Origin of the sequence: Vreelandella sedimenti (genome assembly GCF_013416325.1) — a bacterium.
Classification (GTDB): domain Bacteria; phylum Pseudomonadota; class Gammaproteobacteria; order Pseudomonadales; family Halomonadaceae; genus Vreelandella; species Vreelandella sedimenti.
The window spans coordinates 115,344-173,014 of record NZ_JACCGK010000010.1; the positions used below are offsets into that span (position 1 = coordinate 115,344).

Annotated in this window: 55 protein-coding genes (2 of these 55 cut by a window edge); 26 read left to right on the forward strand and 29 right to left on the reverse strand. The window is 53.1% G+C overall.

Going from position 1 to position 57,671, the window contains the following annotated elements; translation table 11 throughout:
* On the reverse strand, positions 1-897 hold the 5' portion of the coding sequence (locus HZU72_RS12630) for a hypothetical protein (protein ID WP_180092511.1). It extends 549 nt beyond the left edge of the window; 897 of the gene's 1,446 nt are visible here — the first part of the coding sequence; it begins with the start codon at positions 895-897; the stop codon falls past the left edge of the window.
* A gap of 324 nt (positions 898-1,221) precedes the next feature.
* Here HZU72_RS12630 and HZU72_RS12635 point away from each other — a divergent pair, with 324 nt between their 5' ends.
* From HZU72_RS12635 to HZU72_RS12645, 3 genes are all read left to right on the forward strand, one after another.
* A complete protein-coding gene (locus HZU72_RS12635) occupies positions 1,222-1,602 on the forward strand; it encodes a septal ring lytic transglycosylase RlpA family protein (protein WP_180092514.1) in 381 nt (126 codons plus the stop codon).
* Between the two features lie 226 nt (positions 1,603-1,828).
* Positions 1,829-2,827, forward strand: a complete 999-nt coding sequence (locus HZU72_RS12640) for an NADP-dependent oxidoreductase (RefSeq protein ID WP_180092517.1) — start codon at positions 1,829-1,831, stop codon at positions 2,825-2,827.
* A gap of 261 nt (positions 2,828-3,088) precedes the next feature.
* Positions 3,089-5,635 carry a glucose/quinate/shikimate family membrane-bound PQQ-dependent dehydrogenase gene (locus tag HZU72_RS12645; RefSeq protein WP_180092520.1) on the forward strand — a complete coding sequence of 849 codons (2,547 nt, stop codon included), beginning with the start codon at positions 3,089-3,091 and terminating at the stop codon, positions 5,633-5,635.
* A gap of 93 nt (positions 5,636-5,728) precedes the next feature.
* On the opposite strand, the gene HZU72_RS12650 is transcribed toward HZU72_RS12645, so the two are convergent.
* Positions 5,729-7,789 carry a TonB-dependent receptor family protein gene (locus HZU72_RS12650; protein ID WP_180092523.1) on the reverse strand — a complete coding sequence of 687 codons (2,061 nt, stop codon included), beginning with the start codon at positions 7,787-7,789 and terminating at the stop codon, positions 5,729-5,731.
* A 153-nt stretch (positions 7,790-7,942) separates the two neighbouring features.
* On the opposite strand from HZU72_RS12650, the gene HZU72_RS12655 reads away from it, so the two are divergent.
* Positions 7,943-8,116, forward strand: coding sequence for a YqaE/Pmp3 family membrane protein (locus tag HZU72_RS12655; protein ID WP_035538925.1), 174 nt, complete (start codon positions 7,943-7,945; stop codon positions 8,114-8,116).
* A gap of 99 nt (positions 8,117-8,215) precedes the next feature.
* Here the strand turns inward: HZU72_RS12655 and HZU72_RS12660 are convergent, their stop codons facing one another.
* Both HZU72_RS12660 and HZU72_RS12665 read right to left on the reverse strand, forming a co-directional pair.
* Entirely contained in the window at positions 8,216-8,707 is a 492-nt protein-coding gene (locus tag HZU72_RS12660) for a nucleoside deaminase (protein WP_180092526.1), read from the reverse strand.
* A gap of 35 nt (positions 8,708-8,742) precedes the next feature.
* Positions 8,743-10,005, reverse strand: a complete 1,263-nt coding sequence (locus tag HZU72_RS12665; RefSeq protein ID WP_180092529.1) for a dicarboxylate/amino acid:cation symporter — start codon at positions 10,003-10,005, stop codon at positions 8,743-8,745.
* 396 nt (positions 10,006-10,401) lie between these two features.
* On the opposite strand from HZU72_RS12665, the gene HZU72_RS12670 reads away from it, so the two are divergent.
* From HZU72_RS12670 to HZU72_RS12680, 3 genes are all read left to right on the forward strand, one after another.
* Positions 10,402-10,890 carry a DUF6438 domain-containing protein gene (locus HZU72_RS12670; RefSeq protein ID WP_180092532.1) on the forward strand — a complete coding sequence of 163 codons (489 nt, stop codon included), beginning with the start codon at positions 10,402-10,404 and terminating at the stop codon, positions 10,888-10,890.
* A gap of 65 nt (positions 10,891-10,955) precedes the next feature.
* Positions 10,956-11,174 carry a TIGR02450 family Trp-rich protein gene (locus tag HZU72_RS12675; protein WP_180092535.1) on the forward strand — a complete coding sequence of 73 codons (219 nt, stop codon included), beginning with the start codon at positions 10,956-10,958 and terminating at the stop codon, positions 11,172-11,174.
* 255 nt (positions 11,175-11,429) lie between these two features.
* Entirely contained in the window at positions 11,430-11,636 is a 207-nt protein-coding gene (locus HZU72_RS12680; protein ID WP_007111402.1) for a cold-shock protein, read from the forward strand.
* 158 nt (positions 11,637-11,794) lie between these two features.
* Here HZU72_RS12680 and HZU72_RS12685 read toward each other — a convergent pair whose 3' ends face one another.
* A complete protein-coding gene (locus HZU72_RS12685; RefSeq protein WP_180092783.1) occupies positions 11,795-12,661 on the reverse strand; it encodes a putative RNA methyltransferase in 867 nt (288 codons plus the stop codon).
* A gap of 37 nt (positions 12,662-12,698) precedes the next feature.
* Positions 12,699-13,628 (reverse strand): DMT family transporter, encoded by a 930-nt coding sequence (locus tag HZU72_RS12690; protein ID WP_235976100.1) that lies wholly within the window; start codon positions 13,626-13,628, stop codon positions 12,699-12,701.
* Between the two features lie 97 nt (positions 13,629-13,725).
* Here HZU72_RS12690 and HZU72_RS12695 point away from each other — a divergent pair, with 97 nt between their 5' ends.
* Positions 13,726-14,661, forward strand: a complete 936-nt coding sequence (locus HZU72_RS12695; protein WP_180092538.1) for a LysR substrate-binding domain-containing protein — start codon at positions 13,726-13,728, stop codon at positions 14,659-14,661.
* Between the two features lie 79 nt (positions 14,662-14,740).
* On the opposite strand, the gene HZU72_RS12700 is transcribed toward HZU72_RS12695, so the two are convergent.
* The 7 genes from HZU72_RS12700 to HZU72_RS12730 all read right to left on the reverse strand — a co-directional run bounded on the left by HZU72_RS12700 (position 14,741) and on the right by HZU72_RS12730 (position 21,167).
* Positions 14,741-15,664 (reverse strand): 2-hydroxyacid dehydrogenase, encoded by a 924-nt coding sequence (locus tag HZU72_RS12700; RefSeq protein WP_180092541.1) that lies wholly within the window; start codon positions 15,662-15,664, stop codon positions 14,741-14,743.
* On the reverse strand, positions 15,661-16,404 hold the full coding sequence (locus tag HZU72_RS12705) for a class II aldolase/adducin family protein (RefSeq protein WP_180092544.1): 744 nt from the start codon (positions 16,402-16,404) through the stop codon (positions 15,661-15,663). The genes HZU72_RS12700 and HZU72_RS12705 overlap by 4 nt, the downstream gene beginning before the upstream one ends.
* Before the next feature lie 104 nt (positions 16,405-16,508).
* The gene (locus HZU72_RS12710) at positions 16,509-17,498 is read right to left on the reverse strand and encodes a dimethylarginine dimethylaminohydrolase family protein (RefSeq protein ID WP_180092547.1); all 990 of its coding nucleotides are present in this window, start codon (positions 17,496-17,498) and stop codon (positions 16,509-16,511) included.
* A 16-nt stretch (positions 17,499-17,514) separates the two neighbouring features.
* Entirely contained in the window at positions 17,515-18,282 is a 768-nt protein-coding gene (locus tag HZU72_RS12715; protein ID WP_180092550.1) for an amino acid ABC transporter ATP-binding protein, read from the reverse strand.
* Positions 18,275-19,012: an amino acid ABC transporter permease gene (locus tag HZU72_RS12720; protein ID WP_180092553.1), complete on the reverse strand. Its 738-nt coding sequence runs from the start codon at positions 19,010-19,012 to the stop codon at positions 18,275-18,277. The genes HZU72_RS12715 and HZU72_RS12720 overlap by 8 nt, the downstream gene beginning before the upstream one ends.
* A 6-nt stretch (positions 19,013-19,018) precedes the next feature.
* Positions 19,019-19,849: a transporter substrate-binding domain-containing protein gene (locus HZU72_RS12725; protein WP_180092556.1), complete on the reverse strand. Its 831-nt coding sequence runs from the start codon at positions 19,847-19,849 to the stop codon at positions 19,019-19,021.
* A gap of 76 nt (positions 19,850-19,925) precedes the next feature.
* The gene (locus HZU72_RS12730; protein WP_180092559.1) at positions 19,926-21,167 is read right to left on the reverse strand and encodes a Zn-dependent hydrolase; all 1,242 of its coding nucleotides are present in this window, start codon (positions 21,165-21,167) and stop codon (positions 19,926-19,928) included.
* Between the two features lie 112 nt (positions 21,168-21,279).
* Here HZU72_RS12730 and HZU72_RS12735 point away from each other — a divergent pair, with 112 nt between their 5' ends.
* The 6 genes from HZU72_RS12735 to HZU72_RS12760 all read left to right on the forward strand — a co-directional run bounded on the left by HZU72_RS12735 (position 21,280) and on the right by HZU72_RS12760 (position 29,412).
* Positions 21,280-22,197 carry a LysR family transcriptional regulator gene (locus tag HZU72_RS12735; RefSeq protein ID WP_180092561.1) on the forward strand — a complete coding sequence of 306 codons (918 nt, stop codon included), beginning with the start codon at positions 21,280-21,282 and terminating at the stop codon, positions 22,195-22,197.
* 265 nt (positions 22,198-22,462) lie between these two features.
* Positions 22,463-25,936: an acyl-[ACP]--phospholipid O-acyltransferase gene (locus HZU72_RS12740; protein WP_180092564.1), complete on the forward strand. Its 3,474-nt coding sequence runs from the start codon at positions 22,463-22,465 to the stop codon at positions 25,934-25,936.
* A 401-nt stretch (positions 25,937-26,337) separates the two neighbouring features.
* Positions 26,338-26,514, forward strand: a complete 177-nt coding sequence (locus tag HZU72_RS12745; protein WP_180092567.1) for a hypothetical protein — start codon at positions 26,338-26,340, stop codon at positions 26,512-26,514.
* Between the two features lie 343 nt (positions 26,515-26,857).
* Entirely contained in the window at positions 26,858-28,444 is a 1,587-nt protein-coding gene (locus HZU72_RS12750) for a flavin monoamine oxidase family protein (protein WP_180092570.1), read from the forward strand.
* Between the two features lie 13 nt (positions 28,445-28,457).
* Complete coding sequence (locus tag HZU72_RS12755) at positions 28,458-28,859, forward strand: c-type cytochrome (protein ID WP_180092573.1); 402 nt, start codon at positions 28,458-28,460, stop codon at positions 28,857-28,859.
* Positions 28,860-28,920: 61 nt separating this feature from the next.
* Complete coding sequence (locus HZU72_RS12760; RefSeq protein WP_208458073.1) at positions 28,921-29,412, forward strand: RidA family protein; 492 nt, start codon at positions 28,921-28,923, stop codon at positions 29,410-29,412.
* A 99-nt stretch (positions 29,413-29,511) separates the two neighbouring features.
* On the opposite strand, the gene HZU72_RS12765 is transcribed toward HZU72_RS12760, so the two are convergent.
* The 3 genes from HZU72_RS12765 to HZU72_RS12775 form a co-directional block, all read right to left on the reverse strand.
* Positions 29,512-30,276, reverse strand: coding sequence for an alpha/beta hydrolase family protein (locus HZU72_RS12765; protein ID WP_180092579.1), 765 nt, complete (start codon positions 30,274-30,276; stop codon positions 29,512-29,514).
* Positions 30,277-30,353: 77 nt separating this feature from the next.
* Positions 30,354-31,103: an RES family NAD+ phosphorylase gene (locus HZU72_RS12770; RefSeq protein WP_180092582.1), complete on the reverse strand. Its 750-nt coding sequence runs from the start codon at positions 31,101-31,103 to the stop codon at positions 30,354-30,356.
* Entirely contained in the window at positions 31,100-31,471 is a 372-nt protein-coding gene (locus tag HZU72_RS12775; protein ID WP_180092585.1) for an antitoxin Xre-like helix-turn-helix domain-containing protein, read from the reverse strand. Before HZU72_RS12775 ends, HZU72_RS12770 begins: the two co-directional genes overlap by 4 nt.
* 227 nt (positions 31,472-31,698) lie before the next feature.
* On the opposite strand from HZU72_RS12775, the gene HZU72_RS12780 reads away from it, so the two are divergent.
* Complete coding sequence (locus tag HZU72_RS12780) at positions 31,699-32,301, forward strand: glutamate racemase (RefSeq protein WP_180092588.1); 603 nt, start codon at positions 31,699-31,701, stop codon at positions 32,299-32,301.
* On the opposite strand, the gene HZU72_RS12785 is transcribed toward HZU72_RS12780, so the two are convergent.
* Positions 32,219-33,946, reverse strand: coding sequence for a mechanosensitive ion channel family protein (locus HZU72_RS12785; RefSeq protein WP_180092591.1), 1,728 nt, complete (start codon positions 33,944-33,946; stop codon positions 32,219-32,221). The two genes, HZU72_RS12780 and HZU72_RS12785, sit on opposite strands and share 83 nt — an antisense overlap.
* Before the next feature lie 337 nt (positions 33,947-34,283).
* Between HZU72_RS12785 and HZU72_RS12790 the strand changes: the two genes are divergently transcribed.
* Complete coding sequence (locus tag HZU72_RS12790; RefSeq protein WP_180092594.1) at positions 34,284-35,150, forward strand: pirin family protein; 867 nt, start codon at positions 34,284-34,286, stop codon at positions 35,148-35,150.
* A gap of 247 nt (positions 35,151-35,397) precedes the next feature.
* Here the strand turns inward: HZU72_RS12790 and ycaC are convergent, their stop codons facing one another.
* Positions 35,398-36,021, reverse strand: a complete 624-nt coding sequence (gene ycaC, locus HZU72_RS12795) for an isochorismate family cysteine hydrolase YcaC (protein ID WP_180092597.1) — start codon at positions 36,019-36,021, stop codon at positions 35,398-35,400.
* Positions 36,022-36,210: 189 nt separating this feature from the next.
* On the reverse strand, positions 36,211-37,248 hold the full coding sequence (locus tag HZU72_RS12800; protein ID WP_235976101.1) for a LysR family transcriptional regulator: 1,038 nt from the start codon (positions 37,246-37,248) through the stop codon (positions 36,211-36,213).
* Positions 37,249-37,464: 216 nt separating this feature from the next.
* Between HZU72_RS12800 and HZU72_RS12805 the strand changes: the two genes are divergently transcribed.
* Positions 37,465-38,376, forward strand: a complete 912-nt coding sequence (locus HZU72_RS12805; protein WP_180092600.1) for a LysR family transcriptional regulator — start codon at positions 37,465-37,467, stop codon at positions 38,374-38,376.
* Between the two features lie 9 nt (positions 38,377-38,385).
* Here HZU72_RS12805 and HZU72_RS12810 read toward each other — a convergent pair whose 3' ends face one another.
* Genes HZU72_RS12810 through HZU72_RS12820 form a run of 3 tightly spaced genes read right to left on the reverse strand, consistent with a single transcriptional unit; the run spans position 38,386 to position 40,954 of the window.
* Positions 38,386-38,919, reverse strand: a complete 534-nt coding sequence (locus HZU72_RS12810) for a GDYXXLXY domain-containing protein (RefSeq protein ID WP_180092603.1) — start codon at positions 38,917-38,919, stop codon at positions 38,386-38,388.
* Positions 38,916-39,986, reverse strand: a complete 1,071-nt coding sequence (locus tag HZU72_RS12815; protein WP_180092606.1) for a DUF4401 domain-containing protein — start codon at positions 39,984-39,986, stop codon at positions 38,916-38,918. Before HZU72_RS12815 ends, HZU72_RS12810 begins: the two co-directional genes overlap by 4 nt.
* A complete protein-coding gene (locus HZU72_RS12820; protein WP_180092609.1) occupies positions 39,983-40,954 on the reverse strand; it encodes a DUF2157 domain-containing protein in 972 nt (323 codons plus the stop codon). Before HZU72_RS12820 ends, HZU72_RS12815 begins: the two co-directional genes overlap by 4 nt.
* A 278-nt stretch (positions 40,955-41,232) precedes the next feature.
* Between HZU72_RS12820 and msrP the strand changes: the two genes are divergently transcribed.
* Both msrP and msrQ read left to right on the forward strand, forming a co-directional pair.
* Positions 41,233-42,249, forward strand: coding sequence for a protein-methionine-sulfoxide reductase catalytic subunit MsrP (gene msrP / locus HZU72_RS12825; RefSeq protein ID WP_180092612.1), 1,017 nt, complete (start codon positions 41,233-41,235; stop codon positions 42,247-42,249).
* A complete protein-coding gene (gene msrQ / locus HZU72_RS12830) occupies positions 42,249-42,869 on the forward strand; it encodes a protein-methionine-sulfoxide reductase heme-binding subunit MsrQ (protein ID WP_180092615.1) in 621 nt (206 codons plus the stop codon). Before msrP ends, msrQ begins: the two co-directional genes overlap by 1 nt.
* A gap of 29 nt (positions 42,870-42,898) precedes the next feature.
* Here msrQ and HZU72_RS12835 read toward each other — a convergent pair whose 3' ends face one another.
* Complete coding sequence (locus tag HZU72_RS12835; RefSeq protein ID WP_180092618.1) at positions 42,899-43,477, reverse strand: NAD(P)H-dependent oxidoreductase; 579 nt, start codon at positions 43,475-43,477, stop codon at positions 42,899-42,901.
* Between the two features lie 186 nt (positions 43,478-43,663).
* Between HZU72_RS12835 and HZU72_RS12840 the strand changes: the two genes are divergently transcribed.
* Complete coding sequence (locus HZU72_RS12840; RefSeq protein ID WP_180092622.1) at positions 43,664-44,566, forward strand: LysR family transcriptional regulator; 903 nt, start codon at positions 43,664-43,666, stop codon at positions 44,564-44,566.
* Between the two features lie 9 nt (positions 44,567-44,575).
* On the opposite strand, the gene HZU72_RS12845 is transcribed toward HZU72_RS12840, so the two are convergent.
* The 6 genes from HZU72_RS12845 to HZU72_RS12870 form a co-directional block, all read right to left on the reverse strand.
* Positions 44,576-45,448: an alpha/beta hydrolase gene (locus tag HZU72_RS12845; protein ID WP_180092624.1), complete on the reverse strand. Its 873-nt coding sequence runs from the start codon at positions 45,446-45,448 to the stop codon at positions 44,576-44,578.
* A gap of 27 nt (positions 45,449-45,475) precedes the next feature.
* Complete coding sequence (locus HZU72_RS12850) at positions 45,476-47,884, reverse strand: TonB-dependent siderophore receptor (protein WP_235976102.1); 2,409 nt, start codon at positions 47,882-47,884, stop codon at positions 45,476-45,478.
* 85 nt (positions 47,885-47,969) lie between these two features.
* Positions 47,970-48,944 (reverse strand): FecR domain-containing protein, encoded by a 975-nt coding sequence (locus HZU72_RS12855; protein WP_180092627.1) that lies wholly within the window; start codon positions 48,942-48,944, stop codon positions 47,970-47,972.
* A complete protein-coding gene (locus HZU72_RS12860) occupies positions 48,941-49,465 on the reverse strand; it encodes a sigma-70 family RNA polymerase sigma factor (protein ID WP_180092630.1) in 525 nt (174 codons plus the stop codon). Before HZU72_RS12860 ends, HZU72_RS12855 begins: the two co-directional genes overlap by 4 nt.
* 351 nt (positions 49,466-49,816) lie before the next feature.
* Positions 49,817-50,713 carry an NAD(P)/FAD-dependent oxidoreductase gene (locus tag HZU72_RS12865; protein WP_180092633.1) on the reverse strand — a complete coding sequence of 299 codons (897 nt, stop codon included), beginning with the start codon at positions 50,711-50,713 and terminating at the stop codon, positions 49,817-49,819.
* A gap of 149 nt (positions 50,714-50,862) precedes the next feature.
* Positions 50,863-51,312: an Rrf2 family transcriptional regulator gene (locus HZU72_RS12870; RefSeq protein WP_180092636.1), complete on the reverse strand. Its 450-nt coding sequence runs from the start codon at positions 51,310-51,312 to the stop codon at positions 50,863-50,865.
* 265 nt (positions 51,313-51,577) lie between these two features.
* Between HZU72_RS12870 and HZU72_RS12875 the strand changes: the two genes are divergently transcribed.
* The 6 genes from HZU72_RS12875 to HZU72_RS12900 form a co-directional block, all read left to right on the forward strand.
* Positions 51,578-51,796 carry a DUF1656 domain-containing protein gene (locus HZU72_RS12875; RefSeq protein WP_035576982.1) on the forward strand — a complete coding sequence of 73 codons (219 nt, stop codon included), beginning with the start codon at positions 51,578-51,580 and terminating at the stop codon, positions 51,794-51,796.
* A 23-nt stretch (positions 51,797-51,819) separates the two neighbouring features.
* On the forward strand, positions 51,820-52,704 hold the full coding sequence (locus HZU72_RS12880; protein WP_180092639.1) for an efflux RND transporter periplasmic adaptor subunit: 885 nt from the start codon (positions 51,820-51,822) through the stop codon (positions 52,702-52,704).
* A 3-nt stretch (positions 52,705-52,707) separates the two neighbouring features.
* A complete protein-coding gene (locus HZU72_RS12885) occupies positions 52,708-54,783 on the forward strand; it encodes an FUSC family protein (RefSeq protein WP_180092642.1) in 2,076 nt (691 codons plus the stop codon).
* Between the two features lie 98 nt (positions 54,784-54,881).
* Entirely contained in the window at positions 54,882-55,697 is an 816-nt protein-coding gene (locus HZU72_RS12890; RefSeq protein ID WP_180092645.1) for a MipA/OmpV family protein, read from the forward strand.
* Positions 55,697-56,383 carry a response regulator transcription factor gene (locus HZU72_RS12895; protein ID WP_180092648.1) on the forward strand — a complete coding sequence of 229 codons (687 nt, stop codon included), beginning with the start codon at positions 55,697-55,699 and terminating at the stop codon, positions 56,381-56,383. The genes HZU72_RS12890 and HZU72_RS12895 overlap by 1 nt, the downstream gene beginning before the upstream one ends.
* On the forward strand, positions 56,352-57,671 hold the 5' portion of the coding sequence (locus HZU72_RS12900) for an ATP-binding protein (protein WP_180092651.1). Its footprint extends 129 nt past the window's final position; the window shows 1,320 of its 1,449 coding nt (coding positions 1-1,320); its start codon is at positions 56,352-56,354; the stop codon falls past the right edge of the window. The genes HZU72_RS12895 and HZU72_RS12900 overlap by 32 nt, the downstream gene beginning before the upstream one ends.

Sequence of the window (57,671 nt, forward strand, 5' to 3'; positions counted from 1 at the left end):
CATGCCAGCTTCTTCTACTTCTACTTGGTAACTAAGCTCCTGGCCACTAAACCAGCCGTTGAGAGAGTCATCGGGCGTCAGCTCTCCATCATTGCGCAGCTCACCATCACCTGGTAACTCGTGAGGCTCTACTGAAAGCGTATAAACGCCATTGCCATCATCGTAGGCGCTACTTGCCGTCAGCGTATATTCACCGGGCTCAAGGAAATCAGCAATGCGTGCGTCTAAATCACCAGCACTGTCGTCGTCTTCGCGGGCGTAGCCGTTCGGCCCTTCAATCTCCAGGTAAGCGTCGAAGTCGTCAGAACGCATTTCCAATTGGTATAGGCCTGCCTCTTCTATATTCAAGGTGATTTCACGGGCATCCCCTTGCAGCCAACTATCGATGGGTTCGCCCACCGCCACCGTGTCGGCATCCGTCAGCTCAACTGTTCGGCTGTCAACGGTAAACGGGCCATAACTGTGGGCATCGGCACCGCTAACCACCACTACATAGTCGCCGCTCTCTTCAATACGGTGACGAACGATAGAGGCATTATCGAGCAGCTGTAGCTGATCATCATAAAGCGCCACAACACCTTGCAAGGCTCCATTGAGAGATATCTCGACAATCTCATCCTCTTCCAGTGCGATGGCGTAGCGCATGAAGCGGCTACCATCGTTACCGTTCAGCTCGCTGGCCGAGGTTATTTCACCACGCATGAGCTCATCAAGCGTGAGCTTTTCAAGGCCAACAATAGCCTCGGCAACAGACGGCTGATCAGTTGTCTCAGCAGTTTCGGCAGGTGCTTCATCGACGGTTTGTCCCGGCAAGGGAATAATTTGAGCGGCGAGAAAACCAACGGCTGCGCCACCGATCGCCACCAATACAAACGTAAACGAAGAAGATCTAGCCATGAGCGGTTCCTTGTTGAGTCGCAATGACAATCATTAATTAGATAAGCATCGGTGATTATAAGATGCTTACTCAATTAAAGTGAGCGTTTCATGAAAAACGTTGCATTGCACAAAGTGTTTTCTGTACTCAATCCATACTTGGGCTGATAAGTCACTGAAACCCAAGGCCTCATAAGTAGAGACTAAAAAATCGCGAAATTGAACCTATTTGCATCGATCTTCTCAAAGCTTGCTGACTCGTTGCGACAAGGGTAGTATCGACAAGCCTATCAGGCACCTCATCAAGAGTGCGGGATTCGCAACACGCAAAACTGAGGTACTCCTATGGGAGCCCAAAAACGACTGATCCGAACGATTTGTTTGGCAGCAGTAGTAGCAAGTAGCGCTGCCAATAGTGCTTTTGCACACGAGACAGAAATACAGGAAGGCGTCGCCTCTTTTTATAGTGACCGCTTTCAAGGAGCGACCACTGCCAGTGGAGAGCCCTTTGACCAGCAGGCGTTGACCGCCGCCCACCCGAGTTTGCCGTTTGGCACCAAGGTGTTGGTGACACGCCCGGATACGGGGCAAGAGGTAGAAGTACTGATCAATGATCGTGGCCCTTTCATTCAAGGACGCATTATTGATTTATCTAAACGCGCGGCAGCGAAGCTTGGCATGATTCGCCGCGGTACAGCTCCAGTGATGGTAACGCTGTTGGATTAACGGATAACACATCCTTGGTTGTTGTGTGATACCCATTAGCCTAATCAATGCGACAGCACACGAAGCATCGTTATCTTAAGCAGTCAACAGACAGGGCGACCAGCAATGGTCGCCCTGTTTCTTTATGTGGCTACTTTCCAATACATTAACGAACTTGCAAGCAGGCTAATGGTCACTATGCTGCAAGGAGTTCGATACACGCCAAGTATTTGCAGGAGGCACATCTATGCAGTCACAATTCTATACGCTTACCGATTATCCCAAAGGCCTACCCAATCGCACGCTCTTTAAGCTGGAAACACAACCCCTACCCGACCTAGCCGAAGGCGAAGTACGTATTCGCAACCGCTGGCTTTCCGTCGACCCTTATATGCGTGGTCGCATGAGCGGCATTCGCACCTATGTGGATCCGTTTGAACTCGGCAAGCCGATGGAAGGCGGCGCCATTGGAGAGATCATCGAGACCAATGATTCAAGCTTAAAAGTGGGCGACAAAGTAAGCCATATGGGCGGTTGGCGGGATATTGCCCAACTGCCTGCGCAGGGCGTCACGCCGCTACCCGATATCGATGTTCCCGAACAGGCCTATCTGGGCGTACTCGGCATGCCTGGCATGACCGCCTGGACTGGCCTCAACCTGATTGCCGAATGCAAGCCGAGTGACAATGTGTTGGTTAGCGCGGCTAGCGGTGCCGTAGGCTCCCTGGCAGTGCAGTTGGCCAAAGCCAAAGGTTGTCATGTGGTCGGTATTGCCGGGGCTGCGCATAAGCTGGCCTGGCTTGAATCATTGGGCGTTGAACCGGTTAGCTACCGTGACCGTACCGCACAGGAGTTAAGCGACGCCATTAAGCTCGCCAGCCCCAACGGTATCGATGTGTATTACGAAAACGTCGGCGGTACCTGCCTAGAAGCGGCATTGAGTCAATTGAATGAAGGCGCGCGGATTGCCGTATGCGGCATGATCGATAGCTACAATGCAAAAGAGCCTGCCCCCGGCCCGAGCAATCTATCTCAGTTGGTAGTGCGCAAGGCCAAAATGCAGGGCTTTATTGTGGCCGACCATTGGTCTAGCTACCCCTATTTTCTGAACGAAGTAGCCCCTCAAGTAGCGGAAGGTAAGCTGGTATATAAAGAGACAGTGAAAGAAGGTCTGGAGAACACCCCCGATGCATTCCTGTCCCTGTTTGACGGCGGCAATACCGGTAAAATGCTGGTCAAGCTATAAACCTCACGCCTTCTGGCTAACCCTACCGCGAAATCAACGATCCTGGCGGTAGGGCGCCCGTCTTAGAAAAAAACATCAAATCGTTAGACCAATAGCGAATTGATTATTAAAATCATCCACCATAGCGGTGTGTTTTAACCCATCGGCGCCGCCGATGGGTTAAAGCGCGTTGTGGATTCGTCGCTTGGCACTTATTGCTTGAATTTAGGGTTTAAGCGGCATGCATTAACGTATTAAGTACGTTTCACTAGGGGACCTCTCATGGAAGAAAGCACGCGCGATCACAGTAAATGGCCAGCTATAATAGTTGGCCTGCTACTATTTATTATCGGCTTGGTGCTTGCTTTTGGCGGCAGCAAGCTCGTCAGCGTAGGCGGCAGCGCCTACTACTTAATTGCCGGGCTTAGCATTATTGCTTGCGGCGTTCTATTTACCCTGCGCAAAGGCGCCGCTCTGTGGCTCTACGCGCTGATTCTTTTTGCCACATTAGTGTGGGCGCTGTGGGAGGTTGGTCTCGACTGGTGGCAGTTAGTGCCCCGCGTTGCCATTCTCTGTTTAATAGGTATTCTGCTGCTCCTGCCCTGGTGGCGTAAGCCACTACATTCAAAAGGCGGCAGCCTGGCGCTTGTTGGGAGCATTGCTACCGCCGTTATCGTGGCCATTGCCAGTCAGTATAACGATCCCGGCGCTATCGAAGGGTCGCTAGCCACTAATAACCAATCAACGGCCGATAGCACTAACCCAGCCCAAGTGGCGGGCGATAATTGGCCTGCCTATGGCGGCACCAATGCGGGCACCCACTACTCCTCGCTCGATCAGATCACGCCGGACAACATCGGCGAACTTGAAGAGGTATGGCGCATTCAAACTGGTGATGAGGCGGGCCCCAATGCGCCCCCGGAAATCACCAACCAGAATACCCCGCTAAAAGTGAACGACAGCCTGTATATCTGCACGTCGCACAGTCGGGCGATGGCGCTCTCGCCTGAAACCGGCGAAACCCTGTGGGCGTTTGACCCTGAAATCAGCACCATGGGGGCAGATGACTTCTCCGGCTGGGCACACATGACCTGCCGTGGCCTCGCCTATTACGATGCCGCCAACTATTCAGCTACTGAGAGCACGCCTGACGACCAAGCGGCAAACAGCGACGCTGCGCCGAGTAGTGCTACAGCGCTCTCTTTCGACATCTTCGATGACAGCGATATTTTCAGTCTGGATCTCTCCTTCTTGTCACTGCTGTTTGGTGTTGAAGAAGAAAACGGTGCCCCGCAGCAACCCATGCTCAGCGAGACCGACGTCATGTGCCCACGCAGGCTCTACCTACCCACGGCAGATGCACGCTTGATTGCGCTAAATGCAGATACGGGTGAGCGGTGTGCCAGCTTTGGCAATAACGGCGAAATTGATCTCACCAACAATATTGGCGATTTCGCACCGGGCGGTTACTACTCTACATCCCCTGCGACGGTAACCGAAAACCTGATCATTCTGGGCGGCCATGTCACCGACAACAGCTCCATTGACGAGCCCTCAGGCGTTATTCGTGCCTTTGATGTGCATACCGGTGAGCTGGTATGGAACTGGGATAGCGGCAACCCTGACGACACCGACCCATTAGCCGAAGGCGAGACTTACACCCGCGGCTCCCCTAACGTGTGGGCACCCATCAGCGTTGATGAAGAACTAGGCATGGTTTACCTGCCGATGGGTAACGCCACGCCTGACCAGTATGGCGCTGACCGCTCCGAGAACGATGAAACCTACAGCGCGGGTCTAGTGGCACTCAACCTGGAAGATGGTCAGGTTGAGTGGGTTTACCAGTTCGTACACCACGACCTATGGGATATGGACTCGCCTGCGCAACCGGTACTGATTGACCTGGCCACTAGTGATGGCATCCAGCCCGCGGTTATTCAACCGACCAAGCAGGGCAGCCTATATGTATTGAACCGTGAAACCGGTGAGCCGATTGTGCCCATCGAAGAGGTCCCTGCACCACAAGGCGCCGTGGAAGGCGACTGGACCGCCGAGACTCAACCGCGTTCAGCGCTTAACCTTCTACCACCGCCGCTCACCGAGCGCGACATGTGGGGCGCTTCACCGTTTGATCAAATGATGTGCCGCATTCAGTTCAACTCCTTGCGCTATGAAGGCCAATACACGCCACCTTCGCTGGAAGGCAGCATTGTTTATCCAGGCAATGTCGGTGTGATGAACTGGGGTGGTGTGGCCGTTGATCCAGAGCGGCAAGCACTCTTCACCGGCGCTAAATACCTGGCGTTTGTGTCTACGTTAATTCCTCGTGAAGAGGTAACAGAAGGCCAAGGCTCTGCTAGCGAACAGGGTTTGCAAGCCAATGAAGGCGCACCTTATGCCGTTGAGCTTGGCCCTCTGCTTTCAGTGCTCGGTCTGCCCTGCCAAGCGCCCTCCTGGGGCGATGTAGCCGGTATCAACCTGCAAAGTAACGAGGTGGTGTGGAAGCACCGCAATGGTACTACACGTGACAGCATGCCGTTTGATCTTCCGATTGGCTTGAACGTCGGCGTTCCTGCGCTAGGCGGCCCGCTGACGACGGCTGGCGGGGTGTCGTTCTTGAGCGGCACGCTGGATCAGTACCTGCGCGGCTACGACATCACTACTGGCGAGGAGCTGTATAAAGCACGCCTGCCAGCGGGAGGCCAAGCCACGCCGATGACCTACACCGGTGAAGATGGCCGTCAATATGTGGTCGTCACCGCAGGTGGTCACGGCACCTTTGGTACCAAGATGGGCGATTACGTGATTGGTTACGCGCTACCGGAGTAACCGGCTAACTTAGCGTTATCACCCACGAGAACGGGCGGCCTCAGCAATAATGAATGAGCGCCGCCCGTTTTTATTTACTTGCAGCATTTCGATTTAAAAGCGTACTTCTAAACCGCCATACACACTGCGCCCCGGAGCAGGTTCATAGAAACGGCCAAAGGTGCCGTTCAAGCGCACGTTGGCGTAGTGTTCTTCATCTAAGAGATTGCGCACGCCCACATACGCATTCAGCCGTGTATCGCTTCCCAACTGCCAACCATCGCCCACCCGCAGGTTCACCAGCCAGTAGCTATCGACCTCTGTCTCATTGGCGTTGTCCGCCACCATATCGCCCACGTACTGGGTTTCCAGCGTGGCAAAGCGCCCATCCAGCCCCTGCCAAGTGAGTTGATTGACCCAGGTTTGCTCGGGCAGGCCAGGAATGCGATTCCCGCCAAAGCTTTCAGTGGGTGTAGCAAATTGATCAAACTCATAGCTCGCCAGCGTAAGGGCACTATCCAACCGCCATTGGTCGGCGAGCTGCCAGCCTAGCGCCAGCTCAATGCCGTCGCGGTCGGTGTCGCCTGCGTTTTGGTAGAAGGTGCGACCGCCGTCATCATACGGCACGAGTTCGTCACGCACGCGCACCGAAAATAGCGCCAGATCGTAATCCATGGCCAACGGTTCAACGTAGCCCCGCAGCCCCACTTCACGATTCCAGGCTTTTTGCGGCGATACCGACGGGTTAAAACCACCGCCCGCCGGATTGGCAAACTCGGAGAACGTCGGCGTTTCAAACGCCGTACCGGTATTGATATAGGCTTGATGCTGCGGACGATAACGGTAACTTAACCCCGCCGAACCGCTCCACTCATTGAAGGTCTGATCACCGCTTTGATCACCATCGTCCAAATAGCGATCATCTACTTCTAGCTCCACTCGATCAAAGCGCGCACCAAGCGAGAGCGTCACCTGCTCGGTCAGCGCTAAATCGCCCTGAGCAAATACTCCAGCGGAGGTAGCCGTTTGGGTCTCTTCCGCCAACTGCTCACCGACAACGCCTTGGCCATTGACATCGTTCCTAAAGCGCTCGTCGTCTTGGCGCGCCACATCGACACCGGTGATATAACTCAGCGGCAGATTGCCCAAGCTGACTTCATGATGATACTCAGCACTCGCGCCCAGATAATCACGCTGGTAGCCGATACGGCTATCACCCACATAGGGCAGTTGCTGCTCAAAATCGCGCTGCGCAACAAAGCCTTTTAGGTAGAACTCGCCAGGGCCTGCGGACAGATCTTCGTACTGTAAGCCCAGAAGCTGCTGATCTACGTTCTGCCCTGCATCCAACGCCAATGAGTTCGGCGCTGCTTGATCACGGCCACTGGCCACTTCACCCGCGTTCAGCGCGCCGGGGTCTTCGGAACGGGGGTTGTCCAGCAGGTTGATAATCGCGGTTAACGCCCGATCACTGCCTAACTCTCTTCGCAGTTTGGCATTCAGCAGGTATTTCTCTGTAGAGCTCTGCTCCCGATAACCATCCACATTGAGTGCCGAGAAACTGACGTGGTGCGACCAATCACCCTGGGCTCCACCGGTTTGTACGACTGCCTTACGATAGCCATCACTGCCCACCTCGGTGCGCACGCTTGAGCCAGGGTTATCGCGACCATCGGCGGTGGTCACATCAATTACCCCACCCGCCGCGTTGCCGTAAAGTACCGAAGAGGGCCCGCGGATAACTTCGATGCGCTCAGCGCTGTCCAAATCAATGGCATCTAACTGCGCCTGGCCATCGGGTAACGTATACGGAATGCCATCCACCATCACGGTAATACCGCGAACGCCAAACGGCGCACGAGCACCGAAGCCGCGAATGGAGATTCGCTGGCCTTGGGCAAAATTATCGCGGTTCTGCAAAAACACGCCAGGCACTCGCACTAACGCCTCATCCAGCCGTGTGCGCTGCTGCCCCTGAGCAATCGCCTCGCGGTCGAGCGTTGAAACCGCAGCGGGCGTGGCGTACAGCTCTCGCGATAGTCGTGGCGCCGTCACTTGAAGTGTGGCCAGCGTGTTATCAGTTGACGAATTCTCTTGTGCCCAACTCTGGCCAGCGCCAAGACAGCTTAATAAACAAAAAGACGTGGTGGTTACTTTCAGTGGTATTTTGAACACGGGGCCCTCCCAAATAGCGTAGAGCGGAAATCAATGGCGGAATTGAACGATTTTCTACTCGGCTAGTCACAGGGAATTCGCCAAGGCATGGATAAATAAGTTGATCGTGCCTACACTTGTACAAGTTACACCAATGAAAGCAAAGGAGGCTTCATGGCGTTTACAGCGACTGATCCAATCAAAATGATTTTTGCCGTAATACTTCCCCCGCTCGGCGTATTTTTTGAGGTCGGTTTTAAAGGGCATTTCTGGCTGAATATTATTCTAACGCTATTTGGTTTCATACCGGGCATCATTCATGCATTTTATGTGATATTGAAACACTAGCTTTAATAGCCAGGTTTTAATAACTAGGTTTAATAGCCAAGTTTAGTGAATACGACGCCGCCTAAGCTAACGCTTAGGCGGCTTTTTTTACGTCTTCTTTTATGTCTTAAAAGTAGGGCTGGCATGGCGCCGTATATGTAATGCGTGAACGCGTTCATCCAGCTCGTCTATTGGGCCTTCTACCTTGAGCCCTGGGACAATCTGTTGAATAGACAAGCTCGCAACTGGAGAAGGCCCCACGCCCAAACCTGCAAGCCAGCGTCCCAACTGTTCAGACGAACTGGCGTAGACAATTCGCCCTAGCCCTACCCAACCGTGGGCAGCGGCACACATGGGACAGTGCTCACCCGAGGTATAAACTGTAGCCTTTGCTCGCGCCTCGGGCGCCATATTCTGAGCAGCCCAGCGCGCCAGGAAAAACTCAGGGTGCTGAGTAGAATCTCCACCGGCGATGCGGTTACGGTCTTCGGCCAAAATATCTCCTTCGGCACTTACCAGTACGCTGCCAAAGGGTTCATCACCCGCCTCAAGGGCTTCTTCAGCGAGCTCAACGGCACGCGTTAAGTAAGCGAACTCACGATCATTCAACACGTGTTCTCCTTGTAGTCGTCATTGTCCTACTGCATTTATCCCTTTACCGCCGCGGGTGCTTCTTCGACAAACTCCTCTTGCAACTCCTCTCCTTCACTACGGGCTATCACGGAGGTGCCGACCAAATCGCCTGTCACGTTCAGCGCCGTACACCCCATTCCCACCAGTGCATCGATAGCGGTGAGCAACGCGACGGTTTCAATTGGTAGGCCCACCTGGGCAAACACCGTGGCGATCATGATGATTCCGGCCCCCGGCACCCCTGCCGTGCCCACCGACACTAGCGTGCCGATCAACACTATTTGCACCATGCTGATGAAATCCAGCGGTGCACCAATCACGTTGGCGGCAAATACCGCCGAGATGGCGATACGAATCGCCGCCCCATCCATATTTAAAGTAGCCCCTAACGGCAGACTAAAACCATAGATGCTTTTGGAAATTCCTAAGCGGTGAGCAGCATTAACCGTTAGCGGTAACGTACCCGAGCTACTTTGGGTGGCAAACGCCGTGGCCATTGGCGTACGGGCTTCGCGAAAAAAGGTGCGCAGCTTCACACCGAACAGCCGCATGATGCCGCAATAAATCAGCAGTTGGGTTGCCAGGGCGATATACAGCACAACCACCATATCGCCCAGTGAGAGTAGCGTTTCCAACCCCTGCTGACTCACCGTTTCGGCAACAATCGCAAACACGCCGATGGGCACGTAGTGCAATACCCCCGACATTACTTTTAGAGTGACCTCATTTAGCGATTCAATCACCCCATAAAGGCGTTCACCCATAGCATGCTGGCGCTCCGACTGGCGCATCTTTAGCAATGCGATGCCAAACACCAGCGCCGTAAAAATAATGCCCAACATATTGAGTTCGGCAAACGCACCAATAATATTATCCGGCACTATATTCAGCAGCGTATCGACAACGCCTGGATTCTCGGGCACCGAGAAACTGGCACTTTCATCCAACGTCATACCGCTGCCGGGGCTAAACAGTGTGGCAACCGCTAAGCCCACCATGATCGCCAGCGTGGAAGAGATAAGGTAATAACCAAACACCTTGCCGCCTACACGGCCAGCGCTTCCCTCCCGGGACTGATTCACCCCCACCATCAGCGTAAACAGCACAATCGGGACAATCAGAAAAGTGAGCAGCCGAAGCAGCAAATCGCCTAACGGCGCTAACCAAACCGCTACCTGCTCCCCGCCCACCAGCCCGACCACAACGCCCAACATAAGTGCGATGGTGACGCGTAAAATCAACGACGCCTGACAATAGGCCTTCCATATACGTGTCATTTAAGTCCCTATAGGTTTGCATGTGTGAGCGGGTCTAATGTGAGCAGCACGTGTCCCATATATACGTCTCATTCTATTAGTGTGGCACAGCGATATCGATAAGACAGGAGGCGGCAATAAATCAAGGCGGTACGCACTTCCTCTGCAGACAGCCAGAGAAACAGCCCATCACTGTGGCAGGCCCGGTGGCTTTTTATAGAACGCAGACTCCTCCAACATTCACAGCTTTGTGGTTGCTTGTTAATTTAGCGATTACTTTATGAAAACTGATGGCGTTAACATACACTGGAAAGCCAAATACCCTCATTCAAGCATTGAGGTATTGTTAGCCCTAACGAAGCCCTCTGCAGCTAACGTATCAAGTCAGATTATCTTTACAAGACAAGGAGCTTTTGCATGCGTTTTTCTATCACCTGTTTAACGGTATCCACACTGGCGCTGATGACAGCGGGCTGCGCGCAGCATTCCGCCACGACCAGCGAAAACAGCCTGGCTGAAATCCGTTATGAAGTAGGCCCTTGCTACGGCACCTGCCCTGTCTATAGCGTTGCGGTTGAGGAGGATGGTACGACCCACTACACAGGTGAACGTCACACTGCCGTAGAAGGTGAGCGCACTCAGGCAGGCAATACGACTGTTTTTCGTTCGCTGCAAGAGCGACTAGCTGCAATGCAACCCGACATGGGAACAACGCAGCAAACCCTTGATTGCGACCCCCGTGCCACCGACCTGCCAAACTACACAGTGACTTGGGTTAACCAGGATGGCGCACAAGCGGTGCTTGAACACGATACTGGCTGTCACTCTGAAAACGGTCGCGAACGAACTGAGATCCTAAGGAGTCTCAATGAAGAGCTTGGCATTGAAAATTGGGTACAACAGTAAGTGCGATAGCCAGTGCATAATCACTGATGGCAGCTAACACGCGATATCGTTGCCAAGGAGCGTCAATGCATACGATCAATCCGAGCAAGCTACACCACAGCAAATGGACGGCTGCCCAGCCAAGCAATAAAGAGATGCACTTTATGGTTACCCAGCTGCTGCGCGATGATGAAGAAGAGAACCTAGTAGAGGTCGTGATTGAGGCTGTGTACTCTCATCGCGAGCTCATTTTGCCGTGGCAAAGCTTAAAAGATGACAGCGTGTGGAAAGTGGGCTGGCAATAGAGGCTGTTTAGTGGGCACAACGGTAAGATAGTCAACAAAGGCTTTGACATACGCTACATTTCATGACAATGTAGCGCCAGTTGGTTAGCAAGCAAGCATGGTTTCAGAAGTGTACGAAAAAGATTTAGAAATGTACGAGATAGACGTGTACAAAATCTTTCGGCAAGACTGTAATTGTATTCCTTGTTTTATCCGCTATTAATCTGGGTGATACCAGGAACTTTACAAAGCGCATTGCGCGAAAGGATTTTTACTATGTCTACTGGCACAGTTAAGTGGTTCAACGATACTAAAGGCTTCGGTTTTATTGCTCCTTCTGACGGCGGCGATGACCTGTTTGCCCATTTCTCTGAAATTCAAGCAGACGGCTTCAAAACCCTGCAAGAAGGCGCTAACGTTTCTTTTGACGTTACCCAGGGTAAGAAAGGCCTTCAAGCTTCAAACATCAAGCAAATTTCCTAAGCCTAAGCTTTTTAAGACTAAGTCTATAAGACATAGCGCTTAAGAATTTGCTCGAACCTTTCGAGGTTCGGATAACAAGGCCCGCTTATGCGGGCCTTGTTGCGTTTGGCTGTACAAAAGTTGCGCTAGAAGTGTATGAACGCTGCGTTTGAAAGCGACTAGAGACGTCGCCACTGCACCACCCGCACATCCACCGTTACGGACAGCATTTCAAGTGCCGCTGCGCGAGCACGACCCTCAGCGCTGGCTCGGTAAAGATGCGGCGTCATCGCCAACAGATCGGCAATTTCGTCACTTCCGTTTAGTGCAATTGAGTAGCTTACCCTCTCGCTGCCATGGTGAATAAAGCCATCGGGCACTACCGTCTCACTCGCACGCTCAGCTTTTAACGTGGGGTAGATAATCTCCCGCAGCTCCCTCAAGTGATTAGCCCCCGCTTCAACCTGCAGTAGTACGCCACCGGTTTTCAACACACGAGCAAACTCGCTTACCACTGGAAAGCCAAACATACACAGCACGCTATCCAACGTTCCCGTCTGCACCGGCAAGTGCGCATTACTCCCCACGACCCAACTGCTTAGCGGTGCCTGCTTAGCATCCTGTTTTGCTGCGGCCAATACCGACCATTTAGAGATATCCAACCCCGTCAGTGAAAGTGGCTGCTCGTTAGTCGCCGCGTCAGCTAATTGGCGAAGGTAATAACCTTCACCGCAGCCCGCATCCAGGCAGCTAAAAGGCAGGCTGTCTGCCTTTTGAACCTCGGCATGGCCCAACACAGCATGACTGACAGCTTCGGCAATAGGTTGATAGTACTCTGCTTTAAGAAAACGCTGGCGAGCAGCCACCATCGCCTTGCTATCACCCGGATCGTGGGAACGTTTTTGCTGCACAGGCAGTAAATTAACGTAGCCCTGCTTAGCAATATCAAAGCTGTGACCATCAGAGCAGCGCCAAGCACTATCCGACCGACTGAGTGGTTTTCCATCTAGCGGGCACGCCAGGGCTTGAAAAGGGGTAATGCTCATATCGGTGTCTTCGCAGATGGTAGATAGGTGCATGCGTTTAGCGAGTCACCAGAATGATGCCAACTAAAATAACGCCACCGCCGATTATAAAATTAATGCTCAGCGGCTCATTGAGCAGCAGTGTACCAAACAGAATACCGAAAAGCGGCGCCAAAAAAGAAAACACGCCTAACTGCGAAGCGCGGTAGCGGCGCAACAAGGTAAACCATAACAGCAGCGCTGCAAACGAAATGATCAGCGTCTGAAAACCAAGACTGGCTATCGCCATCGGGGTAAACTGCGCGCTCATTAGCTGCCCGGATATAGCCGCCATCGGCAGGAGCAACAACACCGTCACGCTCAATTGATAGCTCAGAGTGAGTTCTGCTGGCGCCTCAGAAAGCGAGGTCTTGCGGATCACGACGGTCGTGGCCGCCCATGAGAGGCCAGCGAACAAGCCCAGCGTATCCCCAATAAGAATCTCGATGCTGTAAGCACCGCTTGGCGCCATGGCAACCACCATTCCCAGAAATGCCAAGCCAACGCCCCACCACTGGCGAATGGAGAGTTGCTCGCCAGGTACCCAAAGATGCAACCCCAGGGCAGCGAAGATGGGCGCAGTATACAGAAAGACCGACATGTGGGACGCCAAGGTATAGGTTAATCCCCAGGCGATAAAACCGAACTCAGCCGCAAACCCCAGGCCCACCAGCAACCCAGGGCCCCAATGATGACCCACATCTGCCCAGCGAATACCTCGCCAATAAGCCAGCCCGCCGACCAGACACACCGCCAAGGTTGAGCGCAGAGCCATCTGCACCACGGGTGAGATATCCTCAGCCACACCTTTGATCGCTACCTGCTGAAAACCCAGCACCAGGCAAAATAGCAGCATCAACGATGCTGCCGTTGCGTCCACTGACTTTCGCTGTGATCGACCAACCATGCAGGCAGCTTGGGTGGTGGAGGCTATTCTTTGATTACTCATTGCGGGCTCCTGTAACATATAGGTGCCCATTTCAGCAGTAAGCGTCATTGCATACAAACGATTACTTATCGGGCCTAGGCTTAGGAAAACTCACTCTATGAGAATAGAAAGGCTACCGCTGAATGCATTGCGCGCGTTTGCCGAGGCCGTGCGAGAAAATAGCTTCAAAGCCGCCGCTTATCGCCTCGGGGTGACGCCTGGCGCCGTTAGCCGACAGGTCAAACAGTTGGAAGATCACTTAGGCGTGGTGCTGTTTGAACGTCATGCCAATGGGGTATGCGTTACCGAAGCAGGTCGGGTACTGGCTGAAGATGTGCAGGCCGGCCTTTTGCGCATCGCCAGCGGCGTACAGAACGTCACCGAGCGTTCAGAGGAGGCCTTTCGATTGTTACTGAGTGCACCGCCCTCCTTCCTACAACTCTGGCTACTCCCCCGCTTACCCCGCTTTGAAGCCAATGAACGGCAAATAGAAATCTCTCTGGATGCCGAGGCGCGCTTAACGCCACCGCTGTGGTTGCCCAACAGAGCACGCTTATCATTGCGCTACGGCCTGGGCCCTTGGCCCGGTGTCACCAGCCTGCGCCTGTTTGAAGACACGCTATTCCCGGTTTGTTCGCCCTCTCTATTAGCGCAGGCAAACATGCAAACCCCCGACGATTTGCTGGCACAGACGCTGCTCACCGTGGATTGGTGCAGCCACGCAGGCCACCCCATTCCAAGTTGGAGCGATTGGTTTAAAAGCGCCGGAGTAGCGCTAAACAAGATGCCCAACCAACGGCAATACTCGCTTTACAGCTTGGCTCTCGATCAGGCCATTGCCGGGCAAGGCGTGGTACTCGCCAGCTACCCATTGGTGGCTGACCGGCTGGCGAGCGGTGTCTTGGTACGCCCCTTCGCGGAACACTATCCACTCGTTTCTCCGTTCGCCTACGAACTGATTCTGCCTAGTGATGGAGAAACGCCACCGGCGGTAGCACGCTTTGTGGAGTGGTTGGCGCAGGAAGCCGCTCACTTTCGTGACAAATCTTTGTAGGCCATTATTCTAACTAACTATTTACATGAAGCCTATGCACCCATTAGCGATAGCTGATACCATTTTCGGCTCATCATCCCTAGTAACCCCGCTCGTGATCTACACGATTTAGCAGCTCCTCTCCACTGCGCATACGGATGATATTGTCGTGAATTTGCCGGGTAATTTCTTCTACAGACGACGCTGAAGCCATATGTGGGGTCACCAGAACCTCTTGCGCTCCCCAAAGTGGGCTATTTTTCTCCAGAGGCTCGTTATCGAAGACATCCAGTAAAGCGCCACGCAAATGCCCCTCTTGCAATGTTGTCAGAAGATCCTCTTCAACAAGGTGCTCTCCCCGTCCCAAGTTGACAATGACACTGCCCGGCTGCATTTTCTCAAAGAAAGAAGCGCTTAAGATTCCCCGTGTTTCAGGGGTTAGCGGAAGCAGGCAAATTACTAAGTCCAACCCTTCAAGAAAAGCCTCCAGCTCATGATTGCCTGCATATGACTTTACCGTCTTGAGCTGCTTAGACGTCCTGGCCCACCCACAAACCTCAAACCCGCTTTGCGACAGGCTTGTAGCAACATGGCACCCCATGTTGCCAAGGCCCATTATACCTATTTTATAGGTATTCTTGGGCACCTGCGGTGGCCATTCCCACACTTTGTGCCGACTGTTTTCAATGACTTTGTCGAGCTCTCGATAGTAGTAGAGAGCAGCCCAAGTACAGTAGTCAATCATGCCCTGAATCTGAGCATCATCCACGACACGGCAAACGCTGACTCTGTTGGGTAAGGGGTGGCGGATAATGGTTTCGCAACCAGCACCTACTGAATGGATCAGACGAAGGTTTGGCAACCGATCAATCATACCTTCAGGAAGTTTCCAGCATACTAAAGCATCTATTTCTGGCAGGTACTGCTCATCATGAACCATTACCATATATGGATAGGACTCAGCAAAGAGCTTCCTTACCCTACCCAGCATGACACTCTCACCCCAAAAAGCTACTCGCTTCATATTTCGTACTCTGATTTTTGGTCTGCAATCAGTGAAAGTGCAGCATTAAAGCCCAGTTGTACGATTCGATCCTGCGCTGGACCCGTAAATTGCGCTGCTGTTTTCTCACATACTTCTTTAGAGGGGGAAATAAGCCTCTCGCCCTGGCCAAGTGCTTGAACCTGTATTTGGCATGCCCTCTCTAAGGCGATGATATTCATAAAGGCTTCGGCAATATTTCGCCCAGCTGCGATGAGACCGTGATTTCTAAGAATCATGACATCGTTTTGCCCTAGATCCGCGACCAATCGTTCCCGCTCGGTCTCACAAAAAGCGATCCCTTCATACTGGTGATAAGAGGTCCGGTTGTAATACTTCAATGCGTGCTGGCTGAGTGGCAGCAATCCTTTTTCCTGACATGAGACTGCAATACCTGCTGTTGTATGCGTATGTATCACACAGGTCAGCTCTTTTCTTGCCTCATGAATAGCGGAGTGAATCACAAACCCAGCCTTGTTGACCTCAATGTCCTCTTTGGCTTTATGAATAACGTTGCCATCAACATCAATTAGCAACATGTCGGATGCTGTCATCTTCTCAAAGGGCACACCATAATTATTGATATAAAAGTGCCCGGTAGCAGACTTTAAGGAGACATGCGTATCAATCAGATCGGTCATCCGGTAATGCGCTAACAGGCGGTACATGGCGGCAAGCTGACAGCGCTCCGCCCATAAATCTACGCTTGAATGGTATTGCATCACACTCTCCACAGCACAATATTTCTTATGTATAAGTGTTTACGGTGGCATAGCGAATACGAAGGTTGCCCTCTCCCTTGAAGGGAGAGGAACGCACCGAACAATCACCAATCTCTAACCAGCTCCATGGTCGAGCAATGTATATTCCCACCATTGTGAATAATCTCGTCATAATCGATGACGACCATGTCGAAACCGCGCTTGGAGAGCATCTCTGCAGTCTTGGGATAAATGGAGGCCATAATAATTTTGCCAGGCTTGACGGTCAGTGAGTTACAGGCGTTCTGCTCATCAGGGTGAGGAAAAAGAATGTCAAATCCCAACTCCTCAAGTTGGGCCAGAAACTCATACGGTAGACGATGCACATTGGCCATTACTGTGTGGTCATTCAGCACCATAAACTGCCCATCAATATGGATAGTGTAACCAGGCAACGGCACCTTGATTAGTTGGATTCCAAGAGGCTTCAACAGCGACTCCAACTGATCGGCTCCTTCAATATTACAGCGTATAGAAGTGCCGTAGGCCGCCAGATCCGGCCGTAGCATCATGAAAGAACCTCCCTCGACCATTCCTGCCCCAGTAATGGTGCCAAGAATCGGCATCCCCAATGCCGCCACGGTCTGAGTCATGCTAGCTTCTTCACCACGTCGCATGCGCGGCGCTAGGCGGCCGATGATCGCCCCACCCGGCACCGTTAACAAAGGGTCTCGAGCATAAACAGACTTGGTGTACATACGAGGTAAATCAGGAGCAACCACAACTTCTACTCCCTCACTTTCAAGCGCATCGCACAGGCCCTGGTGCTGAGCCATTACCCGCTCCATATTCGGAGGTGTCTTACGTTTGTAGTACCAGAAACCATTGGGGTCTACTAACGCTTGAGCACTGTCACTCCAGGCATCTTCACGGATATCGCCCATTCCAACATTGGGTTGCCTAACAAGCACCGTACGCAATGTACTGTACTCATCAACACGTCCCCACTTCCGCCCCCAGTTACGGGTCAGTTCATCGGGTGAGTTAAATACAGGGTATGGTTCTGGGCCGATTCTTTTGTGGAAGAAGTTCTCTGCAGGGCCAAATTCACTCATCTCATTATCCTTAATATTACATAACATGTTGTAAGAATTGCTTAACAGGCAGAGGTGCATCAGCCGAAAAGAAATTATCAGGTGTAGCCTCTTCGACTATTCTTCCCTCATTGAAAAGCACGACGTGATCCGAGACCTCTCGGGCGAAGCCCGTTTCATGTGTAACCACCACCATCGTCATGCCCGAATCGGCTAGATCCTCCATAACATTGAGCACCTCTCTAACCAGTTCCGGGTCAAGCGCAGAGGTCGGCTCATCGAAGAACATCACTTCCGGCGACATGATCAAGGCTCGGGCAATGGCGACCCTTTGCTGTTGTCCTCCGGATAACTCAGAAGGAAACTTATTACAGTGATCGATTAACCCTACGCGTTTAAGCAACACTTCTGCTTCGTACTGAGCCTCTTTTCGTGGTTTTCTGAATACTGCAGTAGGTCCAAGAAGCAGGTTTTCCATCACATTCATGTGCGGAAACAAATTAAACGATTGAAAAACGAAGCCCAGGCGGGTTCTTTGCCTGGCCAACTCAATCTCAGTCGATGGCCGAGCACGTCCATTAACAACTTCCACGCCCAGCTCCTTGCCATCTAGTAGGATCACTCCCCCATCAGATGCCTCAAGTAGTGACATTAGGCGTAACATGGTTGATTTCCCCGAGCCCGATGGTCCAAGCACCGCCTTGACTTCGCCTGGGCTGATACTAAAGTCGATGGACTTCAGTACTTGTTGGCCGTGATAGACCTTCGCCAGTTGTCGCGTCTCAATCTTGTAGTTATTAGCCATTATTAATTCCCCAGGTTTTGATGTTCCTGACGTCAAAATTTCCTGGAGCCACCCTGCTCGTCCACATATATTTCTTCTCGAGACGCGCCTGGATCACCATCAACACACTGACGATGACGAGGTAGTAGACGGCGGCGGCAGAGTAGTACTCCATGTAGCTGAACGTCCGTGAAACATTTTGCTGGGCGACGTAAAGAAGCTCTTGAAGAGAGATTACGCTGGCCAGACTAGTCATCTTGATCATATTGATGTACTGGTTGCCCGTAGGTGGGATAGCGACCCGGATCATTTGCGGGATTAATACATGCCAATAGATCTGTCTGGGTGTGAGACCAATAGCTTTACCGGCCAATTTCTGCCCTTTATCAACCGACCTCAATGACGAGCGAATGATTTCGGTCATCAGTGCCGCCTCCAATAGCGTCAGGCCAACAAGCGCTCCCATATAAGGTGTAAACCAACTACTGCGAAGTGTTGGTACTAATTGCGGCAAGACATTCCATACTAAGATCAAGATCAGCAACGCAGGTATAGCCCTGAACACCCATACATACGCCGAGGTAAAGTAACGAAGCACCGTTTTCTGGCTTTCCCGGCCCAGAGCTAGGAAGAAGCCGATCACGATAGCGAAAAACTGCACTAGCGTTGCCAGCGATAGTGCAACAAAGGCCCCATTTAGATATGACCGCGAAAATAGAGCATCCCAAAAAACCGCGCTATCAAAAGCCATCAGGAATTACCCCTGTATTTCTTCCACTGAAGCGATATTTTCAGGCATCAGCCCAAACTGGACTGCAATTTCTTCCAAAGTGCCATCTTCAGTTAATTCAATGACAACGGTTTCAATAGCATCCTTAAGCAGGCTGCCTTGAGGAAAATACATGCCAAACATCGTATCTGAGTCGAACAAACCACCTATCACTTCCATGCGACCACTTAGACTATCGGCCACTGATGCGGCGGCCACATCGGTTTCAATCACAGCATCAGCACGATGGTTCTGAACAGCCGCCACGGTTTCTGGCAGCTCCGGGTAAAGCGCAATACTGATTGAATCTTGACCGGCCGTTTCGAAAGATTCGGAAAGCTCTCCTAAAATTTCTGCATTGGCGGAGGCTGACTGAGCAGCTACTGTTTTACCGGATAAATCATCCGTCGACGTAATTCCGGCAGGGTTTCCAGACATTACTAATAGTGCCGGACCAGTTCGCAAATAGGGTATGGCATCTGCCACATTGGTTCTCGCCTCGCTAACATAAAGGCCTGAACGCATCATGTCGCATCGCCCACTAACAATTCCTGGCATTAAACCGTCAAATGCCACCTCCATGAATTGCAACCCCAGTCCTAGCTGTTCGGCAATAGCTTCCATCGAGACAACATCAAACCCAGTCAATTGACCATTTTCCTTCCAGTACATCGGAGGATAAGCATTTTTTGAAATACAAACAGTTATAGTTCCCTCCGTATTTAACTCATCTGCAAGCTGCTCGTTGGCCATAGCAAAGGATGCCAGAGTAGTGGTTAAAGCGGTTGCAGTGCATAGGGTAAAAAGTTTCCTGCTCATTTTAGCACCTCATCTTGTTTAGATATTTTATCGGACCTACTTAAAGGTTCTCCGAGACTGGTTCTTCTTGTTGCATTCAATTAAAATCTTTTTCGTTATTTGCTAGATCAAGCACTGCATTCAGTAGTGCCTGTGCACCCAAAGCGCAATGCTCCTTATTAGTAAACTCTCTTTCATTGTGACTAATTCCATTTACACTTGGAACGAACAACATAGCGGTGGGCGAAATTCTAGAAATATTGGCTGCATCATGCCCTGCACCGCTCATCATCATGAATGGAGCCACATCACATTTACTTACCGCCTTACTCAGAACATTTAATAAATTATCATTAAATTTAAGCACCGGCATTTTCCACTTTATCTCTACTGCGACTTCCACACCATGTTCTTCCTTCATTTCTTTCAGTAAACAATGAACTTTCTCTTCCAAGCGCTCAAGTTCAATATCATTTACATGCCGGATATCAACATTAACAATGGTCAAGCTAGGGACTACATTTCGAGAGGGATGCCCTACACTCAGATTTCCAACGGTAAATCTCGCATCATCTTTTTTGTCTTTAAGAGTTTCCTCTCTGAATTTATTTATAAAATCACTGGCCGCAAATAATGCATCTTTACGGTTTGCCATGGGTGTAGGCCCCGCATGAGCTGACTCACCATAGAAATGAATATCCAGCCATAAAACGCCTTGCACACCATTGACCACAGCGACTGGGATATTTCTTTCTTCAAGTATAGGTCCCTGCTCTATATGTAATTCCAGATAACATCCAATAGGAATATCATTGGGCAATAAATCCCCTTTAAACCCGGAAATATCGAGGCATTCTCCAAGCGTATTACCCTCTGCATCCTGAGAAGAACGGTAATCAGTTTCCGATAAAAGACCAGCAAAAGCAGCGCTTCCAGACATTGCGGGACTAAATCGACTTCCCTCCTCATTTGTCCATACTGCAATTTCAATAGGTCTTTTCGTCACGACCCTGTGTTCATTCAGTACTCGGATAACCTCAAGCCCTGAAAGCACACCCAGCACTCCGTCGAACTTGCCGCCCCGAGGTTGAGTATCTAAATGACTCCCTAACACAACCGGCTTCAATGAATTATCATTTCCTGTACGCTGTACAAATATATTTCCATATACATCAGTACGATAATGGCATCCTTCATGGCTAACCCAGCGCAGAAACTCTTTTCTTCCTTCAATATCCTCATCACTCAGGGCCAGCCTGGACGACCCGCCCCCTGGGGTCTTGCCTATTTCCCCCATGCCCTGAATTGTTTGCCAGAGCCTGTCCGCATCAACTTGCATAACTCACCTCATATGACCCCATGGCTAGCTACTTTTTCGCTGCATAAGTAATCGTTGAAAAGCATAATCAGATACTGTATAGATGTTTTCATAATTTCATCGGTACTTCTCCATGCGCCCTGTAAACGAGTATCTTGATCTAAACCTTCTTAGAACTTTCGTTACTATCGTTAATGAAAAAAGCATCAGTGAGGCAGCAAATAAACTATACGTTACGCAACCCGCTGTGAGCTCTTCTCTGAAACGACTTGAAATGCACCTTGAATCTTCACTTATTGAAAGAAGCAGCCGTCATTTCCATGTAACCGAGGCCGGATTAAAAGTTTATGAAGAAGCAATACAAATACTATCTCGCGTTTCACGCTTATGTATGAATATTGGAAACGACAAAGATAAAATCGAAGGCATCCTAAAAATAGGGATTGTCAGTGGCGCCCGCATCAATATCTTTGACAAATCACTGGAGCATATACATACAATGCATCCAAATATAACCTGTGAACTCAAAGAGTTACTAAGCCAGGATATAATACGATCAGTTGCTTTTGAGTCGTTATCGTTAGGAATTACAACGCTACCACTCAAGAGCCAAAGTATTAAAAGCTTTTTACTTGGCACACAAAGATATAGACTCTACTGTGGAAAAGCTCACCCCCTATATGAACGTAACGACCTTTCTTTAAACGATTTAACAGATTGTGAATGGGTAAGCTACACTAACTCTCAATTAAATGGTTCTTTATTTGAAATAGAAAAATTTAGAATCAAACATTCACTTCTGGGAAAAAATGCCGCTATTACACAAAGCCTTAATGAAGCTAGGCGCTTAATAAAATGTGGCTGGGGAATAGGTTGTCTACCTGAATCGTTTGCTAGAGATGAAGAAATAAAACTAAATTTGCGTGCATTACCACCTAGTGAAGGTGTTGCCAATATCGATTTATATGTCATATGGAACTCCCAAACGGTTTTAACAGGTGCTGAACAGGCGGCCATTGATATCATAAAAGAGCACGCTTTTTTCCATTAGTATTGAGTTCTTAAATAGTCCAAAACTCTCATAGATCGTTATGTTTTTCTACAATATCTACACCATGGTTTATATTTTTAAATATGTAAAATCATGAACTTTTATTTTATCTATAAATTCAAATAATACATGATTATTCGTTAAGACTGATATCGTTAAGGCATATATAAACCATTGAAATAGTGCATAATATAAGCACTAACATGGTGCCAAAGCGATGGTGGATAAGCAGAACAACTTCCAGGAAACGACAAGGCGACACCTCATGCATCGACTGCTGCGCATAACAGGCGCCAGGCCCTATCTGATAGCAATCTTTCTCAATGCCTTTGTGGATCTAGGCCACAAGATCGTCATTCAGAACACGATCTTCAAAAGTTACGATGGTGAAGCACAGGTCGTGCTCACTGCACTGGTCAACGGACTTATCCTACTGCCGTTTATTCTACTGTTTAGCCCGGCGGGCCATGTGGCTGACAGCTACCCCAAGGTGCGCATTCTGCGCACATCGGCCTGGGCCGCCGTCGTGGTCTCACTGGGCATCACCGCCGCCTACTACCAAGGCTGGTTCTGGCTGGCCTTTTTCATGACGCTACTGCTGGCGATTCAATCGGCCTTTTATTCACCGGCCAAATACGGCTTGGTAAAAGGACTGTTCGGCAAGCCTCGCCTGGCGGAAGCCAACGGGCTAATTCAGGCCGTCACCATTGGCGCCATTCTGGCGGGCACCGTGGCGTTTACCGCGCTGTTTGAGACTTGGGTGTTACCCGAAGATCAAACCCCAGCGCAGTTGTTGCGCCAAATAGCCCCTCTGGGCTGGCTGCTGGTGATCAATAGCGCCATCCAGGTCGTAACGCTTTACCGCCTTCCGCTTGATGCATCCAATCGATCAGAGACACCGTTGACCTGGCAGCGCTACATAAAGGGTGCTGCCTTGAAAGACAACCTGAGGATTATCGCTCACCAGCCTGTCATCAGGCTCTCCATTATCGGCCTTGCCACCTTTTGGTCAGTGGGCCAAGTGCTGCTGGCGGCCTTTCCCGCTTATGCCAAAGATGCCCTGAGCATCGATAACACCTTGGTGCTCCAGGGTATTCTCGCCGCAAGCGGCATTGGCATTGCGCTTGGTTCCCTATTCGCCAGCAAACTTTCCCACAACCGTATTGAAACCGGATTGATCCCCGTAGGCGCTATTGGGGTGGCCGTGGGTTTATGGTGCTTGCCGCTGTTGACCACGCCCGTTGGCCAAGCGCTGAACTTTGTGTTTATCGGCATCATGGGTGGGCTGTTCATCGTGCCGCTCAATGCGCTGATCCAGTTTCACGCCGACGACAACGAGCTAGGCACCGTACTGGCCGCCAACAACTGGATTCAAAACATCGCCATGCTGGGCTTTTTGGTGCTCACGGCGCTGTTCGCCTTGGCAGGAGTGAATAGCCACTACCTGCTGCTACTCATCGCTACCGTGGCCATGGTGGGCGGTGGTTACACCATTGTTAAGCTGCCCCAAAGCTTGGTGCGCTTTCTGTTGAGCTTCCTGCTGACACGCCGCTATCGCGTAGATGTCCATGGCTTGCAGAACCTGCCTGCCCAGGGCGGGGTGCTGCTATTGGGCAACCATATCAGTTGGGTGGATTGGGCCATGGTACAAATCGCCAGCCCTCGACCGGTGCGTTTCGTGATGCTCAGATCGGTTTACCAGCGTTGGTACCTGCGCTGGTTCTTCAAAGCACTAGGCTGTATACCCATCGAACGCGGCAGTGGTGCCGAAAAGGCCTTGGTCGATGTGGCGGAACAGCTAAACGCAGGCGAGGTAGTGTGCCTGTTTCCTGAAGGGGCGATCAGCCGCACTGGACAACTGGGCGAATTCCGCCGCGGCTATGAGCGCGCCTGTGACATGGCAAATCCAGACGTCAAAATTGTGCCCTTCTACCTGCGAGGCCTGTGGGGCAGCCAGTTCTCCCGATCTTCCAGCAAGCTTAAAGAGCTGCGCAATGCGCCTCTGCACCGCTCGGTAGTGGTCGCCTTTGGCAAGCAGCTGTCCAAGGACACCCCCGCCGACGTGCTCAAACGGCGTATTTTTGAGCAGGCTACCCGCTCTTGGCAGCGGGCCATGGGCGAGCTCCCGAGCCTGCCTAACGCCTGGATTCAAAGCGTTAAGCGCCGCCCTAGCGACCTTGCCCTGGCCGATACGCTAGGCCGCCCACTCAACGCAAGCCAAGCGCTCACTGCCAGCCTGCTGATTGCAAAGCGTATTCGCAAGCTCAACCCAGGGCAGAACGTTGGCCTACTGCTACCTACCAGCAGCGCCGGGGTTATCGCCAATATGGCGACGCTGCTAGCGGGTAAAACGGTGGTGAATCTTAATTACACCGCCGACCAGGAGGCGCTGACCTCTGCCCTTTCCCAGGCGGAAATCGCTACCGTCTTCACCTCACAGCGCTTTGTGAAGAAGCTCGAGCAGCGCGGGTTCGACGTTAGCCAATTGCTTCGCGAGAAGCAGGTGGTTCTTTTAGAAGACCTGCAGGCCACGATTGGCCGTGGCGAACGCTTGAGTACCTGGCTGGCGGTGAGAACACTGCCGACTTGGCTACTACAGCGCTGCTTCTGCCACGGTCACGATGCCGACGCCACTGCCGCCATCCTGTTCTCAAGCGGAAGCGAAGGCGAACCCAAGGGCGTGATGCTGAGCCATCGCAACCTGATGGCCAATATAAAGCAGACTTCCGACGTACTTAACACCCAGAGCAACGACGTTGTAATGGGTTCACTTCCGCTATTTCATGCCTTTGGCCTTACGGTCACCCAGCTGCTACCGCTGATTGAAGGGCTGCCGCTGGTGTGCCACGCCGACCCCACCGATGCCCCCGGGATTGCGGGCGCAATTGCCAAGCACAAAGCCACTATCATGTTCGGCACCTCCAGCTTTTTAAGGCTGTTTGTACGCAGCTCAAAGGTGCATCCGTTAATGCTGGAGAGCTTGAGGGTGGTGGTTGCCGGAGCCGAGAAGCTCGACGAAAACGTGCGTAACAGCTTCGCGCTGAAATTTCACAAGCCTGTGTACGAAGGCTACGGCGCCACGGAAATAGCCCCAGTCGCCTCAGTGAATCTTCCCGATGCCATGGGCGTTCACTATCAACAGGTGCAGCGGGGCAGCAAAGCAGGCACCGTCGGTATGCCTTTGCCCGGCACCAGCTTCAAAATCGTCAATCCTGACAGCTTTGAAGAGCTACCGACTGGCGAGGCCGGCATGATATTGATTAGCGGCCCGCAAATAATGCAGGGTTATCTCAATGCCCCCAACCGCACGGCCAAGGCGCTCCACGTGATCGATGGCCACCGCTGGTATATAACGGGGGATAAAGGGTTTATCGATGAAGACGGCTTCTTAACCTTGATTGACCGCTGCGCCCGCTTTGCCAAAATCGGCGGTGAAATGATCAGTCTCAGCGCCGTTGAAACGGCGGTTAAGGCGGCTCTGGAGGATACGGACACCGCACTGATGGCGGTGAATATTCCCGATAGCCGCAAGGGCGAGCGCATTGTGTTGCTTTCAGAAACAGCGTTAGACGCCAAAACCGTCAAGGCCACTATGCTCACCAACGGTACACCACCCATGGTGATCCCCAGCCATTGGTTTACGGTGGAGAGCATCCCTCACCTTGGCTCTGGGAAAGCGGACTTTGCAGGGGCAAAACGCTTGGCTCAAGCACTGATAGAGGAAGAACTGAAGCATTAAAAGCTGATGTTGGAATGAGATACTGTGCAGCAAAGCCCAAACTCAATACGCGCTGTGCAGTATCTAGCTCTTCTTAATAAATCAGGTCAGAAATCCGCACACCAATTAGCTTAACCATTGTTCAATCAGCAGCATGACGTCATACCTGATATTACATCTTCAGCGCCACTTTACCTCAAGTTAACTTTAGGTTTTAAGCTGCCTTAGTCGAAACAAAAAGCCACTGGAGATCTTATGCGCTTATTCAGAGTCATTAGTAAAACTATTTGGGATCAAACTCAGCAACTTGGTTATGTGTCCCGTTGCGGAAACGATCATAAGCTCGACTGCGTTCATTTGAATGTTGAAGAAGCTGTTCTTTTTATCGCCAACAAATACTTTGTCTATGCAGAAGCCCGTTAGTGTTAGAGATTGATGATGCGCTATTTAACGACCGCATTGAGTGGTTGCCACCCAGTGATGAGCAGCCCTGGCTGCAGCCGAGAGCGCATATCGACAACCTGCCCCAAGCGACCATCATCACCGCCACACCTATTAGCTACCGAGATGGGCTTTTTGGGTGGGGAGAAAATCGCTAGAAAATCATACGGAATATAAGGGAAATCAAAAGCAGATAACCACTTACCAATACAATCCTCCTTTCGCACCAAAAAGGAGATACCTCCTAGAAACGCGCACTAAGTTGGATGTTTTTATCGGTGCGTGTTGCCTTCAAATCATGTATCAACTTTTACTTATATAATTAAAACAAAGGGTTAATTTAACTTGGCACATCACCTGCATACGTTCAGATATTACGTATATTGGCCGGATAATTAGAGCCCTTAATATTAATTCAACGCAGCGCCTGCTGCAGTAGGACGACATCGCGTTACTGAAAGGACTCTACTTGCCTGCCTATGACTTCATAGTGAGGTAGCAATGTCATTCAATCCAGAAGGTGTAACGCGTCGGTCTTTTTTAGGCATGGTGGGCGCGGTGGCGGGGGCTGCGGCCATGTATTCCGCAATGAGCACAATGGGCTTTGCATCTCAGTCTAATTGGCGTGGGCGTTTGAACCTACAGGGAGCCCCTGACAATACCAATATCTTAATCTTAGGGGCCGGCTTAGCCGGTATGACGGCAGCTTTTGAACTGCGCAACGCTGGTTATAATGTCAAATTGCTGGAGTATCGTGATAAAGCAGGTGGCCGCTGCTGGACGTTACGTGGTGGAGATAGCTACACCGAGTTAGGCGGTTTTACCCAGCATATCGATTTTGCTGAAGGCAACTACTTAAATCCTGGCCCATGGCGAATCCCCTCGGATCACTTCGCCGTATTGGATTACTGCAAACGCTTTGGGGTGAAACTAGAACCCTTTATCCAGGTCAATTACAACGCTTACTTACACGACTCAGAAGCCTTTGATGGTCAGCCTCAACGCTTCAAGGAAGTGGCCACCGATTTCAGAGGTCACGTTGCAGAGCTACTTGCCAAAGTCGTTGATCAACAGGGGCTAGATGAGGCAGTTAGTGTTGAAGATGCAGAAAAGCTCGTTGCCGCACTTAAACGCTATGGCGCATTAAATGACAACTTAGATTATGTAACGGGAAGCGAGTCCTCCACTTTCCGAGGCTGGAGCCACCCTGAAGGCGGCGGCGTTGATGGAAAGCCTGAGCCATCCCAGGTCAACTCACTCTCAGAAATACTAAACTCAACGTTATGGCGTAACCTTACCACTGGCGATAATTTGCACATGCAGTCCACCATTTTCCAGCCGGTGGGTGGAATGGACATGATTGCAAAAGGGTTTGAAGAACAGGTTGGCGAGCTGATTACCTATAACGCGAAAGTGACTCGCATACACCACGAAGGAGACCAAGTAACCGCCTCTTGGATATCTGCCGATAGTGGTAGCAATGAGCAGACAGAAACGGCCGATTACTGTATCTGCACCATTCCGTTTTCCGTGCTTAGCCAGATTGACCATGACTTCTCACCTCGCATGAGCAAGATCATTGATTCAATGCCCTATGCATCAGCCTTCAAGGCTGGAATTGAGTTTAAGCGGCGCTTCTGGGAAGAGGACGAACATATCTATGGCGGCATTAGCTATACCAATCTTCCCATTACGTTAATTTCTTACCCACCCTATAACATGTTTAGCGATGGCCCAGGAGTCCTTTTAGCGGCTTACCCCTGGGGCGCCTACGCCTATCAATTTAACGCCCTCTCCCCCGAAGAACGTATCGACAAAGTGATGGAATACGGTTCGCAGATTCACCCTCAATATTACGATGAGTTCAAAACCGGTGCTTCAGTCGCATGGCATCGTGTTCCATGGACTTTAGGCTGCTATGGCCTGTGGCAAGATCGTGAAGCGGACTACCAGGATGCCACCGCAATGGATGGACGAACGCTAATGGCAGGTGAACATATTTCGTATCTACCTGCGTGGATGGAAGGGGCCGTACTCTCCGCTCTGGATGCAGTCGAACGCCTACACACCACCATTACTGAGATTTGAGGAGTCTGTGATTATGAAAATGCTATTCACATCAATGGCTGCACTCTTTCTCACAATACCGGCCATCGCTCAGGAGACCTCCATTGATACCACCACTTGGTTCGATAACCCTTCTACGTTAACTCAAACCGACGGGGCTTCCATCTATGCAGGCGTTTGCGCCGGTTGTCACATGCCCAATGGGCAAGGCGCCAAAGGGGCAGGAGAATATCCAGCGCTTGCTAACAATCCCAGCTTAATGGCGACTGCTTACCCCATCAGCCTTGTTATTCACGGACATAAAGCCATGCCCCCGCTAGGCGGCTTACTGGATGACGAGCAAGTTGCTTCGGTGGTGAACTTTATCCGTACCAACTTTGGTAATAACTACACTGATAACGAAGCCAGGGCAGAGCTGGTTAAGAATATGCGCTAAGGCTTTTCGCTAAGCCTTAAGCAACACAAAACGCGTTCTTACTCCCAAAAGGAAATATATGATGAGTTTTAAAAACACGATTATTGGCCTAACACTTCTTTCTGCTTATGCGGGCTCGGCTCTTGCTGAAGACATTATTCGCCACCCTATTCCTAATTCAGATTTCCCTATACTGCAAGCGGTTGAAATCCCTTCCGATAGTACAACGGTTTATCTTAGTGGCACTGTTCCTAGCATCATTAATGAAGATGCTGATCCAAATAGTATGGAGGCTTTTGGAACAACCGAAGAACAAACGGTCACGGTTATGAACCGCATTAAGTCGCACCTGGAAGGTCTCGGTTTAGGTGTCGGCGATATCGTCAAAATGCAGGCGTTTCTTGTAGCCCCTGAGGGTGAGACCGTCGACTTTAAAGGCTTCATGGCGGGATATACACAATTCTTTGGCACCGAAGAGCAGCCTAACCTCCCTGTGCGCTCCGCCATGGTCGTCGATGCGCTGGTCAACCCCGGCTGGCTGGTAGAGATCGAAGTTACCGCCGTTAGGCCATAATTTAAACAGCAGGTCAGCAAAACAGCCGACTACATTAATGTAGTCGGCTGTTTTGTGATGGCACCGCTAGCGACTATGAGGCTGTTCGCGCTTCTATTCTTAAGGTTTTATCAAATGCTTTGAGAAAAAATCTAGCAGTAGTTGGCAGTGTGCATTCTGCCCTGAGCTACTGAGTATATGATCTTCACCTTCGTAGTAGTGGACTTCTGGGGGGCGGCCCTGCTCGCGCAGGCGTTTTTCCAGACGCTTGGTCATCTCAACCGACCACATTCGGTCTTTGGTACCATGGGAAAGTAGTAGCGGCCCAGGGTAGCGTTCGATTTCGATCGGCGTGGTCGGCAGCAAGCCTTCGTGACTATTACGCCATGTCCAAGCGCGTTTGCTGACGTCCCAGGCTTGCCAGCCTGGATCCCCTACATCGCGAAAACTACGTGCATCAAAGGCCCCGCACACAACATCTGGCGGGCTATGCGCGGCGATGGCATCAGGTGCGCCTTTGATCTTATCTCTTGCCATTAGGGAAGCGAGCAATAACGCATGCTCGGCGCCGCGTGAAATACCATCAAGCCCTACCCTCTTATCAGCGAACTGGAATTCTCGCAGGGCTTTCAATGCCTCCACGCTGCGATCCAGTGGGTAATCGGTAATATGCCCCGCGTTCCATGCATTACCGCCGCTTGAGTAGCCATAAGGGAACGCCAAGAAGCCATGGGCGGCGAATAGCATCGCGTCACGATGACTCCACCCTGCCCATGCGCCTTCAGAACCATGCAGCAGCATAACCGCTGGAAAAGGGCCATCGCCCGGTGGGCCATAAGTAACGCCCCAGTCGGGTAGCAACCGCTGCACGATATTTAAAAGCATTTAGACAACCACTCCTTCCTTGTTTTCTGATTCACCCAAACTAAATTTTTGTCAAACCCTGCTCGGAAAGCCGTTCACTAAGCAGGAAAAGGCAGCACGCCTTGGTGGAGAAAATCATCCAGGTGGTAGGTATAAACGCCTGATGCGTCTTTGCGTTTAAATGAGACTTGAGCGGCACTTGTAACGCAAAGCCAAGGGCGCATATCGTCTGGCTCATGCTGGGTAAGCGCTTCAGGGGTAAACAAGCCCACGCACGCTCCCCCCTGACTATCTCTTGCGGAGGCGTACTCAAATGCATCAATGTCCGCCGTACGCATTGCACTACCCAATTGCTGACATGGGGTGTAATCAACCGGATGCTTCAACGTCGGAAAGTGTTCGATAAAGGGGCCTGCGTTTAGTTTCACTCCCCGTTTAGCGGCATAGTCTACAGAAAAGAGTGTGTGCTCTGAGCGCAGCGAGGCGGTAACAGGATCACCTTCCATGGAATACCAGAAAACCAGTCGGTAGTAGGCAGATTCAGCGAGAGTGGTAGCAATCCCCTTACCACCGTAAAAAATGCTTGGCTCAAACACACGGCCAAAACGTGACCCCCATTTGAGAGGGGGATACCGAAAAGGGGTTTTTAGGAGATAGTGCAGGTCTCGCTCCTGTTCAGGGTAAGGCGGTTTAGCAGTTTCAAGCAGTGCTTCAAGCATCTCCTGCTCTTCTAACGTGTCGACATAGCTGAGCGTCGCGACTTGCTCCTGACTCTCCACCAGTCGATAAAGGATTCCAGAAACAGGTTCAATATTTCTCGCGCCGCCACAGGCTTCCCATACACTCACACCTTACCCCGCATACCATCCACGAATCTCAGTACCGCAAACAGCCCCTCCAACCGTGTTACCTGCTCGGCCGGGATGCCACCAGTAACACGGTTGGATGTTCGCATAAAATGCTGAATCCATGTTTGGTCGCCTCCGGTAAGAGCGAATAATGCTCGAGACAAGCGGATAAGCAGCAGAGCTAGTTCACCCTGCTTAGAGTTCGGGTCAAGCTTCAGGCTTTTTTTAAGTTGAGTAATAGTCGTGCGGTGTACGCCTAGCACCTCCGCCAAATCAGACTGCGATAACCCCAATTGCTCAGCAGCACGCAGAACTGCTTTAGCTAGCACCATTTCCGGGGTGGGCTTTGTTTGAGTAAGGGCTGGCATGGTGCGCCTCATGGAGATGGATTTTCATCAATAATAGCAAAAAAGTTCTTTATTCACATACTGAGCGCAATTTTCCTATTTATCTAGGTGGCAAGGCGAAAGGTTTCATTCAGTGCCGTGCCCCAGCACCGTATAAAGTTTAACTAGCATAGTAGCTAAAAATAACGCTCCCATCGCATTAGAACCTTATGGATCATTAGACTTTAGCCGACACCCAGGATATTACTATGCACCAGCCAATTGCTGTTTTCGACGCTGGCATTGGCAGCTATGCCATTGTTGCCGAGATACATAAGCGCCTTCCTAAACAGGATATTGTTTATTTCGCTGATCGGGCGGGCTTTCCTTATGGAAGCAAAGGGCGGGAAGAGCTACTCGCTGTCATACATCGCACACTGCGTTTTCTTGAGGGCTACGCACCCTCTGCCATTGTCATCGCATCGAACGCACCGTCTATCATGCTACTGGATGACGTTCGCCAAAGCACCTTGCTGCCATTGTTCGGCGTCTACCCACCCATCGAAAAAGCACTCGCCATGTCGGCGAGCGGCAAGATCGGCATCATGGGGGTGCACTCGCTCATCGAAAGCTCGCCGCTCAAGCAGTTCATCGATCACCATGCACCCCAGCCGGAGAATGTCAGCCTGATCAATGCTTCGTCCATGGTGGAGCTTATCGAGAATGGCACTTTTCTATTCGACCCAAAGGCGACTCAGACAGCGGTTCTCGCCGCTGCACAACCACCCTCTACTCTGATGGTTTCACCTCAACACTATCCATTTCCCCCGAGCTTTTCCCTTGCGCCCCGCGGGCGATATCACTGTGGCTGATAACCACAATTTCTCGTGGCCACCATTCTGGATGGTTATCGCGGATAAAGGACAGCAGCTTCTCGCGCACATTCATTTCCGCCGTCCACCCTGCCAAAGGGTCTGAGGTCATGAGGTAACAGGTGACGGTTTGCGCCGTTCCTGTTTGTGCCGTTACGTAGCAGAGCAGCTTGTGGTGTTCGATAACGCTGTCTTCTTCTTTGGCGACCTCGAGAAATTTCTCTCTTAACAGTCCTATATCGGCGCTTAGGTGAAGTGTCAGCGTCAATGACCGGTACATCTTGGTACTTTTTACCGACAAATTGTCGAATGGCTTAGAAGTAAAATAGGTAACGGGCACAATCAAACGCCGCTCATCCCATGACCTCAACCGGATAAAGGTATAAAAGATGCCTTCGACATAGCACCACTCGTCTTCAAAGATCACCAAATCGCCAATGCGAATGGGTTTAGCAAACGATAACTGAAATGAAGCGAGGATATTGCCAAGTACCGTTTGGCCCGCCACACCCACTAATACGGCCAATACACTGGCAGACGCCAGAATCGATAAGCCAAGGGTTTCGAAGAGCTGAACCTGACCCAGTATGTATATGGATACGCCGGTAACGGTGATCAGAATAATAACCCGGCGCAACGCGTAGAGTGACGTCAGTAGTCTGCGCTCGTCTCTGGGCTTGGTATCATCGATTTCCCCCACAATACGCCGCGTTAAACGCAGCATAATAGTATCCACTAAGCGCAACGCAATCGTGCCCACTCCCCAGGCCAAAACACTGATGAGTAAAACCCGGAAGGTCGTCGTGGCGACCGCTGAAAACGACACCACATAATCCAGCACCATCTGGGTAACCAGCGACATTGCAATCAGCGCCCCAGGCATACCGATTTGGCTGGCAAAAATACTCGACACCCCTGAAGGTAACCATTTCGACATCAAGCCAATCAGACGGTGAACTCCCCACCCTACGAGCCCGATAAACAGCACAAACAAGGGAATCGCGATCCATTCCCAAATTCTCAGGACGCCAAACGAGGCCTGGAAGCGTTCGGGAATATAGCTTTCCAGTGCTGAAGGGCCGTACTGCTCATACAGCGTCGGAATATAAGACACACTGATGGGCATGACCAACCAGACGGGCTCCTGGTCACCCACGCGGTATCGACCCAAGCGGATATCGTAGGTTTCGCCATCAGCTTGTAAAGAGGAGACCTCAACGTTGCGACGGGTCTCACCAACGCGGGGGTTTTGGCCTGCAGGATCTTCAATCACCGCGTCTTCGCGACCGGGCAGATCGGAAACGCTCAACCATTCGCCGCGTTGAAAAATCTCTGCCAGTTGCCGGGCGAGCTCACTCCCTTGCTCGCGTTGCTCATCCTCTGAAAACTCGGAAAGATTGAGCATATGGGCAGCGGCTTCATACTCTTCCTGCCCCGTGAGGTGCAAAAAACTCCTTATTGATTCTCTTGGCGTTACTCGGTTTGCCTCTTCGGGAGGTTCACCAAGCCCTGTATTTAATGCATCGACGGTAAACCACCGCTCACTTTCGCTCTCTCCTCCTTGAGTTTGCGCCACGCATAGGCTGGAGAGCGTCAGTGCGATTACCAACACGCCCCATGCGAGCCACGAGCCGAGTGCTTTCATATATGCCTTATTCAGTAAAGTGGGCCAATTTGCCTAACACCGACAGACCCGTTGCCGAGCCAGCCCAACGTTATTACGGGGCTATCCATGTCAATGGGAGGATGAATTACAGCTTACCTGTCTGCATGGTGCAAGGCGCATTGCACCAATAACATGCGGCGCAGTTGCGGCACAGGTGATAGTTTGGGCAAGGAATTCGTTGGCCTCACCCTACCGATGGATCATTCATCGTTCCACTACTGCAACGCTAAGTTGCAATTCGCCCACCTACTACACCTGTTGTTCTATCGGTATGCTCTCTGCTTAACAGCATCCCCCCTGCCAAAAGGAGAGCATAATGAAAAAACTGTTGCGTGTAACGAATGCACCTCGGCCTCATTGGGTAGGTGATGGATTCCCAGTTCGCTCGCTTTTTTCCTATGGTCAGCATTCAGAACAGCTAAGTCCTTTTCTGTTACTGGATTACGCAGGACCTGCAGACTTTACGCCTGCACAACAGCCTCGCGGCGTGGGGCAGCACCCACACCGAGGGTTTGAAACGGTCACAATTGTTTATCAAGGAGAAGTGGCCCATCAGGACTCAACAGGTAACGGTGGAGTGATTGGCCCCGGCGATGTGCAATGGATGACTGCAGGCGCAGGCATTCTGCATGAAGAGTTTCACTCACCGGCATTCACTCAGTCAGGCGGCTCGCTGGAAATGGTGCAGCTTTGGGTGAATCTGACCGCCAAAGACAAGATGGCCAACCCTGGCTACCAGGCTATCTTTGATCGCCAAATTCCGCGAGTTGATCTGCCTGAAGGAGCAGGCGTACTGCGCATAATCGCTGGTGAGTACCATGCGCACTCAGGGCCAGCACAGACATTTACGCCAATGAACGTGTGGGATCTGAGCCTGGGTGGCGGCAAGGCCACAACGCTTACCCAACCCAATGGCTGGACTACCTTGCTGGTTGTCTTGAAAGGCACCGTACTGATAAACGGAGAAGAGGTGCTCCGTGAAGCACAGGTAGCCGAGCTAACGCGAGAGGGTGAAACGCTTACCCTTGAAGCCAATAGTGATGCCCAGCTGCTACTGCTCGGAGGTGAGCCAATTAACGAACCAGTGGTCGGCCATGGCCCCTTTGTGATGAACAGCGAACGGGAGATCATGGAGGCGATAGATGATTTTAACAGTGGCCGGTTTGGACAAATGCCCGCCTAATTATTATTGATCCAGCAGGTGAGGTAAGCAGGCTGCCTGGGGCAGCCTGCTTTATTAGGCGTTTATTTACCAAGCTGCCCAGGAAAAGGGAAAAACTCATCATCATCTCCCTTCCTGCATCGGTATGGAAAACAAACCTAAGCGCGATTTCATAGTCATTGTGATCTTCCATAACCGATAGCCACTTGGCCGGTGCCATTAGGGCGAGCGGTAACCGGAGGCACTTGCCCCCAGTCACAAACACGGCTTACTTATTGGTGAACGTGCTGTAGCTATTCATCAAGTTACGGTAGTCAGGTATGTGGTTGGCAAACAGCGTGCCGAGGCCTTCAATATCATTGCGCCAATCACGATGCAGCTCGCCAGCAACTGCAAACCACGTCACCAACTGTGCTCCTGCACTGGACATCCGATCCCAGGCAGCATTGCGGGTAAGCTCGTTAAAGGTGCCAGAAGCGTCAGTCATGACGAACACGTCGAACTCTTCTTCAAGGGCAGAAAGCGCCGGGAAAGCCACGCACACTTCGGTCACCACACCAGCGATGATCAACTGCTTTTTACCGGTTGCTTTAACAGCGTTAACGAAATCTTCATTATCCCAGGCATTGATCTGCCCAGGCCGTGCGATGTAAGGAGCGTCTGGAAACATCTCTTTCAGTTCGGGCACCAGAGGGCCATTGGGGCCGTCTTCAAAGCTCGTGGTGAGAATGGTAGGCAGTCCAAAATATTTAGCCAGATCCGCCAACGCTAATACATTATTTTTAAAACGATCTGGCTCAATGTCACGCACCAGTGACAGCAATCCTGTTTGGTGATCTACCAATAGAACCGCAGCATTATCTTTATCGAGACGAACGTAGGGCTTGGCCATGACTCAACTCCTCCTATCGAGATAACTGAATAAACGTTTGGAAACTGAAAGCCAGCATGGGTTTCACATGCCTTACAGAGTGTAATGTTCCGCTTATTCGATGATTAGACGAGAAATCAAGACACAGCGTTGCACAGGGAGAACGCTGAAGACAGTCGGTATAGGCACACTGACCGTGCGGTCATTGCTTTAGTGATCAAGCTCTGCAAAATGCAGATTCTGTTCGAAATATTCGATAAGCAATTCGGTGAGAACCCTTATTTTCCGGGCAGGATGCTGCCCTGGTGGACGGATAACGTATGCACCTGCTGGCGGTGGGGGGTAGCGTGTCATGATCGGGATCAGCGCGCCTGAGACCACATAATCATGTGTGACGCAATCAGGGAGCCAGGCGATACCCAGCCCTGCAGCCGCGGCGGTCACGAGGGCTAGCGCGTTGTCAGCCTTGAAGCGGCCCCGTGGGTTCACCGTGACTACCGCATCGCCATCCATGAATTGCCATTCTTCCGTGCCCTGCATGATGGCTTGATGGGCAATGACTTCGTCAGGCGTTTCCGGCGCCCCGTACGCCTTGAGGTAGCCAGGGCTCGCAACCAGCTTTCCGTAGATGGGCCCAATGCGTCTAGCGATCAGATTAGAGTCTGGCAGGTAGCCAACACGAATCGCGCAATCGAACCCCTCTGCGATGAGATCAACGAAGCGATCGCTGTAAGAGGCGTGAATGTGGAGCAAGGGGTGGCGTCGCGCCATTTCGGCGAGTACTGGCGCGAAGTGAGTGGGCCCAAAAGAGAGCGGCACGGCAACTCGCAACCGACCACGCAGGTCACCGGCAGGCAGGATCGCTTCCTTGGCGACCTCTATTTCGGCGCAAGCCCTGGCGGCATATTCGCGGAACGCGGTTCCGGCCTCTGTCAGAGCAGCACCGCGTGTGGTTCGTGCCAGCAGTTGGATCCCAAGTTCCGCTTCAAGCCGAAAAAGCCGCCGACTAACGATCGACTTGGAGACACCGAGCCGTCGCGCAGCGGAGGAAATTCCCCCGGCCTCGGCAACTTCCACAAAGGTCTGTAACTCTTCGACATCCATCTTCGCGCTCCCTATTTCACGACACAGCGATACAGAAAGGCGTTCTACCGCATCACCAACAGAAATGGCAATGTTTTCGAGACAGCGCCGCAATGGGTGTCTGTCGCCTGGAAAACCAATGCCACTCGCCGTAGAGGATGCCAAACTATCCTTTCGTAATATCCTTTCGTAATGGCCTTGATTCACTGCTTCGTCCCGAAGAGACGGCTGGGCGGGCATACCTCAGGTGGTGGTGGCCGATATTTTCCGGATAGAGAGAGGTAAACTGGTTGAGCATTGGGATGTGTTGCAGAATGAAGTGCCGGGAATGGCAGCCTTGGACAGCCTCTCAAAGTTTGATTCCAATGAGGATAAACACAGATGATGCCCCACAATCTTAACGACCTCTATTATTTCGTGAAGGTCGTCGACCACGGTGGATTTTCGCCGGCGGGGCGTGCCTTGGGTATCGCTAAATCGAAGCTGAGCAGGCGCGTGGGCGAATTAGAAAATCAGTTACATGTTCGCCTGATGCACCGTTCGACCCGCCACCTGACCCTTACCGATATTGGTCAACGCTATTACCAGCACTGCAAGGCCATGCTGGTGGAAGCGGAAGCCGCCCAGCAGTTCATTGAGGAGAGCAAACAGGCCCCCTGCGGCATTATTCGCATAAGCTGCCCCACCGGGCTATTGAGCTTTCACGTGAGTGCGATGCTGGCGGATTTCATGACCCTATACCCCGAGGTACATGTTCACCTCGAAGGAACCAACCGTCGCATTGACCCACTCGTTGAGGGGGTAGATATTGCCCTGCGCGCCCGCCCATTCCCCCTTGAAGACAGCGATCTGGTACTAAAAGTGCTGTCGGATCGTGGTCAGTGCCTGGTGGCAAGCCCGACACTGGTTGAGAGACATGGCGAGCCTTCTAACCCCGAGACGCTTGCCAACCTGCCCAGCTTAAGCCGGGCACGGCCGGAAGAGCCTCATGTGTGGCGATTGCAGCGAGACGGTGAAGAGCGTGACATTGAGCACTCACCGCGCTTTATTACCACCGACATGACCGCGCTATATAACGCGGCCCTGGCTGGCGTCGGCGTGGTTCAACTGCCTAGCTTGATGCTGGGGGACTCGCTGGCGTCTAACAAACTGGTGCAGGTAATACCGGAGTGGGAACCACGGCGGGAAGTCATTCATGCGGTTTACCCCTCTCGACGCGGTCTACTGCCTTCGGTCAGGGCACTGCTGGATTTCCTCGCCGAACGCTATGCCGTACTTGGCTCTGAACACTGACATAGCACATTACCTAGCCGATGTTCCCAGCTGTTTAAGTTCTTCATCATACAAAGCAACCAACAGCGGCTCGCCCTTGTTATTCACCCTAAACTGACCATAACGTGCTGGCTCATAGCGTTCACCGTGGCCCTCCTGAAAGAAGAACGCATCGGTGGCAAAGCGTACCTGACCATTGCGCAGCCGGTAGCGAAGGCGCCGTTCGTCGTCGCGTAAAGAAGTACCTTCATCCAAGCGCTGGAAATGAGCGATACGCTGTTCATCCAACCCCACCACCACATAACCGTTGCGTGTTTTCAGCGAGTCTTCATCACGCTCACTCTGATGAAGCGCGCTTTGAAGTTGGTTACCCAGCGCAAAGTTTAGCGCCATATAGTCGCCCTGCATCAATGAGCGTGGGTCGACAGGCGCCAGCTCTAGGTAAACAATTTCTCCCTCGGCTAAGTGACGCTCTTTCTGCCAAATTGCCCAGTTCACCACCACCAGCACAACGACGGTGGCTAACACTATGATCCAGCGATTTAGCTTGGTTTTCAGCATCATTTCCCGTGCTCTCCCACAGAGGCCGAGGGCCCATTTTCCGCTACGCTCAACCACTTGTGCAGCGCCCAACGCAGCGCCAGTAGCCCACCCCCCAACACCAACAGCGTTAGTGCCTTGGTTAATAGCGTCGCGTCCAGCCAGTAGTAATAGCTGCCTATGCCCGTCAACAGCGAGAACACTCCAAGCCCCATCACTAGGCGATGCCCGATCGCGAACCCTAACAGTACGACGACCAAGCCTTGACCCACACCCGGTGCATAAAATGAAATCAGCAGCAGCGCGAAAAGACTTGGATATAACCCCCAATGGGTTTTGGAATGAGGAATTTTATAGAGCAGCAGCGCCAGAGAGAGTGCCACTAACACGGCGTTCAACCAGGGCGCTGACCATGCAAAAGCGTTAGTGCTCTGTGCGTCAAACCAGAAGGTAAAGGAGTGGCCGCTATGCGCTAATCCCTGCATCACCAAGAGGCCTATCAATAGGCCGTAGCCCCATGCTTGCACATCCTGAATACGGCCAGGCCAGCGAAACTCACTCAGCCAGAGCATCGCCAGAGCCAACAGCATCAATCCACCCGCTGCTGGCGCCATAGCGTTCACTGCCAAAGCCATATAGAGCGCCAAGCTGGCGGCAAAGGCTGAAAACGTGCGATGAACCTGGCTCGGCATCACCAACGCCAGTGCGCACTGCAAGGCCAACAGCGACCACCACAAATAAGTGGACGCATTCCAGAACTCGACCAGCGCCCACGCGATTAGCAGTTGCCCGGCTAAGCTAACCGCAAGCGCCAAGTGTTCAAGCACCTCACCACGAGCTTTGCATAACAACCCAAAAGCCGCGCCGATCATCACAAGTCCCAGGCCTAACGACGTCGTAGGGCTCTCCACCACGAACACTACGCCCATGGCGATAAAGCCGAGCAGAAACAGCGCCGCTAACCAGCCTGAAAAGGCCTGCAGCGCGCGTACAAACCAAGGCGTTTGCAGCTGCGCTGGGGAGGTAGGCTCGTTCAACGGAATACCCGCTTGGCTCAGCCTAACGTTTAAATCATTAACGTTGTTCGTCACTGGGAAATCTCCCGATGTAGCCGCTTTAGCCATACCACGGCCCCAGCGCCCATCGCCAGTACCGCGATGGTGATCAGCAGCAGACTTCCCTCCTGCCAATCACCTTCCCAGAGCAACAGCCTGGCAAGTAACAGCGTGATCACCGTTAACGCCGAGACACAGCCGCCCGCGATCATAAAAAGCTCAGGCCGCCAATAGCGGTAAATGCCATACAGCGCCACCAACCAGAGCGGATAAATCGCCAGCACTGGCGACCACACAAGGCCGACATCGGCTATCACCGTCACCGCTAACAGCGTCATGGGCACCCCACTGCTCACCGCCAGCAAGCGTAGTGCCAACTGCCGTGGCCAGCCCCGGTAACGAGCGCCCGACTCCCAGATTATTAATGCCAGGGTGTTTAGACCAAACAGCCCCCAAAGCGCGGCATCGCTACTGACCAAAACGCCAAACGGCCCGCCCCAAGTACGAAAATAGAGCCCGACGGCCAAATTAAGTAACCCCAGCCACAGCACCCAGAGCAGCTCAAAGCGCGCCACCCAGGCCCAGGGCAGAGCAAGCAGCGCCCAGGTAAAAAACAGCTGCCAGGGGTCGGCACCGGATTGGTACACCTGCCCGAACAGCGCCAACAGCACGCCCACCAATAAAGTGGCCGATGTTAGCGCCACACGCTGAACCATCGGGCTGACCTTGGGCCAAATGGCGATACCTACCGCCAGCACCACCGCTGCCTGTACCACGCCAAAGCGCAGCCAACGGCCCATCTCGGCCCAGTTATAAGCTACGAAAAACAGCACCGCGAAGGCCAACGCCAGTCCACCTAGCCACAGCAGTAAGCGATCAATAAACAGCGCCCAAGCGCGAGGCGAAGGGTGCAATCCAGAAGCTTGCACTGCGCGCGTCACCTGTTCTGGCGGTATCACGCCCTGCTCAATCAGTGATATCAGTTCACGGCGGGTAGATGCCATGGGGGCTCCCTTCTAAACGGCGCAGTGGAAACAAAGCAATCTAGGCTAAGCGCCACGATCACTCCAACTTAGTAAAGCGCAGCCGAGCAATTTGCGCAGGCGGCTGGAAGGAGTCGGTTTGGGCATTGTCCCAATAGTGCTTCGACTAGCCACCCCGACAGGCTCAATTTAAAACGTAAGGGTTTTGTGTAAGTTTTGGCGAACTTACTACACCCATTAATATCGAATGCTGCATTCACCACGTATGCTACCCACAAAGGCCTTAGTGGAGACACCCAATGCTAATAAAGATTGCCAAACCGAGTGATTTACACGAATCCGATGTCACGCCGGAATCTATCTACCTCTCCCGGCGGCGCTTTATGGGCGGTATCGCAGGCCTAGGTGCAGGGCTCGCCCTATCCGGCCACGTCCGCGCCAACGCCGACTACTCCGATGTCCCCGAAGGTGATGCACCAGCGTGGCTAAAGGAGAAAATCAGCGAAACCCAGTGGCGAGCCATCACCCCTAGCGACCCTGACAAAGATAAAATTGCCCCCTTTGATGACGCCAGTGGCTACAACAACTTTTTCGAATTCGGCACCGACAAAGGCGACCCTGCCCGCCATGCGGGCAGTCTGGAAACCCAACCCTGGAGCGTGGTGATCGATGGCGAGGTCAATAACGGCGGGCGCTTTGCCCTGGAGGACTTCGCCAAGCCCTCCCAGTTTGAAGAGCGCATTTACCGCCTGCGCTGCGTTGAGGCATGGTCGATGGTCATTCCCTGGCTGGGTATTCCGCTGGCCGATATCATCAAACGCGCCGACCCCACCAGCAAAGCCAAATACGTACGTTTTGAAACCCTGGTGGATCCAGAGCAAATGCGCGGGCAGCGCTCCTCGTTTTCGATCATTGATTGGCCCTACGTGGAAGGCCTGCGCCTGGACGAAGCCATGCACCCTCTGACGATACTGGCCATGGGTATGTACGGCCGGGAATTGCCCAATCAAAACGGCGCCCCTCTGCGGCTGGTCGTGCCGTGGAAATACGGCTTCAAGAGCATCAAGTCGATTGTGCGGATATCGCTGACGGAAGAACAGCCAGTGAATTCCTGGCAGAAGATCGCCGCCGACGAGTACGGCTTTTACGCCAACGTGAATCCCAACGTCGACCACCCCCGCTGGAGCCAAGCCACCGAGCGCCGTCTGCCCAACAGCCTGTTCAACCCCAACACCATTGATACCCTGATGTTTAACGGCTACGCCGACGAAGTCGCCGAGCTCTATGCGGGTATGGATTTGAAGGAAAATTACTAATGGCCAGCCCACGTATATGGTTAGCATGGCGCGTGGGCGTGTTTCTGACCGCGCTAGCACCGCTGCTGTTCTGGAGTTGGCAGGTAGCGAATGGCGCAGCTGGCCCCGAACCGGGGCGCTACTTGCTACTGAATATCGGCATCGGCGGGCTGTGGATGCTGCTGCTCACGCTCAGCCTTACCCCACTTACCAAGCTCACCCGTTGGAAAGGCTTTGCGCTGATCCGTCGGCAGCTTGGCCTATGGACACTCGCCTACGCAATCCTGCATATGCTCAGCTACGCGCTGTTTATTCTGGGGCTTAACTGGGCACTACTTGGCAGCGAGATCGTCAAACGCCCCTACATCATCGTCGGCATGATCGCGCTGATCGGCCTTGCCGTGCTGGGCGCCACCTCCAACCGCTGGGCAATGAAGCGCCTGGGCAAACGCTGGAAACCGCTGCACAAATTTTCCTACGCCATTTTGGGTCTGGTACTGCTGCACTTCTTCTGGGTGGTGCGCGCGGATATGCAGGAGTGGGCCATGTATGCCGCCATTGCGGCGCTCATCATGTCCACTCGCCTGCCCCCAGTTGCCCGCACACTGCCAAAACTACGCCATCGATTGAGTCGTACTTAGGGCTTGTAAGAGATATCAACCGACGAAACCTAGCCAAGTACGCAGCGCAGATGCTTACGATAAGCCGCTTTATCGCGATCGACATCTGGCATCTTCATTACATCGTTGGCGATAAAGGTCGGCAGGGCTTCTAAGCCGATAAATTCCTGAGATTTGTGGAACGGGAAGTAGACACCATCCACACCGCGCCCTTCGAAGAAGTTGCCAGGCTCATCGAACGCTTCCAAAGGCGCATTCCATGTCAGCGATAGCATATAGCGACGGCCCTGTAGCAGGCCACCACTGCCGTACTGCTTGGTCGGGTCCTGGCGGCTGCGGCCATCGCTGGCGTAGAGCGAGCCGTGGCCTTCTGTGAACACCTCATCGATGTAGCGCTTCACAATCCAGGGCGCGCCCATCCACCAACCAGGCATTTGATACACAATGGTGTCCGCCCACAGGTAGTTCTGCACCTCGGCCTTCAGGTCATAGCCTTGATCAATCACCGTCTCGCGCACCTGATAGCCCATTTCCTGCAGGGCACTTACTGCCACGCCGTGTAGCGTATTATTGAGCTCACCGCCAGAGTGCGCAAACGCTTTACCGCCATTAATCAGTAGAATATTCATTAATAAAACCTCTCATGATAGCCTGATATCCATGCTTATATTCTTTGGCATGGCGTTTAATGAGCGGTATTGTGGATTCAAAGCATGCGAAAAAATAGCGACGTTTCAGCAAGACACTTTTGATTTAAATTCAACAGTCCTGATATTTACTATCAAGGCAGCTAGTAATGTTATGAAAAACACTCAATGAAAAGCACCCTTGAAGAACAGCAAGCTTTTGTGACGGTGGTCGATAGCGGTTCGATCACCGGCGCCGCCGAACGGCTTGGCATTACCGTTTCCGGGGTTAGCCGTGCGCTCAACCGCCTGGAGCAAAAACTCGGCGCTACTCTGCTACGTAGAACCACGCGTCGCCTGGAGCTGACCGAGGAGGGAGAAACATTTCTAAACCATTGCCGCCGTATTCTGGCCGCCGTGGAAGAGGCCGAAGAGGCGATGCTGGATCGCCACAATCAGCCTCAAGGCAGGTTACGGATCAACGCCGCTCCCAGCTTTATGCAGTTCGTGATTGTGCCGGTGATTGGCGAGTTCCGCGCCCGCTACCCTGGCATTACGCTGGAACTCGATACCCACGACCGCTTTGTCGACCTGTTGGAACAGCGGGTGGATCTAGCTATCCGCATTGGCAAATTGGAAGATTCATCGCTACACGCCCGCCTCCTTGGCTATAGCCCGCTGCGCCTTCTGGCGAGCCCCGCCTACCTTAAACGCCACGGCGCGCCGCAAAGCATCGACGATTTTCAAGATCACAGCTTGCTAGGCTTCAGCCAGCTCGATCATCTCAACCGCTGGCCACTGTGCCACGCCGATGGCCAACCCTTACATATCACCCCAACGCTGGCGGCCTCCAGCGGAAGCACGCTAATAGAACTGGCCATGGCAGGAGAAGGCATCGTTTGCCTGGCCGACTTTATGACCATCACTCCCCGTCACAACGGCACACTAGTGGATGTACTGCCCGACTGCACAGAAATGCAGACACAAGCTGTGAACGCCGTGTACTACCGCCAAACCACGCTTTCACAGCGCACCCGGCTGTTTATGGAGTTTTTAGCTGAACAACTGCCAGAGAAGTATTTGATCGCTTAAATCACTCAGTCAGCCACCCCGAGTGCCCAGAAGCTGTTTGAGAACACGTGACTCCAGCACAAAGGGAACGGACATATGATCTTCGCCCTCCACTTTGTGGTAACTGCTACGTAAACCGTATGCCGACAGGTCTTCAAGCCGCTGATAAAGTTGACTAGCATCCTGCTGGTTCTGCAAGGAGTCGTTATCGGCCACGACCAAGGACAAGCTGTGATGGATGACATTTGCCTCTTCGGCCTCTACCTGCTGCCTGAAGTCGCGTTCATGCTTCAACAGGTAGCTATTGTTCCACCAGAGGCTGGGGCTGGCGGCGACAATGTGGTTAAACAGATCCGGCCGAGTAAATAAGGCATAAATCGCAAACATACCGCCAAAAGAGTGGCCATAAAGACTCTGGTGATTAGCATCTACAGGAAAGCGCTCGGCAATAGCAGGCATCAAGCTGTGCTCGATAAAATCCAGCAACTCATCCTGTCCGCCCTGCGGTGGCGTGTTCTGCTCTTCTGCCACCGGCGGTGATAAGTCGTAAGAGCGGCGCAAGAAGTTATGCGGCGCTTCCCCTGGATAAGCAATGCCAACGATAATGGCTTGGCGGAACTGCTCCTGTGCCCGCTTGGCCTCATGCAAGGAAGCGAAATAAGCGTTGCCATCCAACACATAGATCACCGGGTAACCGCCGCTGTAGGGCACCTCGCCTTCAGGTTTGCTGATCAGGATACGATAGGCGGCGCCCTGCTCGTTTTGCATCGCCCATTCCAGCGTCTGATCCAGGGACACTTGACGCTCGCCCATTACTGGCGACGCCTGTGCCTGTGATTTGGGCACTGATGCAGCCAACAAAACCAGCCCGGCAAACACTAAATTATTAACGAACAGTTTCATAAATCGTTGCCCCCACGATGCTAGTCATCACCACTGGTAAGCAATGCTGCCAATCAGGCTGCGACCGGCACCGCGATAGCAATAGATGCCCTCACAGGAGATATGCTCTTCGTCCGTTACGTTAGTGGCGTTGAGGCTGGCACGAACCCCCTGTAAAGAGCCCGCGAAATCATAGTGTGCCGCCATATCAATCAGGCTGTATGCAGCGTTTTTATTACTGTTGGCATTATCAATGTACTCACTACCGATGTAGCGCACCCCACCGGAAAGATGCAGTCGTTCCAACGCAGGAACGCGATAATCCAACCAAAGGGACGCCAGATGGCGCGGGGTATTCGCCAAGTCACTGCCCTCGTTGCCATCATTGTCTGCGGTGATTTCGCTGCGGTTGTAGTTGTAGCTTGCGGTCATACGCAGGTCGTCGGTGACATTCCCAACGGCCTCAAGCTCCAGCCCACGGGTACGCACTTCTCCGGTTTGTACTTGAAATAGCGGGTTCTCGATATCGGTGGTTTTACGATTGGTTTCATCGATCTGATAGATCGCCGCAGTCAGCATCGCCTCACTGCCCGCTGGCTGATATTTCAGCCCCAGCTCAAACTGTTCACCTTCGGTAGGATCGAAGTCATTGCCGCTCACATCGGTACCGCTCTCAGGCAGGAACGATTGCGCATAGCTGAAATACGGCGACAACCCCGAATCAAATGCGTAGAGCGCGCCAAAGCGCCAAGTGTTTTTCTCATCCCGGCTTTCGCTGGCAGTACCGGTGAGGTTGTTGCGAGTCTCGTCACGCGCCCAGTCGCGACGTATGCCTGCGGTCAAACGCCAGTTATCGAGCTTGACCTGATCCTGTAAATAAAGGCCTCTGCGGTGGTTTTTACCACTGTCGTTTGTCCAAACGTTACTCGGCTGGGCTACAGGCTGACTATAATCCGGGTTGTCGATATCGATCGACGGTGCGCTACCACCTGCATAAATAACATCGTTCTCGAGATAAGCGTAGTCGGCGCCTAACATTACCTGGTGCTCCACCCCGCCCTGATCAAAGGTCGCCATCAGCCTAGTATCAGTACTAAGAGACTCCATCTCTTCGTAAAGGCCGACACTGCTCCGGCTCAGCGTTGTACCGGATAAGGTGCCTGCTGAGAGGTACTGGTTGGTGGTATCCACCTGACCGTAGCGCACATTTTGCTGCAGCTGCAGCCTGTCACTCCAACGGTGGTTAAATTCATAGCCCAGTGCCCACTGCTCTTGATCCAACTTGTCAAAGTCTTCATCGCTGGACCAAAAATGGGTCAGGTTATCACCGTCTTGGTAAGGACGCGGTGATGCAGAGGTTTGGCGCTCCTGATACTGCGTAATGAAGGTAATGTCAGTACGCTCGTTCATCTGCCAATGGAGGGTTGGCGCCAGCAGGGTGACGTCATTATCCACCTGTTCGATATCCGTTTGCGCATCACGCATAACGCCCACCAAGCGGTACTGCACATCACTGCCCATATCGCCCCCCACATCGAACTGGCCTTGCAGATGATCATGACTCCCGACCTGAAACTGCACTTCCTTCGTCGCATCTACCTGCGGACGTTTGCTGACCCGGTTTACCAGTCCTCCCGGTGAAAGCTGACCATAGCGCATCGAATCGGGGCCTTTAACCACTTCAATGCGTTCCAAGTTATAGGGCACAGTAGAATAGTAAGAGAGCCAGCCACTATTGGGTTGGCGCAAGCCATCAAGGAAATCGCCATGGTATACCGTCGGATACCCTCTCACCGATATCAAGTCAAAGCGCGGATCCATCCCCGCTGCTTCAACCCGAACCCCAGCCGTATAAGCCACCGCCTGCTCTACTGACGACGGCTGGCGGTCACGAAGCTGCTCTTCGGTGACCACACTGACACTTTGCGCAAGCTCCATCAGCGGTGTATCGGTTTTGCTACCCGCCGAGGTGCTAAAGGCCAAATAGCCATCACTACTGATTCGGCTGCCCACCACAGCCACGGTATCCAATACCATGTTTTCTGCAGTACCTGCTTTTTCCATTACATAGTCCGCAGGCCCCCGCTTGACCACTTTCAAACCACTGCCCTGAAGCAACTGGGCAAACCCCTCTTCCACGCTATAACGCCCATTCAATCCAGCGCTTTGCAGGTCATCAGTGAGATCAGCGGGGAAGGACAACACAATGCCCGCATGGCTGGCGAATTGGCTCAATACACTGCCCAGCGATCCCGGCTCGATGTTGTATGCCTGCTGGCTAGCATCCTGTTGCGCCTGCCCGCCCGCTGTTTGTGCTTGCGCTGCTTGTAGGGGCAACAGCGACATCGAACTCATCAGGGCACAGCCCAGTGCGATACCGCCAAGCGCGCACAAGGGTTTACCATGGTGGTATCGAAGGGATATGAGTGTCTGCTTGGGGTTAAAGGGTGTGGTCATCTTTATCTCGTTAATTCCAGAATCGGTTGCTTTATCTCTGGGTCGAACGAGATCGGAAAAGGGACAATAAATAATTCAACTTTTTTTATTCGCTAGATTTGAGGGTTACCCAATATTGGGTCAGTCGGTCGACGCTAACCGGCAACGCATTGGCAATGGCTTGTAGCGCCCGGTCGGTATCATCAATAGGGAAAGCACCTGACACTCTCAGTCCAGCAATAGAGGGGGCACAGCGCAGTACGCCTGTGCGATAACGGCTCAATTCGGCTACCAAACGACTCAGTGGCCAGTCTACAGCCACCAGCAGACCGCGCGTCCAGCTATCCGCCTGGTCGCTGACGGTGGCAACTTCCACATCAACGGAGCTCATCTGCGCCTGCTCTCCGGCAACAAGACGTTGCGTCTTGCCGCCAGCCGACTGAGGAATCAACTCGACCTCATCTTCCAACACAGTAACCTGGGTAGAGGTGCCCAGCTTGCGCACGGTAAACACGGTGCCCAACGGCACCACAGTACCCTGCTCGGTATGCACCTGAAGCGTTTTGGCAGCGGCCACTTTTCCCGTTCCATTCCGCGTGCGGATAAAGATTTCGCCTGCATAGAGTCGAATCAACTGCGTGGTAGAGGTTTCCACCACATCCAATGCAGTGGCGGTATTGAGCACCAGTTGTGTTCCACCCGCCAGAGTATATTCGCGACGTTCGCCCCGTGCGGTGCGGTGGCTGGCCATCCAGCTTTCCACTGGTGCCCGCTGCCAGGCCAACGAGCCCAGGGCACTTCCCACTGCCAACAAGGCAAAGCCGCGCAGCACTGCTCGTCGGCTATGATCCTGACGTTGTTTGATCTGCAAGGCATTGAGCGAAGGAGCGCCAGGAATCATCTGCAATTGCTGACGCAGTTTTTCCACCTGCTGCCAAGCCTGAACGTGGGCGGGATCCTCCGCTAACCAAGCAGCATGTGCGTGTTTTTGCTTTTCAGTAACATCCTCCGAGCACAGCAGTGCGTACCAGTGGGCAGCAGCTCTGAGGGTATCTTTGCGGGCCGCCTGGGTATCGCTCATAGCGGCTCTTCGCACATCAGCAGCAAGCAATGTTCAGTTGCTTTGGCCATGTACTTTTTCACCGAGCTGACGGATACCCCCAAGCGTTCGGCGATCTCGGCATAACGCAGACCCTCCAAATGGCAGAGCAAAAACGCCTGGCTTACCTTTTTGCCCAACCCTTCCAACATTTCATCGACCTGAAACAGCGTCTCCAGAATCAAGGCCTGCTCTTCCGGCGAGATAAACACCGGCTCGGGTTGCTGCTTCAGGGCTTCCAGCCAGGCTTTTTCCAAGGCATCCCGACGCACAAAGTCCACCCACACCCGGCGGGCAATGGTGGTCAGAAAGCTACGCGGTTCATGGAGTTTGCTAATTTGGTCGGCGTTACTCGGAGAGGTTAGAATGCGCAGAAAGGTATCCTGAGCCAGATCAGCCGCCTGCCAGCTACAGCCCGTTTTGCGCTGCAGCCAGCACTGCAACCAGCCATGGTGTGCACTGTACATCTTGGCTAATGGTGTATTTTCAGATGAAACCGGCATTCACCCCCCTCCCAAACGATCAGCAAACGGAAGGATATTCTAGTAACAGCAATCAGTTAATACAAATCATTATTATTTTCTTTCACTAAACTATCGCTCGCATTAGAGGCGATACACTCAATTAAGGCCCGCTGCTCGGTATCGATTCTCTTGTGGGCATAGTAGCCAGCCGTAGGTGGCGCTCTTCATAAACGGTGAGCGTCGTATATTCAAACGCGACAGCGCCACTTTGGTTAACTCTTCAACCAACACATCTACGGTGGGATCCTCAGCCGCACGGGCAACGTCGCGCCGAAAGCTGGGTAGTATTTGGCAAACCTGCTCTTTCCAGGTGTGATATCAGCCTTTTGCTTAATACCCAAACATCAGCGACCGGTGTGTAGAAAGCCCGGCCATGGCGCCATCAGCCACGGCAAAGGTGACCGACCCTGCGGCGCGGGCCACATCACCGCAGGCGAATACGCCGGGGATTGAAGTCGCCTGCATTGCATCGGTTTTGACGATACTGCCCATAAGAGACTCCTCTAATTCACACCCCACTTGCGCGATCAGCGGAGTAAGGTGAATGCGCGGCGCGACGAATAAGCCCATCAACGGAAACACCCGACCATCCTGCATTACCAGCTCAACGCCAACCTCCGCTTGCGACACAAGGCGTGCTGCTGCGCCATATTCGATATGGGTACCGCGCGCCTTAAGCTGAGCCAGTTGCTCGGCACTGGGGTCAAAGGCATCGTTAACAAACAGCGTGGTGGCGCCCCAGTCGGGCAGCATTAAGCCGTGGTGCATCGCGAGTTCTGAGGTTGCCAGCACACCGATACCCTCTTTGCCCAGCTCATAGCCATGGCAATACGGACAGTGAAAAACGCGTTTGCCCCATAGCTCGGCGAGCCCCGGTAAGCCTGGAAGCTCATCGGTAACACCCGCGGCCAGAATAATGCGCCGTGCCTGATAGGTGCTTCCATCGGCCAGCGCCACCAAGAAATTATCAGCCGTCCCCGTTACAGCCTCCACCCGCCCCGTGCGCCACTCAACCGTTGGGTACTCCATCAGTTGGCTACGGGCCTCTGCTGCTATCTCTGCGGGTGGTGCACCATCCTGGGTTAAAAAGCCATGGGAGTGAGAAGCAAAACGGTTGCGGGGTTGTCCCGCATCTATCAGTAATATTTTCCGCCTTGCTCGGGCCAGCTGTAGCCCTGCCGCCATACCTGCATAGCTGCCACCGATGATCACTGCATCAAAACTCATTGCCCTTCCTCCGATTGCGCCCAGCTTTTATAAGCCAAGAGTGAACAAATCAATATCATGTATCTTTTATTGATACATTAAAAGGCGCACAGCGGTCAATGACAATATTAACAACGGCGGTTGGAGTGAATCATGCAGGTAGTAAAGCGTTAAGGCGTCGGCAGCTGGTAGCCTTTGCGCGTCGCAATATCGTCAAACTGTTCAGCAAGCTCGGCCAACGTGACCGCTCCCAGGCGGTCAATGAGCAGCGCTTGCGCTTCGCGCATGGCATCAAAAAGCGCCGCATTAACCACCTGCTCTACCGCGCAGTCCGGGTTATCACGGTCGGTGCCGATAGCGAAAATGCGCGGCCCGCCTACGGCGTTGTGTATATCCAGCAGCGTTACGCTATGCAAATCACAGGCGATGCGCCAGCCACCGTTGTGGCCCTTCTCAGACTTTACATAGCCCGCTTTCCGAAGGCCCGCCATAGTGCGCCGTACCACGGCAGCGTTGGTGCCCAGCATGGCACCAATCTGTTCTGAAGTAATCGGTTGGGATTCCCGCGCGATGTGCAGTAGCACATGCAGCATACGAGAGAGGCGGCTATCTGTTCTCACGGGCAACAGTCAACTATTCAGAGGATAAACAAAGGAAAACAACGAAGCTGTACTTTAGCACACCCGCGAGCGGGGCTGGGAATGAACCCAACCAGGGCCACCGCACACGAACCTACACCTCGTTCGCCGTTATAAGGCAAACTATGCTCTCGCTCTCTATACTGGTGCTGGGTCACTTTCACTGGCAGGGGATAAGTGTCTGGCACGTCATTAGCCCCATTTAGCGCCTCCCATTGTCGTTACTTACAGGCCACTTAAGGATGTTATGGGTCTTCAAGAAATCGCTGTCGGCGGCATCTACTTAAGCCCTCTGTTGATCTACGCGCTGATCGGCTTTGTTGCTACGCTGACCGTTCGTTCACTACTGCACTGGGTGGTCGGCGAGTACGCGCTCTGGTACGAGGCGTGGTTCGACATTTCATTGTTTGTCATCCTCACCGCTGCCACCACGTTCATTTTTACTGTTTTGCTTCAAAGCCCTTAAGACAGCCCTTGAGAGAATCGCTGATGCGCCCTTCGCTCCGTATTTTGCTCACCCTCGTTATTGTCGCCATTGCCGTTGCCGCCGGTGCATGGCTATGGCACTACTACCTCTATACCCCCTGGACTCGTGACGCTAGGGTTCATGCGGAAGTGGTGACGATTGCCCCCGATGTCTCCGGCTGGGTACGCACACTTGAAGTAGTGGACACCGATCAGGTTGCCCAAGGCGACACGCTGTTTGAGATCGACAACACGCGTTACCAAGCGGCGGTGGATAGCGCCCAAGCCACGGTTGACCATCGCCAGGCAACCCTGGAGCTAAGCCGTGCCGAGGAGACTCGACGTAACCAGTTGAGCAACAATCGTGCGATTAGCGTAGAAAACCAGCAGATTGCCCAGATCAACTCGCGCATTGCCGCTGCCGATTTACAGCAGGCTCAGGCAGAGCTGGCCAGCGCCCAGCTTGATTTAGCGCGCACCCAAATAACCGCACCGGTCAGCGGCCATATCCTCAATGTCCATCTTACCGCTGGCACTTACGCTAATCGCGGCACGCCGGTGATGGCGCTAATCGCAGATAATTCCTTCTATGTCGTGGGTTATTTCGAAGAGACCAAAATGACGTCGATCGGCATGGGCGATCCGGTGGATGTGATTCTGATGAACGGCGACACCCATCTAGCGGGCCGAGTGGCGGGTATTGGCCGAGGCATTGCCGATAGCAACACAACCCTTAACCAGCAGCTGCTACCGCAAGTGGAGCCCACCTTTAGCTGGGTGCGCCTGGCTCAGCGTATTCCGGTGCGCATTGCACTAGAAGACGTTCCTGATGACACCCTGCTGAGCGTCGGCATGACAGCAACCGTGCGTGTCCGACCTGCTAAAAACGCTGCCGATCAGTCTGAGTAACCCATGTCGCCGTTTGTTAGCACCTACCTGACGCCCAACGCCACAGCGGTCAAGTTTGCGATCAAGACCACCCTGGCAATGATGCTCGCGCTCTATATCGCGCTTATGTTCGACTTGGAGCGCCCCTACTGGGCGCTGATCTCGGCGGCATTTCTGCAGATTCGCCCCATGAGTGGCATGGTGGTCGAGAAAGGTATCTGCCAACTCGGCGGCACATTGATTGGCGCCTTGGCGGGTATCGCGATCATGGCCCTATTCGCCCAGGCCCGCCTACCTGCGCTTATCGTGCTTACCGCTTGGATTATGCTATGCACTTACGTGGGCTCGCTGTGGCGTAATAACTACACCTACGGCTGTCTGATGGCCTCTGTAACGGCCATGCTGATTGTGGTCATCTCCAGCGGCAGCACGCCCGCCGGAATCTTCGATATCGCCGTGGCGCGCCTTACCGAACTGGGGCTGGGCGCCATCTGCGCCATGCTGGTCAGCTCGCTGCTCTGGCCATCCCATGTAGGCGCCCACCTTGCCACTCAGGCCGACAGCGTGATCAACGAAGCCTTCGAGCATGCCGCCCTGCGCTTAGAAGCCAGCGACGATATTCCAGCGATGCAGAAAGCCCTGCGCAGCAGCCTCGTGCCGTTAACCCTGCTGGAAACCGACAGCCAGGCCGCCCGCTTTGAAGGCCCGGTAGGCCCCGGCCGAGTGCGCGCAACCCACGTGCTAACCCGCCGCACGCTTCGCTTTTTCGCCAATCTGCAGGCGCTGCATCAACTGATGCACGACCACGCTGACCGGCTCGCCCCACAAAGTATCGAACTCGCGGGCGAGGTCGCAAAAGGCTTTCGCGATGCTGAACACGTCAAAGGGGTCATTGAGGCCAGAAAAGCTCTCCAGTCGCTACGCCACCGGGTTCATGAAAGCGAGGAAGAGAACAGCTTAGCTCCTCTCGATCGGCGTCTGCGGTTGGGGCTGCGTGAATCGATCGGACACGCCATGATCATGCTCGATGCCCGGGAGGCGATTGCCTCGCCGGAGAGCCATAAACTACGCTCATCGCCGCTGGCTTGGCACCGCGATCACCTCGCCGCCGGTATTAACGCCATTCGCTCAGGGCTAGTATTTTCGCTACTGGCGACTTTCTGGATCGTCACCGCCTGGCAGAGCGCCATGATCGCGATGATGCTGGGCACACTGTTTTCCGCCTTTTTCGCCAGCCGCGACAATCCCCTCGCCATCACCATGATGTTTTATAAGGGTATGCTGGCAGCGATTCCCAGTGCTTTTCTGTTCGGCCATGTATTGCTCTCCCAGGCCAACGGTTTTCCGATGCTAGCGATGTTGTTTGGTACACCGCTGTTCTTGGGGCTACTAGGTGCCACTAATCTAGCCACCATGGGCTACTGCCTGGCCTTCACTATCTTCAATATTCTGCTCACCATGCCCGGCAATGGCATGGATTTCTCGTTCGACAGCTTTGCCAACCGGGTGGTGGCCGTAGTGATTGGGCTAAGCTGCGTGGTAATGGGCTTTCGCTTGCTGCCAGGGCTGGGCACCCGACTTCGGCGGCGGCGTTTAATCAATGCGATTTCCACCGATATCCATGAGCTAAGCCAGCGTTCGATTCGCGATGCCGAAACCCGTTTCAGCGGCCACATGGCGGATCGGCTTCTGCAACTGGCTCAGCACGACGACATGCTACCCGAAGACCAGCGCCACCTGTTTATTCTTGGTTTGACCGGGCTGGATGTTGGCACCGCTACGCTGCGCCTGCGAGATCGGCTTGATGATGCACCTCACCCGCGCATCCGCGAGGCGCATCGCCACCTACTAGGCACGCTAGCTGGCGGGTTTGAAGAGAGCGCCAACGGGCGGCCACCCCAAGGGATTCGTGAAGCAGGTAAACAGCTGGACGAAGCGATTATTACCTATGGCGATGTCCCCGCCGACCGTCGCATGCTGCTGGAAGGCTTGATTGAGCGACTCGAACTGGCCCTAGAGCGCCTTGCGCGCATCATGGCGGAGCGGCCACAGATGAAGTCTGCACCGAAGCCACACTTATCAACACCCTCAGCACCTTAAATAACCTTTGCATCAAATCAGGCGACAGTAAGAAACGCGTAAGAAAACCCTTCTGATGATAGCACTTTCCCCCTACACAACATGCTAGGAGTGCACCCATGGGTTCTCATCAATCGCTATTGCTGAAGGGCCATCTCACCTCTATGAGATTGGCGACAACCGCGTTTATCAGTGGTCTTGTTATTGCTTCTCCGGTGGCGTTCGCCGACGAAGCTAACTCAGACGAAACTACCTGGGGGTTGGGGGTAGGCGCCGTTAGCAGTCAAGAGCCCTATACCGATGTGGATCGCGATAACACCGCCCTTCCTTTGTTGTATGTCGAGAACCGCTACGTGCGGTTCTTCGGGACAACGCTGGAAGCCAAACTGCCTGATCTGACACTCAGCGAGTCGAACCAGATCAATTTCAGCCTTATTGGCCGTTGGGACGGTTCAGGTTACGAACCCGGCGACTCTTGGGTGCTGGAAGGCATGGAGGAGCGCGAAAGCGGACTCTGGGCGGGCGCAAAAGTGGAGTGGCAGACCAGCATCGCCAATGTAAGTGCCGATTGGACGCACGACGTTGCCAGCAATAGCAAAGGGCAACGCCTCAACCTAGGCTTGGACAGATCATGGCAAATGGGCGCGCACTTGACGCTAACACCACACATCGGCGCTACATGGCATGATGACAATTATGTCGATTACTATTATGGGGTACGATCAAATGAAGCTCGGCCCGGCCGGCCCGAATATCAGGGGGAGTCTAGCGTCAGTGCCGAAATAGGCTTGCAAAGTGTCTACAGATTCAACAACCACCACTCCATAATGTTTGACGTTCAGGCAACGACCCTCGCCTCCGAGACCAAGGATAGCCCACTGGTGGATGACTCAACTATCAACCGTGTTCTACTCGGCTACATGTACCACTTCTGATGAGCCGCATACTGCTGATCGAGGATCATGACCGGCTAGCCCACTTGATGTGCAAAGGGCTGGTGGACGCCGGTATCGGCGTTGATGTGGTCGACCGCATTGATTCGGCTTGGGCTGCCGTTCAGCAGATGCCCTACCAGGCACTGGTACTAGATCGTGGCTTGCCGGATGGCGATGGGCTGCTATTGCTCAAGAAGTTGCGCAACGCGGGCCTTAGCGTGCCCTGCCTGGTGTTAACGGCACGCGATGCGCTGCATGACAGGCTAGAAGGCCTCGAAGCCGGTGCCGACGACTACCTTCCCAAGCCGTTTGCCATGGATGAGATGGTGGCACGTGTCCGTGCCTTGCTACGCCGCCCTGCGGAATTCCATTCAATCGACCCCATTCACGGCGACCTTAGACTGCATACGGAAAGCGGCGTTCTGTTCAGCGGAAACGAGAGTATTACCCTTGCCCCGGCGGAGCTGCATATTATGCAGCTACTTCTCTACAAGCACGATGAAGTAGTACGCCGCAGCGCGCTGGAGGCGGCGGCCTGGGGCCTAAGCGAGGCGGTAACACCGAACGCCTTGGATGTAGCCCTGCACCGTTTACGCCGCAAGCTGCTTGCTGTCGGCTCGCGCCAGCAGATCGCCAACGTCAGAGGAATGGGATATGCGCTTCGTCAAGCGGATAACACTAAATAGTCTAAGGTTGAAGATCCTGTTGGCCTATGTGGCGGGCATGGTGTTCAGCATCATGCTGTTGGTGATAGCGGCGACTGCGTTGCTGCAGAGCAATGTATTGGCGCGGATGGACCTGGCCGACGCCGCCGAGGGGCTGGTGGACAATATCGAGTTCGACAGCCGTGGCGGGCCCATCGGCTTCGACTCGAGTCTGGAAGACCGCGCCTGGCTGTACGAGGGTCCGCAGCGCGAAACGGCTTACCGGATTCTGGATGAAGCCGGAAACGTGGCCGTCTTTTCGAGCTCAGGAGAGGAGTTTTGGCCGGCCGACGGCGATCTTGTTCGGCTGGCACGCGGCAACTTCACCTTCGAGCATGAGGGAAAAACCTTCTACGGCGCCACGCAGCCCCTCGAGCATGAGGGGCGAAGGTGGTATCTGCAATTCGCGGTCAGTGCGAGGTTCCTCGATGTCGTCTATACCGTGGCCTTTCCACAGGTGGTCGCTGCCGTGGCGGTGTTCGGAATCGTGCTGTTCGTCGCCTTCGGGTTATGCGCCTATATTACCCTGCGCTACACCCTCAAGCCATTGCGAGACGTATCTGAGTCCGCGGCGGCCATCTCGCCGCGCTCCATCAACGCCCGACTGAATACGGACGCGGTGCCCGCGGAGATTGCGCCACTGGTGGATAGCTTCAATCACGCCCTGGAACGCCTTGAGCGAGGTTATCGCCTACAGCAGGAGTTTCTCGGCCATGCAGCACACGAGTTAAAAACACCACTGGCGTTGATCCGCGGGCAGGTTGAGTTGCTTGAGAAGGGCCGGAATGATCGCGAGGCCTTATTGAGCGATGTCGAATACATGACGCGGCAGGTGCAACAACTGCTACTTCTGGCCGAAGCGAGCGAGGCGCACAGCTACCAGTTTACCGTAGTTCGGATGCAGGATATCGCCCACGAAACCTCCACCTACTTGCAGCGTATGGCTGAATCCGCCGACGTGCATTTAACGGTGCTTGCCGCGGATCAAGGGGTGACATGGAAAGCTGATCGCGGGGCATGCTTCACCCTGCTCAAGAACTTGCTGGAGAACGCTATTCAGCATGCACCCGAGCAGACTCTCGTCAGCATGGAGATCCAGGAAAATATAATAACTGTGCGTGACCGTGGCCCAGGCGTCGAACCAGAGCAATTGGCCCTGCTGTTCTCACGCTTCTGGCGTGGGGCGCATCGGCGCGACCATGGAGCAGGCTTAGGGCTGGCCATCTGCCAGGAGATTGCCATGGCGCACGGTTGGGAGCTTTCGGCCCAT

Coding starts and splice junctions, on each gene's coding strand:
- HZU72_RS12635 (WP_180092514.1), top strand. CDS start 1,222: ATGGGAGCCCAAAAACGACTGATCCGAACGATTTGTTTGGCAGCAGTA.
- HZU72_RS12640 (WP_180092517.1), top strand. CDS start 1,829: ATGCAGTCACAATTCTATACGCTTACCGATTATCCCAAAGGCCTACCC.
- HZU72_RS12645 (WP_180092520.1), top strand. CDS start 3,089: ATGGAAGAAAGCACGCGCGATCACAGTAAATGGCCAGCTATAATAGTT.
- HZU72_RS12655 (WP_035538925.1), top strand. CDS start 7,943: ATGGCGTTTACAGCGACTGATCCAATCAAAATGATTTTTGCCGTAATA.
- HZU72_RS12665 (WP_180092529.1), bottom strand. CDS start 10,005: ATGACACGTATATGGAAGGCCTATTGTCAGGCGTCGTTGATTTTACGC.
- HZU72_RS12670 (WP_180092532.1), top strand. CDS start 10,402: ATGCGTTTTTCTATCACCTGTTTAACGGTATCCACACTGGCGCTGATG.
- HZU72_RS12675 (WP_180092535.1), top strand. CDS start 10,956: ATGCATACGATCAATCCGAGCAAGCTACACCACAGCAAATGGACGGCT.
- HZU72_RS12680 (WP_007111402.1), top strand. CDS start 11,430: ATGTCTACTGGCACAGTTAAGTGGTTCAACGATACTAAAGGCTTCGGT.
- HZU72_RS12685 (WP_180092783.1), bottom strand. CDS start 12,661: ATGAGCATTACCCCTTTTCAAGCCCTGGCGTGCCCGCTAGATGGAAAA.
- HZU72_RS12690 (WP_235976100.1), bottom strand. CDS start 13,628: ATGAGTAATCAAAGAATAGCCTCCACCACCCAAGCTGCCTGCATGGTT.
- HZU72_RS12695 (WP_180092538.1), top strand. CDS start 13,726: ATGAGAATAGAAAGGCTACCGCTGAATGCATTGCGCGCGTTTGCCGAG.
- HZU72_RS12700 (WP_180092541.1), bottom strand. CDS start 15,664: ATGAAGCGAGTAGCTTTTTGGGGTGAGAGTGTCATGCTGGGTAGGGTA.
- HZU72_RS12705 (WP_180092544.1), bottom strand. CDS start 16,404: ATGCAATACCATTCAAGCGTAGATTTATGGGCGGAGCGCTGTCAGCTT.
- HZU72_RS12710 (WP_180092547.1), bottom strand. CDS start 17,498: ATGAGTGAATTTGGCCCTGCAGAGAACTTCTTCCACAAAAGAATCGGC.
- HZU72_RS12715 (WP_180092550.1), bottom strand. CDS start 18,282: ATGGCTAATAACTACAAGATTGAGACGCGACAACTGGCGAAGGTCTAT.
- HZU72_RS12720 (WP_180092553.1), bottom strand. CDS start 19,012: ATGGCTTTTGATAGCGCGGTTTTTTGGGATGCTCTATTTTCGCGGTCA.
- HZU72_RS12725 (WP_180092556.1), bottom strand. CDS start 19,849: ATGAGCAGGAAACTTTTTACCCTATGCACTGCAACCGCTTTAACCACT.
- HZU72_RS12730 (WP_180092559.1), bottom strand. CDS start 21,167: ATGCAAGTTGATGCGGACAGGCTCTGGCAAACAATTCAGGGCATGGGG.
- HZU72_RS12735 (WP_180092561.1), top strand. CDS start 21,280: ATGCGCCCTGTAAACGAGTATCTTGATCTAAACCTTCTTAGAACTTTC.
- HZU72_RS12740 (WP_180092564.1), top strand. CDS start 22,463: ATGCATCGACTGCTGCGCATAACAGGCGCCAGGCCCTATCTGATAGCA.
- HZU72_RS12750 (WP_180092570.1), top strand. CDS start 26,858: ATGTCATTCAATCCAGAAGGTGTAACGCGTCGGTCTTTTTTAGGCATG.
- HZU72_RS12755 (WP_180092573.1), top strand. CDS start 28,458: ATGAAAATGCTATTCACATCAATGGCTGCACTCTTTCTCACAATACCG.
- HZU72_RS12760 (WP_208458073.1), top strand. CDS start 28,921: ATGAGTTTTAAAAACACGATTATTGGCCTAACACTTCTTTCTGCTTAT.
- HZU72_RS12765 (WP_180092579.1), bottom strand. CDS start 30,276: ATGCTTTTAAATATCGTGCAGCGGTTGCTACCCGACTGGGGCGTTACT.
- HZU72_RS12775 (WP_180092585.1), bottom strand. CDS start 31,471: ATGCCAGCCCTTACTCAAACAAAGCCCACCCCGGAAATGGTGCTAGCT.
- HZU72_RS12780 (WP_180092588.1), top strand. CDS start 31,699: ATGCACCAGCCAATTGCTGTTTTCGACGCTGGCATTGGCAGCTATGCC.
- HZU72_RS12785 (WP_180092591.1), bottom strand. CDS start 33,946: ATGAAAGCACTCGGCTCGTGGCTCGCATGGGGCGTGTTGGTAATCGCA.
- HZU72_RS12790 (WP_180092594.1), top strand. CDS start 34,284: ATGAAAAAACTGTTGCGTGTAACGAATGCACCTCGGCCTCATTGGGTA.
- ycaC (WP_180092597.1), bottom strand. CDS start 36,021: ATGGCCAAGCCCTACGTTCGTCTCGATAAAGATAATGCTGCGGTTCTA.
- HZU72_RS12805 (WP_180092600.1), top strand. CDS start 37,465: ATGATGCCCCACAATCTTAACGACCTCTATTATTTCGTGAAGGTCGTC.
- HZU72_RS12810 (WP_180092603.1), bottom strand. CDS start 38,919: ATGATGCTGAAAACCAAGCTAAATCGCTGGATCATAGTGTTAGCCACC.
- HZU72_RS12820 (WP_180092609.1), bottom strand. CDS start 40,954: ATGGCATCTACCCGCCGTGAACTGATATCACTGATTGAGCAGGGCGTG.
- msrP (WP_180092612.1), top strand. CDS start 41,233: ATGCTAATAAAGATTGCCAAACCGAGTGATTTACACGAATCCGATGTC.
- msrQ (WP_180092615.1), top strand. CDS start 42,249: ATGGCCAGCCCACGTATATGGTTAGCATGGCGCGTGGGCGTGTTTCTG.
- HZU72_RS12835 (WP_180092618.1), bottom strand. CDS start 43,477: ATGAATATTCTACTGATTAATGGCGGTAAAGCGTTTGCGCACTCTGGC.
- HZU72_RS12840 (WP_180092622.1), top strand. CDS start 43,664: ATGAAAAGCACCCTTGAAGAACAGCAAGCTTTTGTGACGGTGGTCGAT.
- HZU72_RS12845 (WP_180092624.1), bottom strand. CDS start 45,448: ATGAAACTGTTCGTTAATAATTTAGTGTTTGCCGGGCTGGTTTTGTTG.
- HZU72_RS12850 (WP_235976102.1), bottom strand. CDS start 47,884: ATGACCACACCCTTTAACCCCAAGCAGACACTCATATCCCTTCGATAC.
- HZU72_RS12855 (WP_180092627.1), bottom strand. CDS start 48,944: ATGAGCGATACCCAGGCGGCCCGCAAAGATACCCTCAGAGCTGCTGCC.
- HZU72_RS12860 (WP_180092630.1), bottom strand. CDS start 49,465: ATGCCGGTTTCATCTGAAAATACACCATTAGCCAAGATGTACAGTGCA.
- HZU72_RS12865 (WP_180092633.1), bottom strand. CDS start 50,713: ATGAGTTTTGATGCAGTGATCATCGGTGGCAGCTATGCAGGTATGGCG.
- HZU72_RS12875 (WP_035576982.1), top strand. CDS start 51,578: ATGGGTCTTCAAGAAATCGCTGTCGGCGGCATCTACTTAAGCCCTCTG.
- HZU72_RS12880 (WP_180092639.1), top strand. CDS start 51,820: ATGCGCCCTTCGCTCCGTATTTTGCTCACCCTCGTTATTGTCGCCATT.
- HZU72_RS12885 (WP_180092642.1), top strand. CDS start 52,708: ATGTCGCCGTTTGTTAGCACCTACCTGACGCCCAACGCCACAGCGGTC.
- HZU72_RS12890 (WP_180092645.1), top strand. CDS start 54,882: ATGGGTTCTCATCAATCGCTATTGCTGAAGGGCCATCTCACCTCTATG.
- HZU72_RS12895 (WP_180092648.1), top strand. CDS start 55,697: ATGAGCCGCATACTGCTGATCGAGGATCATGACCGGCTAGCCCACTTG.